Source organism: Autumnicola lenta, from assembly GCF_031846515.1.
GTDB classification, from domain to species: Bacteria; Bacteroidota; Bacteroidia; order Flavobacteriales; family Flavobacteriaceae; genus Autumnicola; species Autumnicola lenta.
The window spans coordinates 1-52226 of sequence record NZ_JAVRHO010000024.1; the positions used below are offsets into that span (position 1 = coordinate 1).

Below are 52226 nucleotides of genomic sequence, written 5' to 3' on the forward strand. Positions count from 1 at the left end.
AAAAGAATATAAGAACAGCTGTTTTAGCAAGATTTAATACAATATATTATCGTATGAATAATGAAACAGTAGAAATACTTTCGTTCTTTTCAAATGGACAGGATCCTCATAAAGGAAAAATCTAAAGTAACCGCTGCATAACATCGATTCACCGCAAATAACGGGTATTGTCGAAAAATCTTTATTTTAGAAACCAAGAGCGAAATAAATAAGCCGACAAGTCCGTGTCCCTTACTCCCGCAACTTGCGATGTTAACCAGTAGCCTTAATATGAAAACAACCTTTATTTTCACATTATTAGTTTTTATCACTATTAAAGGTTTTGCCTGTAGCTGCGAAACCCTAAAATCTGCTATTGAATTTCATCAATCTAAATACGTTTTTGAAGGTGAAGTAATTGAAAAGGTATATGCTTCAGATTCGCTTACAAATACAATAACTTTTGAGATAAGTAAGCATTATAAAAATGGAGATAATCCCAAATTTTTAAAGTTTCAGTTGAATTCTGAGGCAGAAGTTACCGGACTTTATTCTTCTTGCTATTGGATTGCAAAAAAGGGACAAAAATGGTTGGTTTATGCTAAGACAAGAAATGGCAAATTAAATTTTCAGTTCTTTTGTTCAAACAGTAAACCACTAGAACGATTAAAAATACATCCATCTGAGCAAAAGGTTTTAGATAACGGAAATAATCTGGACCTTACGAAATACCGCTATATTCATACTGGTGAACCAATTACAAGTATAGATTCTATTGAAAACATTTATAAAAAATATAAATTTGATCCGTCTGATTTTGCTTTTATTCGGGTAGATGTTGATGAGAAAGGAAGATTAGAAAGAGCTAATCTGGTTCCCAGAGGTGAAAGAAAATTTGAAGTAATTGATACAATTTTTGGTATGAATAACTTTAAAAATGAACGGCAGAAACTTAGAACGGAATTTGAAGAAATTGCCGTAGAAGTTGCGAATAAGATCAAATCTTGGGAGAAATACTATGTTTTCGATTTAAAAAGATCAGTTAAATATCGGGCCGGAATATTGATAGAAGTAAATAAAGATTCGATTATCAAAATAAGAAAACCCGGTTCATACTAGGACGTATAAGGTATATCGCAAGTGGCGGGTCTATAGAAAAGAATTATTAGTTTCCGTATTTAATCCTTCAAAACCAGATCCCTCGTTCCGCACCACTTCTTGTAACGTGGCGTTTTGGCTGATTTTTAACCAGAGCAAATATCTTATGGCGAAGAAAACTGGGATCTGGATATTTAGAATACTTTTGTTCGTTGGAACAATCGTTTCGCTGTACTTTGTGCCCTGGCCTATAGTAAAAGTCTGGATTGCTCCACTACCAGATTCAGTTCAGGAACAGATAAACAAAGCGGAAGGTTATGAATTTGATGGTATAATTGTTTGTATCAACAAAAAAGGGAACCAAACAGAATTGTATACTTCGGGTTACAAAAACAAAGAAAAAAAGATTCCAGCTAATCACAATGCGTTATTTAAAATTGCCTGTGTAAGCAAATTATATAATGCCTTAGCCGTTACCAAACTTGTTTCCATTGGCAAATTGTCATTAGAAAAAACATTATCAGATTATTTGCCCGAGTTAAAGAACAGAATAGAATATGCCGATAAAATCACTTTGCGAATGTTGGTTAAACACAGAAGTGGTATTCCGAACTATAAGGACACATATATGTACTGGGCAAATCCCAAAGAAACAGCAGATGAAAATTTAGCTTTGGTTTTGGACAAACAAGCCAACTTCAAACCCGATGAAGATTATGAATATTCTAATTATGCAGAGCGGCCAGGTAGAGGAGCAAAGGAACAGCTGGAAAATTATTTGAGTATGAAATAAAAAGAGCAGGAGATACGCTCTAAAGTTCTTCTCCACTTTAAAGAAACACCGGAATGGGGGTAGTTATAAATTCTGTTAAGGTTTATAACAAGCCGAGCAGCAAGTAAACGATGCATAAGTCTCTGTAATTCAACTGAAATACGATTCAGTCGAGGATTGATAGAAAGAAAATTGTTGTATATTATAAGCCACTTCTGTAAAGGAGCGGCTTCATTTTTCGGGTTTAATAAAAGATTTTTTCTTAAAAACGAAACTTTATATATTAATCTGATTTCTATAATTGAATCGAACAAAATTAAATATGTAATAAATGAAGGCTAGTATAAAAATGTTCATTGCAATATCAGCTGTTTTTATGGTTTTTAAGAGCTATGCTGTAGACAACACTTTACCAGAATTGGGTGATTTCGATGTGGAAAAGGATTTATTATTAGTACAATATGACTCTAAAACAGATGTAGACGATCTTCATAGTGTAGCTGCCTTTGCTACTCTTATTTCTAATCCGCAATTTTCAGAAGTACAATATCATGCTGTTGCCGGTACTTATGGTACTCAGGAAGGTTTATATGTTCCACCGAATGATTTATTCCGGCTCGCCTTTGGAAACAATTGGACAGATGCCAATGAAGATTTTAATAAAGCAGTCGAAAAAGTTAAAGATATTGCGATGGAAACGCTGAAGAGCAAAGGCGATATCTGGATTGCAGAAGCAGGCCAGTCGAATTTTACTGCCGCACTTATTAAGTCTATTCAATCAGATTATCCAGAGATAAATACTACAAAACGCATTCATGTGGTTCAGCACAGTGACTGGAATGAAGAAACTACCTCTCCTGAAGATTTACAATTTGTAAAGAGCAATGCTCAGTACAATAAAATACCTGATGGCAACGAAGTTGGAAATGGAACACCTGGATTTCGCGATCCGTCTTATACTCATTGGGAAGATAAAATTACGAATCCAAAGTTGATAGAAATATGGAAACTTGCATCAGATCTTTCAGAAAGATATAATGGAAAGGAAGGAAGATACAACAATGAGGCTATTTCTTCTGGCGGATTGGACTTTTCAGATTTATCTGAAGTATTCTGGATTTTTGGGTTACAGGATCTAAAGGATGTAGAGCAGTTTTTTCATACTTATTCTATTTAAAGCACCAGCTGGTATCGGGCCAGGAAGTAAAGGGCCACTCCAGACTGTTCAAGCTTTAAATACTATTTGCTTCCAGATCAGGTAAATATTTAACCTTCTTAAAATCAACTAAGTACTTAATTATTAAATATTTTTTTGTAGATTCAAACCTACAATAACCGTCCCCACACTTATAAAACTCGTTACAATGAAGAATCTATTGCAAATTGCTATGGGTGAAATTGGGGTAAAAGAAGTGTCGGGACCCGATGCCAATCCTCAAATCTTAAAGTATGCCCGGGATTGCCAAATTAATGACTACACCTCAGACGAAGTAGCCTGGTGCAGCCTGTTTATTAACTGGGTGGCCCTAAAATCCGGACTGGAGAGAACAAAGAATCTTACCGCAAGATCATGGTTAAATGCAGGTATTCCTGTTATTAATGCCGAGCCCGGCGATATTGTGGTTTTCTGGAGAGAGAGCAGGGAATCCTGGAAAGGTCATGTGGGAGTGTTCCTTGGCTGTTCCACAGATGGAACCCGTATATATTGCCTTGGTGGCAATCAGGGTAATCAGGTATCGATCACGGCATATACCGCAGATCAGGTTTTGGGCTACAGGAGATTAAGATCTGTAAAGGAAACAAAATTTTCTAAAAAGACTTTAAAACGTGGGGACACCGGAAAGGAAGTCCGGGCGTTGCAGGATGCCTTAAAACAGCTCGGATTTAATTCCGGAACTTCTGACGGCATTTTCGGACCTAAAACAGAAAGAACATTAAAGGATTTTCAGGCTACCAGTGGCTCGATTAGTATAAACGGAATTTTTGATGCTTCCACAAGGGAATTTCTTGTAGAAGTACTGAAGGCGAAAATATAGTATTTAAACTTTTTCTGAACAGTATAAATCTGAAGATTATTCTTAGGAGGAATATTCGTTTTCTCATAGAAATGAAAAATTTCAGCAAGTTGAAGCTAAGATTGTTTTGATCTAAAAGAAAAAGCTACCAATCATAAAATTCTGTAATGTCTAAAATCCGAAAAACTCCCGGAGTCTATATAAATGAGCTACAAAATGCTTTACCTGATATACATCAGGTAGAAACGGCTGTTCCTGCCTTTGTTGGATATACAGAAAGGGCCGGAAACCCTGAAGCTTCCCTTTATATGAAGCCCATCCGGATATCTTCCATGTTGGAATTTGAGCAATTATTTGGAACAGATAATCCCATCGATACTATAAATGTTAAGCTGGATGAGCACCAGAATTTTGCAATTATCGCCATTGATATTCCTAATACGGTGCGCTATCTTTTATACGACAGCCTGCGCCTGTTTTATGGCAATGGGGGAGGGGATTGTTACATCGTTTCGGTTGGATTATTTGGCAACGCGCCCACCTATGGATATGAATTTGCTTCCCCACCCACAGGGTTAAGAGGAGGAATCAGGGTGCTGGAAACTTATGATGAACCCACACTCATTCTTTTTCCAGACGCCGTAAATGTAACAACCAATGGAAATGATGATGCAGGGTTTTATCATCTGCAGCAACTGGCCCTTCAACAGTGCGAAAGTTTGAGGGACAGAATGGCAATTTTCGATCTGAAGGAAAATATTTCCGGAGATCACAGTGTGGCTATTTCCAACTTCAGAAGCAATATTGGGTCTAATAATTTAGAATTTGGAGCTGCTTATTCACCTTATTTGTTGGCTCCCTTCAGCAGGGAAATTTCTATAAATGCTTTCAGCGGAAATTTAAAAGGAACCAATGGTCAGTCAATTTCCCTCCACGATCTTTCAGCAGAGAGCAGCCATTTAGCTTTAATAGCTAATTATGAAGCGGCAAGTACCGAAGAGGACGTAGAAATTGCTGAAAGAGGTATTTATCAAATTCATTCCGTTATAAAGAATATTGCCGAGCAGATAAAAATCAAGATCAATACTATTCCACCTTCAGGAGCAATTGCGGGTGTATATAATATGGTAGATGTGACGCGGGGAGTGTGGAAAGCACCGGCTAACGTGAGTGTAAATAGTGTTATTGCTCCATCTGTAGCTATTGATAATGCGCAGCAGGAAAAAATGAATGTGGAACCCAACGGGAAATCAATCAACGCGATCAGGCAATTTGCGGGCAGGGGAATTTTGGTTTGGGGAGCGAGAACTTTGGCGGGCAATGATAATGAATGGAGATATTTAAATGTACGACGATTGGTTATTATGGTAGAAGAAAGTTGTAAGAAGGCAACGGAAAGCTTTAGTGCAGAACCCAACACCAGTACTACATGGGTAAGGGTAAAGAACCTGATTCAAAACTTTCTGACCACCTTATGGCGACAGGGAGCATTGGCAGGGGCGAAACCTGAAGATGCTTTTTTTGTAAAAGTTGGGCTAAATGAGACCATGACGATAAATGATATTCTTCAAAACCGTATGAATATTATGATTGGTTTGGCGGCAGTGCGCCCTGCAGAATTTATTATTTTACGAATTACTGTACCAATGCAAAACACCTGAATATGACTTCAATAGAAAACAATCTGAAAATTATTCCAAAAGCTGAAGACCCGCTAATCACGATAGATAATGTTCTCATTCGGCTGGACGAAATCATTTTAGAAGCAGAAAAAAATGAAGATACACTTGGTTACTTTGCCGTGCTTTACAGGAGAGTGACGTTAGAAGTGAAGGAGGGAATAATCGCAGGCTACTTTGAAGATGGAGAAAGAATGGAGCAGCTGGATGTGGTATTTGCAAAAAAATACCTCGATGCATATGACGATTATCAAAACGGAAATGCTGTATCAAAATCCTGGCAAAAAGCCTTTGAACTTTCGAAGGAATCCTGGCCAATAACCATGCAACATTTGTTGATTGGGATGAACGCGCATATCAACCTGGATCTGGGGATTGCGGCAGCGGAGGTTTCGGGCGATTCTCCTATTGAAAATTTAAAGGTGGATTTTTTCAGGATTAACGAGATTCTTGCGGCGCTGGTAGAGGAGGTGCAGCACAACCTCGCCACAATCTGGCCTCCGCTGAGAAAAATTCTGCTCAAAACCGGAAAATATGATAATCTGGTGGTAGATTTTAGTATGAAGATCGCCAGGGATGGCGCCTGGCGGTTTGCACAGACCTTGGCAGGAACAGCGGGGGAGGCAAAAAGACAATGCATCCTTACCCGGGATATAGCTGTGGCCAATAAATCTTCCCTTATTACCAGCGACAAGTTTGCGCTGAGGTTACTGCTATGGATAGTTAGAATTGGGGAGCTAGGAACAGTGTCAGATAAAATCCGGAAAATGAAAGTTTCACATTCAGAAAAAACAATCATAAAACTTAAAGAGGTATGAAAAAAATCAGGATTCTTTCCCTGGACGGGGGCGGCATAAGGGGAATACTTTCAGGTACAATCTTAACTTACCTGGAAGAACAGATAAAACGGAAAACCAACAATGATAAAGCATCTATAGGTGAATACTTCGACCTTGTTGCAGGCACGAGCACCGGCGGAATTTTATGCCTTGTCTTTCTATGTCCGGATGATAATGGTAATTACATGTTTACTGCCCGGGAGGCGCTGGATATATACCTGGATCAGGGAGATGAAATTTTTGATGTTTCCCTGCATAAAAAAATCAAAAGTCTTGGCGGATTAAGAGATGAAAAATATGAAGCGCATGAGCTGGAAGAGGCTTTGCTGGCTTATCTGGGAGAAAAGCAGCTGAGTGAATTGCTCAGACCCTGTCTCATAACTTCTTATGACATCAGAAATCGTAAAGCCCACTTTTTCACAAGTATAGACGCCACTAAAAGTGCTATTTATGATTATTACCTGCGGGATGTGGCCCGGGCAACTTCTGCCGCACCAACCTATTTCGAGCCGGTAAGGATCAAATCCATTTACGGTACGCCGTACGCACTTATCGACGGGGGTGTTTTTGCCAATAATCCTGCACTTTGTGCCTATGCCGAGGCGCGGAATATTACATTTTCAGAAGCTTTAAATGATCCTGAAAAACCTGATAAACCAGGTGCAAAAAACATGATTATCGTTTCTATTGGTACAGGAGAGGTGAAGGAGCCATATCATTACAAAGAATTTCAGGATGCCGGTGTGCTCAAATGGATTAATCCGTTAATTGATATTATGATGAGTGGAAATTCTGAAACTGTCGATTACCAGTTAAAACAGATTTATGAGACCCTTCCCGAAAAAGATTGTGAGGATTATTACCGTATCCAGCCGAAGATTATTAACGCCAATCATGCAATGGACAATGCAAAACTCACCAATCTTAAAGCTTTGCATGAAGATGGTTTAGCTTCTGTGGAATTTTATAAAGAACAGCTTGATGAAATTGTGGAAAAGTTAGTAGCCAATCATTAGAAGCCTAAGCATTAACTTTTACAAATACCAGAGGCCGAAAATTGCCATTTTTCAGGTTGGACTTTTCTTAATTTTTTTTCGGAAGAAAATATTTTGGTCTGGATTTATATAAAACTGAAATTTAAACCTGCCAATCCTTATAGGCTGAAAATTGAGAAATTTTGAGGGATATTAAAGTGAAGGTACAGACCTGCAAAGTTTTCAAAACTTTGTAGGCCTGATGTATTTGAAGTGAACAGATCTGTTGTTTCTAAGGAATTTTCTCAAGCCGGATCATTACAACAGCAGGCCGAAAATTGCCATTTTTCAGGTTGGACTTTTCTTAATTTTTTTTCGGAAGAAAACATTTTGATCTGGATTTATATAAAACTGAAATTTAAACCTGCCAATCCTTATAGGCTGAAAATTGACAAATTTTGAAGGATATTAAAGTGAAGGTACAGACCTGCAAAGTTTTCAAAACCTTGTAGGTCTGATGTACTTGAAGTGAACAGATCTGTTGTTTTTAAAGAATTTTCTCAAGCCGGATCATTACAACAGCAGGCCGAAAATTGCCATTTTTCAGGTTGGACTTTTCTGAATTTTTTTTCGGAAATCATCACTTGAGAAATTGGGATAAGCAGAACGTCTTAGATCAGAAATTTGCTTTTGTTCAATTAAGGTTTTGGAGAAAAAGTCTAAATTGCATGTTTAATACCTGAATTTTGATGAGAATAAAATTGCTTGCGCCAAATCACGGTTTAGGAGACTTAACCTAATATTTTTTTTATTCCTCGAAAGAATGTTCTTTAACCATCTTTTATTTTAACCTGCTTTGTACAAATTTTAATCTATGCATAATAACAAAAACATTCTTAGCCTGCTTTTTTGCCTGTGTCTTAGCTTTTCGTCCGGAATATTTCAGGCCCAGATAAGCGATGAGACGCAATACGATTCTACCCTGCAGGAAGCATTTCAGAATAAATTTAGAATTGGCGCTGCGTTAAATGCGGGCCAGATCACCGGTAGGGAACCTGAAGCCATAGCAGTGGTAAAGCAACATTTTAATTCCATTGTTGCAGAAAATTGTATGAAAAGCGGTCGGATTCAACCGAGAAATGGAGAATTCGAATTTTCACTTCCGGACGCTTTCGTGGAATTTGGAGAGCGTAATAATATCCACATCCACGGCCACACACTTATCTGGCATTCGCAGGCTCCGCGCTGGTTTTTTGTAGATGAAGAAGGGGAGCCGGTTTCAAAAGAAGTATTGATACAAAGGATGAAGGATCATATTCATACAGTGGTGGGACGCTACAAAGGACGGGTGCATTCCTGGGACGTGGTGAACGAAGCGATATTGGACGACGGTAGTTTCAGGGAAAGTGAATTCTATAAAATCATAGGTGAAGACTTTATAAAACTTGCCTTCCGGTTTGCGCACGAAGCAGATCCCGAAGCTGAACTTTTCTATAATGATTATTCGATGTCGAATCCGGGAAAGCGTGAAGGCGTGGTAAAAATGGTTGAAAAACTGAAGAAAGAGGGAATCCCAATAGATGGCATTGGGATGCAGGGCCATATCGGTTTAAATCATCCTGATATTAAAGAATTTGAAAAAAGCCTTGAAGCTTACGGAGCTTTAGGGCAGGTGGTGATTTCTGAATTGGACCTTAGTGTTCTACCTTCTCCATGGGGTGATGCTGGCGCGAATATTTCTGACAATTTTGAATATGAAAATAGAATGAATCCTTTTAAAGAAGAGTTACCGGCATCTGTAGAAGCGCAATTCAACAAACGTTATACTGAATTTTTTCAGCTTTTTCTGAAGCACCAGGAGGTGATATCCCGCGTTACACTCTGGGGAGTAAATGATGAGAATTCATGGAAAAATAACTGGCCTGTAAAGGGAAGGACAGATTATCCTTTGCTTTTCAACAGGGAAAACCAGCCAAAATCTGTGGTAAATATGCTCATTGAGTTAAATTCGAGGGGATAAAGTTTTCGGTTTTAGATAAAATAAATTTAACTCTTATCAACTTAAAATAGTAGCCATGCATAAACCATTTTTAAGTTTGGTATTCATAATGGCCATTTTTAGTAGTACAATTGCTTCGGCACAAAAGGAGTCCGCGAAAAATCCAATTATTCATGCCGATGTGCCAGATATGTCGATGATCAGGGTAGGGGACAACTATTATATGAGCAGCACGACGATGCATATGAGCCCAGGGTTACCCATTATGAAATCTGACGACCTTGTGAACTGGAAATTGGTAAGTTATGCTTATGACACATTAAGTTCGCAGGATGAGCTTACCCTTACCAACAGTAAAAACGCCTATGGAAGTGGTTCCTGGGCAAGTTCCTTGCGTTACCACAATGACATATATTACGTCTCAACTTTTGCACAAACTACAGACAAGACCTATATCTATACCACCAAAGATATTGAGAACGCAACCTGGAAAGAGATTTCGTTTGAACCGGCCTACCACGATCATACTCTCTTTTTTGATGATGACGGAAAAACGTATCTCATCTGGGGCGGCGGGAAAATAAAAATGATTGAGCTGAAGGAAGACCTTTCCGGAGTAAAAGAAGAAACGGAAAGAGTTTTAATTGAAAATGCCAGCGAACCTGCCGGACCTAACATTGGACTTCCTGCTGAAGGTTCCCAGCTCTTTAAGGTGAACGGAAAATATTATTTGTTCCACATCGCCTGGCCCCGGGAAGACATGCGTACGGTGATCATCCATCGTGCAGATAAAATTACCGGACCTTATGAAGGCAGAGTTGCATTTAAAGATAAAGGAGTCGCGCAGGGCGGACTTATAGATACTCCGCAGGGTGACTGGTACGCATATTTGTTCCGGGATTATGGAGCAGTTGGTCGTATTCCGTACTTAGTTCCGGTTAGCTGGGAAAATGGCTGGCCGGTGCTGGGTGAAGACGGCAAAGTCCCGGAAACACTTAATCTACCGGCTAGTAAAGGACTTATTCCCGGGATCGTCGCTTCAGATGATTTCAGCAGGGAAGAAGGAGATGCGGATTTGCCTTTGGTTTGGCAATGGAACCACAATCCTGATAATGACTATTGGTCCCTGTAAGATCGGGAAGGCTGGCTGAGACTTACCACCGGAAGAGTAGATTCTTCCTTTCTGCAAGCGCGAAATACATTAACCCAACGAACTATAGGTCCCGAAAGCAGCGCGACAATTAAAATAGATATTTCCGGAATGAAGGAAGGAGATTATGCCGGCCTTGCATTACTGCAAAAAGATTTTGGAATAGTGGGCGTTAAGTACGAAAATGGGCTAAAAAGCATCATCATGATCAATGCCGATGGTGAAGAGGCCGTTGAAGTTGAAGAAATTCCGCTTAATCAGGACATACTTTATCTAAAAGCAGATGGGGATTTTAGAAACATGAATGATAAAGCCACATTTTTTTACAGTCTGGACGGGGAGCAATGGAATCAAATAGGGGATGAGCTCACGATGTCTTATACCATTCCCCACTTCATGGGTTATAGATTTGGATTATTTAATTATGCTGCCAAAAATGCCGGTGGCCATGTGGATTTTGATTATTTTAAAATTGATGACCAAATAAGTAAAGAGTAGTAGCTTCCAGGATTAAATTGTCGTTTCTAAAGGTCGTAAATTGTCAAGTTTTGAGCTAAGCTTATCGGACCTGCAGGGGTTTTCCTCACCTTCTGGGTTTAAAAATTTGAGTAAAAAGTGAAAATCTTTTAAAATTTTCCTTCACTTGCTCTGAAAACAGTTTAAAGTAAAGAAAAGTGGGATAATTCCGAAATTTAGAGCTGCACTTCTTGTAAGAAGTTCAACATTTCCGTTGAAAAAATTGAAGGTTAGCTTCTTTTCAACAGAAAAGTCGGAAAATTTATGACTTAATACCTGGCTTATCATTACTCCTTCATAAAAAATTAATTTTCCATCATTTCCTGCTTCTGAGAGTACAGAATGTAATGCAATTAATGGCAGCAGGTCAATAATTACCAAATTTCCAGCTGCACGTTTTTCTGAATTCATTCTCTGTGGCCTTTCCAGAAAGTAGGTTTTGAAACGAGTTTATAAAATATTCTAATTTATAGCCACCTTTTTCATACATTCTGAGTTAAAACAGATGCTCTTGAAAATCTACCCTACTAAAGCTATAGGTTAATAACCACTAACTTTAAATTTTATTCTTTGGTGTCTGAGACCAATGCAGGTAGAAAATTGTCATTTTTGTAATAGGTCTTTAAGATGGACAAAAGCTTGCTTTAATTTATGACTTCCGTTTTTTTGTTTAACACTTCCTTTACAGTAATTCCTATAGATTAATTTAATTTCATCTCTAAACCTAATCAAGTTTAGTTATGAAAGAAAAAGATGAAAAGCCTTCAAAAAAGATAGAAGATTTAAAGAAAAATACCTCAGATCCCAAGGGGAAAACAATGACTACTAATCAAGGGTTAAAAGTGAATGATACCAATAACTCTTTAAAAGCAGGAGAGCGGGGAGCGACGCTTTTAGAAGATTTTATACTCAGGGAAAAAATCACTCATTTTGACCACGAACGTATTCCGGAGCGTATTGTACATGCCCGCGGAAGTGGAGCTCACGGTTATTTTGAATTGTACGATAGTCAGGAAGAATTTACAAAAGCAGGCATTTTTACTGATACTTCAAGAAAAACTCCGGTGTTCGTTAGATTTTCTACTGTGGCAGGTTCCAAAGGATCGGCAGATCTTGCCCGTGATGTAAGAGGTTTTGCTACCAAGTTTTATACAGACGAAGGGATTTTTGACCTTGTAGGGAATAACATGCCTATCTTCTTTATTCAGGATGCCATGAAGTTTCCAGATCTAATTCATGCTGTAAAACCAGAGCCGGACAGGGAGATTCCGCAGGCGGCTTCAGCTCACGATACTTTTTATGATTTCGTTTCCCACACCCCGGAAACGATGCACAATCAAATCTGGTTGATGAGCGACCGTGCAATTCCGCGGAGTTTCAGAATGATGGAAGGTTTTGGAATCCATACTTTCAGACTTGTAAATGCTGAAGGCAAAGCACATTTTGTGAAATTTCATTGGAAACCATTACTGGGAGTAAAATCTGTTACCTGGGATGAGGCAGTTAAAATTCATGGTGCAGATGCAGATTTTCACAGGAGGGACCTTTGGGACGCCATAGATGCGGGACAGTATCCAGAGTGGGAATTAGGTTTCCAGATAGTACCAGAGGAAGACGAACATAAATTTGACTTTGATCTTCTGGATCCTACCAAGCTTATTCCTGAAGAAATGGTGCCGGTAAAACGCATTGGAAAAATGACGCTTAACCGTAATCCTGATAATTTCTTTGCAGAAACCGAGCAGGTGGCATTTCATCCCGGCCACGTCGTTCCCGGAATAGATTTTACTAACGATCCATTGCTGCAGGGACGATTGTTCTCTTACACAGATACACAATTATCCAGGCTTGGCAGCCCCAATTTTAATGAAATCCCTATTAACCGCCCGGTTAACGAAATTCATAACAATCAGCGGGATGCACATATGCGCATGACGGTGAATAAAGGAAAAACAGCATATTTTCCTAATTCTATAGGCGGTGGATGTCCTCACCTTGCAAAAATAGCCGAAGGTGGGTTCCATCATTATGAAGAGCGGATCGACGCAAAGAAAATAAGGGAACGTAGTGAGAGCTTCAATGATCATTTTTCGCAACCGGCGTTGTTCTACCGCAGTTTGACAGAGCATGAGCAGGAACATGTGGCACAGGCTTATTCTTTTGAACTGGGAAAATGTACCTATGACCATATAAAGCAACGTATGCTTTACATCCTTGCCCAGATAGATGAAACTTTGTCCGCAAAGGTTGCTATTAACCTTGGTATGGATATTCCTGAAGAAATTGATCAGCCCCTAAATCAGGCGATAGGAGCTGATGCCGATGTTCAAAAACATCAACCTGGGCCTAAAAAGAATTACCTGGATAAATCCAAAGCATTAAGCCAGGAGTTCCTTCCTTCAGAAGGGATTGCAACAAGGAAAATAGCAGTCTTGGCTGCAGACGGTTTTAAGGAAAGCGATTATAATAAGATCAAAAAACCTTTGGAAGAGGCCGGAGCCATGGTGCAGATTGTAGGAGTGCATGGAGGTACCATAAAATGCGATAAAGGAGATTCTCATAAAGTGGCACATGCGTTAATGACGACAGAAAGTGTTGTATTTGATGCCCTTTACATTCCCGGCGGAAGAAAGAATATCGATGCACTTATGAAGCAGGCAAAAGCCAAAAAGTTTATAAATGAAGCTTTAAAACATTGCAAGGCGATCGCTTTAGATGGCGAAGCCGAAGAACTTTTTGATGCGACTTACGGTAAGGATTTTAAAGATGACGATGCGGTATGTATAAATGAAAGTCCGCAGAAATTTATAAATGCCATCAGTCAACACCGTAACTGGAAACGGGAAAAAGCTGCAATGGAAATTCCGGCTTAATAAGCTTTTCCATAATTAGAGTGAACATTTAAAAAGGGTTCGACTTTTATAAAGTTGAACCCTTTTTTAATACTGAAAATTCTTCAGCTAAAGTTAAAAATTACAGAATCTAACTTCTCCAGGTCGATAATTGCCAAGTTTGAAGCCCCACTTTCTGCAATCTTTAATATTTGTTCGGCCCGGGCAGAGTCGAGCGCAAACTTTTGACAGAAATAACTTCTGACGAGCTGAAAAAAACAAACCAGAAAACACAACTTCAACTAACGGCAATGTTATTTATTATAAATAATCTTTTCCTGTTGGTAATTCTTCCAAAGAAATTTCCTAAATTCTCATTACGAAAATTAGATATTTTCTAATTTTCAATGAAGTAAATCCCCAATCACGGAGAACTATCTCCCTGAAAACCTTTACTCAACATGAATTCACACAACAAAAAAACCGAACACTATTTTACTAAACCCGGAGTAGCTAATATTGGACTTACCAAGGAGGATATAAAAACTTCTTTTCTGGAAAAGTTGTTCTACAGTTTAGGTCGAATTCCGGTGGTGGCCACCAAGAACGACTTTTATACTTCCCTTGCCCTCACCGTGCGGGACAGGGTCTTTAGAAAATATGTGAAATCGCTTGAGCAGTATGCCGAAGAAGATGCACGCGGAGTGGCTTATCTATCTGCCGAATATCTTCCGGGCCCACATCTCGGAAATAATCTGCTTAACCTGGAGATTGTGGAGGAAACAAGGGAAGCACTGGCTGAATTTAATCTCGATCTGGATGAACTTCTAAAGGAAGAGGTGGAGCCGGGACTTGGAAATGGTGGTCTGGGAAGATTGGCTTCCTGTTATATGGACTCTCTCGCGACTTTGGGAATTCCTTCTATAGCCTATGGTATACGCTATGAATTTGGGATCTTTAAACAGGAAATACAGGATGGATGGCAAGTTGAATCTACAGATAAATGGCTGCAGAAAGGAAACACCTGGGAAATTGTTAGACCCGAAATCTCTTTTGAAGTAAAGTTCGGAGGTCATACAGAGCACAGCAGAGATGGAAATTATAAGCTGCACATCGAGTGGATACCAGACTCTGAAATTAAGGGCACTGCCTATGATACCCCAATCCTGGGTTACCAAAGCAATAGTATCACACTAAGACTATGGAAAGCAGAGGCAACTGAATCCTTTGATTTTGCTGCTTATAATCTGGGAGAGTATTACCGGGCAGTAGAGAAAAAGATGAGGTCTGAAAATATTACCAAAGTGCTTTATCCCAATGACGAAAATCTTTCGGGAAAAGAACTAAGGTTAAAGCAGCAGTACTTCTTTGTTTGCTGTTCGCTTCAGGACATTATCAGGTTACACCTTCTACAGGGACGTAAACTGGAGACCCTTCATGAAAAATTTACTATTCAGCTCAACGATACCCATCCATCTATCGCAGTGGCAGAGTTGATGAGGTTACTGCTGGATGTGCACCAGATGGGATGGGAAGAAGCCTGGAAGGTAACTAAAAGTACCTTTGCATATACCAATCACACCCTTTTGCCTGAAGCGCTGGAAAAATGGCCGGTAAATCTTTTAAGAAACCTGCTGCCAAGACATCTTGAGCTGATTTATGAAATAAACAGCAGGTTTATCACTGAAATCCGGGAGCACGATTTTACCGGGGAACAGATATCCAGAATGTCCTTAATAGACGACAGGGGAGAACCTACTATCAGGATGGCACATTTGGCAACGGTGGGTAGTTATAAAGTGAATGGAGTTTCGGCATTACATTCTGGTCTGCTTAAGGAAGAGGTACTGAAGGATTTTGCACAACTCTGGCCGGAAAAATTTACTAACGTTACTAACGGAATCACCCACAGGAGGTTCCTCGCTGTGAGTAATCCCCGTTTGGCTGGTTTAATTTCCGAAAAAATTGGAAAAGAATGGCTCACCAATCTCGATAAGTTAAAAGGCCTCGAATCTTTTGCGAATGATGAATATTTCCGTAGAAAATGGATGGAAGTGAAACTGGAGAATAAAAAGAACCTTGCCGCTCAAATAAAAGAACTTACGGGAATTGAAATAAACCCGGAAATGCTGATTGACGTTCAGGTTAAGCGGATACATGAGTATAAACGGCAGCATCTTAAGGTATTGCATATCCTGAGCTTATATATGCAGATCAAGAAAGACGGGCAGAAAGACATTCCACCAACTGCTTTTATTTTTGCAGGAAAAGCCGCCCCGGGTTATTTCATGGCTAAACGTATAATTAAGCTAATTACTGCCGTGGGTGATTTTATTAATAATGATCCTGAAGTTAACGAAACTTTGAAAGTGATTTTCCTGCCAAACTTCAGTGTAAAACTTGCGCAGCACGTTTACCCCGGGGCAGATCTTTCTGAACAAATATCTATGGCAGGAAAAGAAGCATCGGGAACCGGGAATATGAAATTTGCTCTTAACGGAGCGCTTACCGTTGGTACTCTGGACGGAGCTAATGTGGAAATAAGAGAAGAAGTAGGAGAAGAAAATTTCTTTCTTTTTGGCCTTACTACAGAGGAAGTTGCGGAGAGGAAGAAGGCGGGTTATCATCCCTATAAGATATATTCTGAAAATGAGAAACTAAAGAGGGTGGTAGACTTTTTATTATCAGAGGAACTCACTAAAGGAAACACAGAACTATTTCGATCCATTTATGATAACCTATTAAATCAGGATCCTTATTTGTTATTACAGGATTATCAGTCTTACGTAGACCAGATGGAAAACGTTTATGAAATATGGCAGGATTCCCAGAAATGGGCACAAATGTCTATTATAAACGTGGCCAATATGGGAAAATTTTCAAGTGACCGATCGATAAAGGATTATTGTGAAAAAATTTGGAAGGTAAAAGCAGTAAAGGCGTAAATGACAAGTCGAATTGTTAGATTACTTCAAGATAAAAAATTTCTAGTTTTCAGGTAAATTGATTCCAGAGACGATAGAAGATTTCTACAGATTTAACTTAAGAATAAGTTAATCGTCTCAAACCGGTAAACCGAAAGTCTAAATTTATGCTGTTTTTGAGTTTGAGGCACTCAGCCATCTCAGCCTGCAAAATAGCATACTACTGCGATGGTGGAGTCACCATGATGTGCGCACGATGAGTCCCGGGATCCATGAGCCAGGGCATTCCCGGTGCATGAGGTCTGTCAGGGAGTCCTGTGGATTCTGTTGTAGCGTATGGAATATAAATCACGTACCGCAGATTTCCATCTGTTAGTTCTCCGGAGTTCCTGTTATAGTTATCTTCCATGCCACTTAATACATACATCATGCTGGGAGCATCTGGTAGTTGAAGCGTGCCTGCTTCAGATTCCTTCTGGCGAATCTCTCTTTTTTCCATTTCTGTCTTCCCTTCTGCAAGAAGTTCTCTTCCACGGGACATAAAAGGTTCCAGCTTTTTTGAATAACAGGCCACCGAGATTCCTTCTTTCCTAGGATCATCGGCAATGCATATCTGGTTATTTTTCCCCTCCCGAAGCACCACAAGATTATTGGAAGTGTCGTAGCCATAAACCATTGCTCCCTGTCGCACATCTTCAGCCAGTGGGAGAGTGGCTGTGTAAATCTGTACTTCCTGTGGCAGGATCTCCTGCTGTGCAGTTAAGGCGCCGGTAATGAAAAACAGGGAAGACAATATCAGGTATTTCATAATTGTCGCTTGTGAGTAAGTCTGTCTTAAATGTAATAAAATTTGCAGAAACAGCATGTTACAATATTTATTAATTCAATAGTATCTCATTATATTTCAGTATGGTACAGAATTCAAAGCCTTCCGTTTTTAAGCATTTCTAAGAGACTTTAATGAATTAGAATTTGATCACTCTCCATCCAAGTTGTGGGCCTCTCTTAATTTCCGCTTTGAAGGCAATAGAGTTCCAGTTGAACAAAAATCAATAATTGTCATTTTTGACACTTCTTTGTGAAAGACAAAAATCGGCAAATTTCAACTTTTCCGGAGCTATGACTTTTTTCGGGAAGAAAAAAAAGCTACGTATTTGAATCCTCACTCAGTTGCAAGTGGCGTTTGATTTGCATCAAATTATATCAAATCAAATTTTTTTTACAAAAATTAGAAAGTGCGCGTAAAGTGCGCGTTTTTTTTCTATAACCTAAAATGATTAAATACTAAAAACAACAAAACCCCTGTATTTACAGGGGTTTTACCGGTGATCGCGCCAGGATTCGAACCTGGGACCGCCTGCTTAGAAGGCAGGTGCTCTATCCAGCTGAGCTACGCGACCGTTTTTGCGGTTGCAAATATAAACCTCTTTGCAGATAAAACAATGTTTTTTATTCAAAAAGATGAACCAAAATGAAGAAATTTTTTTAAAACCCAGGAAGAGCCTTAGTATCAGGTAATAAAAAAGCGACTAAAGTAGCCGCTACAATTCCTGGATTAATTGCTGTTCCAGATATTGGGAATTTATGACCAGTTGGTTTACAAGGCTGGGATTTTGTTCTTCCTCTTTTACAACACTATTGAATAACGTATTGAAGCGCCTAATTAACTCCAAAGTTTTTAGGGGTAACTGAAAAAAAATCCCCTTTGCGTAGACCTCATCTACTAATATTTTTACGGAAGCGATTTGGTTATACTCTTCTTCTGTTGTTTGTATGTAATTGATTTCCTGAATCAAAGCTGACATGTTTATAGTCTTAGCTAAGCAGGTATTAAGTGTAGATTTGGCAGTGTAAATATAAGGGGTATCTGTATTATTAATCGCCGTTTTTCAGGATAATCTGTCAAACACAACGTTTTATCGATAAAGTGATTTTATTTTAAACTTTTCCTTCTGTTTCTGACCATTTGTAAGTCAAAATTCTCATACCTATTTTAGAAAGCTTAATTTTTATGTAATGATTTTTAAAACTATATTTGATTGACTTAAACAAATCAAAAAATCTCTTCAATGTTAGATTACCCGTTAAGATTCACCCCAATACTAAAGGAAAAAATTTGGGGTGGAAATAAGCTAAAAGATATTTTAAACAAGCATTCTGTTGTCGAGAATCTTGGTGAGAGCTGGGAAATTTCCGGAGTGCAGGATAATGTATCGGTTGTTGAAAACGGTTCCTTACGCGGTACTTCTTTGAAAAAGCTTATAGAAGAGAACAAAGGCCACTTATTGGGAGAGAAAATTTATGAGCATTTTGGCAACGACTTTCCTCTACTTATAAAGTTCATTGATGCGAGTACAGAACTTTCAGTTCAATTACATCCCAATGACCGGCTTGCAAAAAAGCGCCATAATTCCTTTGGAAAGACAGAAATGTGGTATATCATGCAGGCTGATAATGATGCTAAAATAAATGTTGGTTTTAAAGAGACTATAAGTCGCGATGACTACCTTCAGGCTCTGGAAGCGGGTGAGATTACTAAACTTCTGAATTTCGAAGAGGTAAAGAAAGGGGATAGCTTTTTTATAAATACAGGTAAGGTCCATGCTATAGGAGCCGGGGTTTTATTGGCAGAAATTCAGCAGACCTCAGACATTACGTATAGAATTTACGATTGGGACAGGAAAGATGCAGATGGCAATGGCCGTGAGCTTCATACGGCGTTGGCAATAGACGCAATAGATTTTGAGAGAAAGGACGACTTTAAATTGAGCTACGATAAAAATATCTATCAGTCTTCCAATATAGCCCGGTGCCAGTATTTTACAACAAATTACCTCCCAATTAAAGGAAAGCTGAAAAAAGATTATTCTGATCTGGATTCTTTTGTAATCTACATGTGTGTTAGTGGACAAGCTGAAATTTCTGTAAAAGGGAATTCGGAAAATATTAAGCAGGGCCAAACGATCTTAATTCCTGCAAATATTCAAAAAGTGGAGATAGAAGGAGAAGATTGCGAACTTTTGGAAGTTTGTATTAACTAAAAAGCAATCTTGATTTTTACTTCCGATTTGTTGTCTGTTGTCAGTTATTAAAAAGCAGGTGGCGGTTTTAAAATGGCAATTATCGGCAGAGAATAGTTGCATACCTCAGTTTCTCCCGCGGATTTTGCTGATTTGCGCAGAAAAACAAGAGAAAACACTCATATAGCAGGAGAATTTAATCTTTTCACAAAATATTTTCTCCTGCCTCTTGTTTCTTGGAGCAAAGCGATCCTGGGTCTTCTTTTGTTTCGGTTTTAAAATGACAATTATCGGCAGAGAATAGTTGCATACCTCAGTTTCTCCCGCGGATTCCGCAGATTTCCGCAGAAAAACAAGAAAACACTCATATAGCAAGAGAATTTAATCTTTTCACAAAACATTTTTCTCCTGCCTCTTGTTTCTTGCAGCGAAGCGGTCCTAGGTCTTCTATTCCGTTTCGGTTTTAAAATGGCAATTATCGGCAGAGAATAGTTGTATACCTCAGTTTCTCCCGCGGATTCTGCTGATTTGCGCAGAAAAACAAGAGAAAACACTCATATAGCAGGAGAATTTAATCTTTTCACAAAACATTTTTGTCCTGCCTCTTGTTTCTTGCAGCGAAACTATCCTGGGTCTTCTTTTCCGTTTCGGTTTTAAAATGGCAATTATCGGCAGAGAATAGTTGCATACCTCAGTTTCTCCCGCGGATTTTGCTGATTTGCGCAGAAAAACAAGAGAAAACACTCATATAGCAGGAGAATTTAATCTTTTCACAAAATATTTTCTCCTGCCTCTTGTTTCTTGGAGCAAAGCGATCCTGGGTCTTCTTTTGTTTCGGTTTTAAAATGACAATTATCGGCAGAGAATAGTTGCATACCTCAGTTTCTCCCGCGGATTTCGCTGATTTGCGCAGAAAAACAAGAAAACACTCATATAGCAAGAGAATTTAATCTTTTCACAAAACATTTTTCTCCTGCCTCTTGTTTCTTGCAGCGAAGCGGTCCTGGGTCTTCTATTCCGTTTCGGTTTTAAAATGGCAATTATCGGCAGAGAATAGTTGTATACCTCAGTTTCTCCCGCGGATTCCGCTGATTTGCGCAGAAAAACAAGAGAAAACACTCATATAGCAGGAGAATTTAATTTTTTCACAAAACATTTTTGTCCTGCCTCTTGTTTCTTGCAGCGAAACTATTCTGGGTCTTCTTTTCCGTTTCGGTTTTAAAATGACAATTATCGGCAGAGAATAGTTACATAGCTCTTTCTCCTGCGGATCTTGCTGATTTGCGCAGAAAAACAAGAGAAAACACTCATATAGCAGGAGAATTTAATCTTTTCACAAAACATTTTTCTCCTGCCTCTTGTTTCTTGCAGCGAAGCGATCCTGGGTATTCTTTTCCGTTTCGGTGTTAAAATTTAGACCCCAAAAAGACGATTTTCGATACGGACATTTTTCAGTAGGACGCAATTACTCCTTCTTCAGAATATTCTCGATTTTTTGTAATTCATCCTCACTGAATTTCAGGTTTTGCAGCGCTGCGATGTTATCCTCCAGCTGGGAAACCTTGCTCACGCCCACAAGTACAGAAGTTACACGCTCATCTTTTAATAACCATGCCACCGCCATTTGCGCCAGACTTTGATTTCTTGACTCTGCAAGTTTATTTAGTTTCTGAACCTGGTCCACTACTTCGGGTGTAATCTGGGTTTCATCAAGGTAACTGCCTTTGGTAGCTGCCCGCGAATCTTCTGGAATTCCGTGCAGATACTTAGACGTTAAAATTCCTTGTTCAAGAGGTGAAAAAACAATACTGCCAATACCTTCCCTTTCCAACGTGTTCAATAACCCATTTTCTACCCAACGATCCATCATATTATAGCGCGGCTGGTGAATTAGAAATGGAGTTCCCTGTTCCCTTAGGATTTCTGCGGCTCTGGCGGTATCTTTTGGAGAATATTGAGAAATTCCTACATACAAAGCCTTTCCCGATCTTACAATCTGATCCAGTGCACCCATTGTTTCTTCCAGAGGAGTGTCTGGGTCTGGCCTGTGATGATAAAAAATATCCACATAATCCAATCCCATTCTTTTTAAAGATTGGTCCAGGCTGGCAATGAGATATTTCCTGGAACCAAAATTACCATAAGGCCCGGGCCACATATCCCAGCCTGCTTTGGTGGAAATTATAAGTTCATCCCTGTATTGCTTAAAATCTTCTGCAAAGATCTTCCCGAAATTTTTCTCTGCAGAGCCATAAGGAGGGCCGTAATTATTAGCTAAATCAAAGTGAGTTATACCATTATCAAAGGCTGTTCTCAAAATGTTCCTGGCATTGTCAAAATCGTCATTATCCCCAAAGTTGTGCCAGAGTCCCAGCGAAAGAAGGGGAAGCAGAATTCCACTTTTACCGCAACGGCGGTATTGCATCTTATCGTACCTGTCTTTATTGGCAGTGTAATTTTCCATTTTTAATTTTTAAATTGGTTATTAAGTTTCGGCTTGTCAATTGGCTTTAAATTTTCCGAATAAAAGCCATTTAATATATGTTTTAATCGTAAAGTTACATTTTTACGCGGTTTTTATTACTTTTATGGCTGCATGAATCACTCACTTCTTCAGTTTTAAGCTTCTGGATGTAGAAAATAACATGCTTTCAATATTCAAATTGTGACCCCATTAAATTGGCAGTTTTCGGTCTGTCTTGTTTATTCCGCAGTATTTAAGGCGATTTTAATCATTTTAGAAAAGGACCTCTCCCTGTCTTCAGCGCTTAAACTTTCTCCGCTAATCAGGGAATCGGAAATTGTTAATATGGAAAGGGCAGAAACGCCGTGCTGTGCTGCGACGGTATAAATTCCTGCAGTTTCCATTTCTACACAAAGGATGTTTAATTTTGCCCATTTTCGGTATTCATTCTCATCTTCTTCATAAAAAGCATCAGAAGAAAGAATATTCCCGGCGTGCACTGCTATATTTTCTCTCTGTGAAAAATTAGCTGCTCTTAAAAAGAGTTCTGAGTCTGCAGTAGGGGAGAAATGTGCCCCCGGAAATCTAGCAGTGTTAATACCCGATGTAGAAGAAGCCGCCATTGCGATTACAATATCATTAATTTTAACTTTTTCCTGATAAGATCCTGCTGAACCTACCCGGATAAGATTTTTTACTCCAAATTCGTTTATCAATTCGTGGCAGTAGATAAGCGTAGAAGGAATTCCCATTCCCGTACCTTGCACTGAAACCTTTTTTCCCTGGAAAGTGCCCGTAAACCCCAGCATTCCCCTTATATTATTATACTCTACTGCATTTTCAAGAAATTCTTCTGCAATCCACTTTGCCCTTAAGGGATCTCCCGGTAAAAGAACAGTTTCTGCAATTTCTTCTTTTTTTGCATTTATGTGAATGCTCATATGTTTTTAATTAAAGATATTCCTGAAGAGGTACCCAGGCGGGCTGCCCCAAGTTTAATAAATTTTTCTGCAGTTTCGGTGTCTTTTATTCCGCCTGAAGCTTTTATCTGAAGTTCTTCTTGTACTATAGATTTCATCAGTTTAACATCCTCAAAACTGGCACCGGAAGTTCCAAAGCCTGTAGAAGTTTTTCCAAAATTTGCCTTTGCACGGAGCGCACATTTACATGCCGCAATTATTTCTTCCTTGGTAAGGTAACAGGTTTCGATGATAACTTTCAGGATTTTTCTTCCAATTGTTTTTTTTATTAGCGCAATTTCATTTTGAACAACTTCTAAATTACCGGCTTTTAACTGCCCGATGTTGATGACCATATCTATCTCATCGGCTCCCTGCGAAATGCACCGTTCAGCTTCAAAAATCTTTGATTCAATTTCCATTGCACCAAGCGGAAATCCAATAACTGCAGCCAGCTTGATCTCCGAAGTTTTAAGCTGTTCACAGGCGAGCTGAACGTAACAGCCGTTTACGCAAACGGCATAAAATTGATGTTCTACGGCTTCAGCGCACAAGTTCTTAATATCTTGTGGTGTCGCTGTCGGTTTTAAATTAGTGTGATCTATAAATTTATTAAGTTGCATTTAAGGTTTTTTTGTAAGGTAAGGGAGTAAATACTTCATGTCTTTAATTTCATTAAAATTTCTAAAAATCTAAAGTTCTTTTAAACTGTTTTGGGTGAAAAAGAGTACTGGCAATATATTAAAGAAATGACTGGTATCATACAGGTGAACTTTTAGAATTTAAAGATGAATGCCAATCCTTTTCATGGTTATTCACAAAAAATGAATAGATTTATCGCATAATTCAGTAGATATAAGACAGAATAGTTTAATAATACCAAATAAATCTATAATAGCATCAATTTTAATAAAATAAATGAAATCCTATTTTAAGCTTCTACTAATATTTTTCTTCTTTTCACCATTCTACTTAATAACGGCTCAGATCTCACAGCCAGAGAAGCAATATCTAATGTTATATGATAATGTAATAGGTTTAGAAAATACATCACTTTATAATGGGGTGGAATATGTAGAAGAATATCGCACAATAAACAGGGAACATCAGTTTTTCCCCTCGCGGGATTTTGTTGAAGGCAATCTCCAGTATGATGATGAAATTTTTTACGATGTATTTCTAAAATTTGATGTCTATAACAATCGCTTAATTGCGGCACTTAAAAGTGGTAATAAAGAAACTGTTTTACAACTTATTTCAGAAAAGGTTGACTGGTTCCAGGTATATGAAAAGATATTTATTAATGTAGGGAGTTATGAGAATATTTCCGGCTTTTTGGAATTACTTGCCGGGAGCAATACTTCTGGTATTTATAAGCAGTACGTTCTGGATCCTATAGAAATGCGAGATAAACAGTTTGTATATTATGAATTTAAACCCAGGGATAGCCGGTATTATTTACTTAAAGACAATCAATATTTTCTTGTTGATTCCAGTAAGGATTTTATAAATGTTTTTCCGAATGAAAAAGAAAGGATAAGAAAATTCTACAAGAGCAATAAAAATCTTTTAAAAGCCAGTAGGGACCAGTTTATGAAAAAGCTGTACATAGAGTTGAATGGTATATTAATGGCTAAAAATAATAAAATTTAAATGAAAAAATGCCTGCTATGTTTATTGCTTATTGCCTTTTCTAAAATCTATTCTCAAAAAAGCACCAGCTCTGTAGATATCTCGTTTAAAGATGAAGAAATAATTAATGTCATATCAGAATTAGAAAATAGTACACCTTATACCTTTTACTATATTGAAGAATGGGTAAAGGGAGAGAGGGTAACGGGAGAATATGAGAACGAAGCCGTGGAAAATGTGCTGCGGGATATATTCAGCAACACTTTAGTTAATTACTATTTCCTGAAGAATAAGATTATTTTAACCAAAAACAATGTTATTCATGCTGATCTACCTGTTGCTTTCTCTCCTGATTCGATTGGAACCGTGACCTCTAACATAAATGAAAGGGAAAACAGACCGGTGTTTTATAAAGTTACAGATGCACAGGAAACTGGAAAAATAGAGACGGTAAGGATTGGAAAGGAAGATGAAAATTCTTCGAAAAAAAGTTTTACTCTCCACGGCTACATTTTGGATAAGAAGAGTGGTGAGCCTATTTCAAATCTTGCCCTGGTGGTGAGAAATACAAATATGGGGACGGTAACCAATATTAATGGTTATTATCAACTAAGCCTGGAAACAGGAGAGTATACCCTTGAAACTCGATCCCTGGGAAGTGAAAATCTGCTTAGACGGGTTGTTATCTACAATGATGGAGAGCTTAATTTTCACCTAAATGAAAACTACGAATCACTTGATGAAGTTGTTCTGGAAAGCACTTCAGAGGCAAATGTGCGAAGTGTTGTTGCAGGCGTACAGCTTATAAAAGCAAGTGAGATTAAAACGATTCCGTTGGTGCTTGGAGAAAGGGATATTCTGAAGGTAGCTACAATGCTGCCGGGTATTTCCACGGCGGGAGAAGGCTCTTCCGGATATAACGTGAGAGGTGGAAGAGCAGACCAAAATCTTATTTTACTTGATGATGCCGTCATTTATAATCCGAGTCACTTTTTCGGACTATTTTCTGCCATTAATCCTTTTACCACCGGAGATGTTGAAATCTACAAAGGGCATATTCCCGCCAGGTATGGAGGTCGTTTATCATCTGTTTTTGACATTCGGACAAAAGAGGGGGACGAACAAAAATTTTCGGGAGAAGCTGCTATAGGTCCTGTTACAAGTAATATCGCACTGGAAATCCCAATTGTAGAAAATAAAGCATCATTAATAATGGGAGGAAGAAGTACTTATTCTGATTGGATTTTGAAAGCGCTGGATGATGAATCCCTGAATAACAGTAAAGCAAATTTCTATGATATCATTTTAAAATATGGCCATAGGATTGATGAGAAGAATGCTATAAAAGCTACCGGCTATTTTAGCAGGGATGTTTTTAGTCTAACTTCAGATTCTCTATTCAGTTACAACAATTTAGCTTTGTCCTTAAAATATGACCGAAAGCTAAATAACAAAAACGACGCAAGCTTTATCTTTACCAATAGCAACTATAAATTCAATATAAAATATGACAATGAATTTGCCAGTAGTTTTAATAACGGATACAAAATTAATGAGACAGAAGCTAAATTAAACTTTCGCTACAGGTATAGCGAAAAACATCAATTTAACTATGGAATCTCCAGCAAATTGTATACCGTCAACCCCGGAGAAATAGAACCTTTAGGAGCAGGCTCAAGTATAGAATCATCAACCATTCCTGAAGAGAGAGGACTGGAATCTGCGCTATATCTCTCGGATGATTTTAAAGTTAATGAAGAGCTTTTGTTTAGTGCCGGTTTGCGCTATTCCTTTTATGCCGCACTGGGCCCGGCTAATCAAAATATTTATCAGGAGGATCTACCCCGGAGTGAAGGTACGATAACAGGTGTACGCAATTACGAAAAAAATGAAGTCATTAAGACCTACGGCGGACCTGAAGTAAGATTTTCAGCAAGGTATCTCTTAAATCCGGAGCTTTCGTTAAAAGCAAGTTATAATAATACTTTTCAATATATTCACACATTATTCAATAATACTACTGTTTCTCCTACAGATATTTATAAATTATCAGGTTCCTATATTGAACCACAGAGAGCGTCCCAATATTCCTTTGGAGCATATAAAAATTTCCAGGATGATATTTACGAGGTAAGCCTGGAGGGCTATTATAAACAAAGCAGTGACATTCTGGACTTTAAAGTAGGTGCCCAATTATTTCTCAACGAAAATGTTGAGGCGGAAGTAATACAGGGAGAAGGGAAATCTTATGGAATAGAATTTCTGCTAAAGAAAAATGAGGGGAGATTAAATGGGTGGCTTGCCTATAGTTATTCCCGGTCTTTTCTAAAATTGGATGGTAATTTTAATGAGGAGATTATTAACAATGGTGAGTATTTTGCAGCGAACTTTGATAAACCCCATGATCTAAGTGTGGTCGCAAATTATAAACTGACCAAGAGATTTAGTTTCTCTGCTAATTTTGTATATCAAACGGGAAGACCTATAACTTATCCTATAGGTAAGTACGATTTTGATAATTCTCAGTACGTATATTACAGCAATAGAAATGAATATCGTATTCCCGATTACTACCGTTTGGATTTAAGTTTTAATGTAGAAGGAAATCATAAAATCAAGAAGTTTGCTCACAGTTTCTGGAATATTTCAATTTACAATGTATTGGGTAGAAATAACCCTTATTCAGTTTTCTTTGTAACAGACAATGGTGAGGTGGATGCTTATCAAAGTTCAATTTTCTCCATTCCTGTTCCTACGATTACCTATAATTTTAAATTTTAAGGTTTATGTGGCAGTATAATTTAAAGAGGATCTTAGTTTTTATAGCAAAAAGAATATGTTTACTGTTCTTTTTGTTTATAACAGCATGTGTTGAACCTCTGGAAATAGAAGAGGGGAAATTTGAAAGCGCGTTGGTAGTAGAATCTACAATAACCGATGAGTATATCACTCAAAAAGTAAAGCTATCTAAAGCTTATCCTCTGGGTGAAGATGGACCTTTTGCAGAAGTTGGTGCTACAGTAGAAGTAACAGATAACAACGGGAACACCTATCCTTTTACTGAAGAAGAAAATGGAATTTATCTTTCCACCCGGCCTTTTGCTGTAGAGCCTGGAATAACTTATCAGTTACAGGTTAGTACATCCAATGGAAAGTCATATAATTCAGAAACGGTTATACTTCCTGGAGGTACAGTACCTATAGCAGAAGTCTATGCCACTCCAACGAATTATCAGGGAGAGGATGGGATAGGCCTTATAGTTAATACCCAGACTGGAGAAGAAGTAAGTTATTATAAATATGAATATGAAGAAACTTATAAAGTTGTTTCCCGCTTTCCTAAGAACAGAGAATTTATACTTAATGATGATGGCGAGCCGGAATTAGTTTTAAAGACATATGAAGACGAGATCTGTTATAATACTGTTGCCTCCAATAGTGTTGTGTTAAGGAACACAAGTAATCTTTCTTTTAACACTGAAGATGGATTTATTATAAGGTTTCTTGCCAGCGATAATCCTATTCTGGCTTACAGGTACAGCATACTGGTAAAACAATTTTCACTTACCCCCGAAGCTTATAGATTTTATGAAACTTTGCAAAATTTATCAGAATCTGAGAACATTTTTTCTCAGGTACAACCCGGCTTATTAAAAGGGAATATTGTTACAGAAGATCAAGAAGATGAAGTCGTTATCGGGTATTTTTCTGTAGCTTCCGTTTCTGAAAAAAGAACGTTTTTTAGCTATTCAGATTACTATGATCCTTCAGCAGGTCGTCCCGTTCTTACCTCTTATTGTGATACAATCTACGATCCTCCGCGTGAAGAGTTAATTCAGTTAATTGAAAATGGCGGATATCTATTTTATGCTGATGATCCGGTGCCTTTCGCTCCTCCTATTTACACGCTAATGTGGGCCCAATGTATCGATTGCAGAAGGTTGGGCAGCAATGAGGTTCCTGAATTTTGGGTAGAATAAAAGTTATATGAAAAGAGAATTCTATTGTTTTATATTAATGGTTTTGCTGCAGGGAGATTTTCTGCACAGCCAGGTTAAATCTGATCAGGAAGTACTGCGTTTAGCCAACACTATTCCGCAGGAAAAGATGTTTGTTCATTATAACACCAGTGTAGGTATCGCGGGGGAAAGTTTGAGATATAAACTCTACGCCATAAGTGAAGCCACTAATAAGCTAATTAGTATTAGCAAGCTTGGATATGTGGAAATAATAGGAAAGAATGATATTGTTCTTTTTCAGCAAAAAATTAAACTGGAAAATGGTAGTGGGTACGGTGATTTTTTTATTCCGGTGAATGTAAAATCAGGTAATTATAAGATTATAGCCTATACACATTGGATGAAAAATAAAGGTGAGGAGAATTATTTCAAAGGAGATTTGGCTATTATTAATCCTTATTCAGAAGATCAAACTGCGATTATAGGTTCTATAGAAGAAAGTGATTCTTCAACTCACAGCGAAAAGAGCTTTCAAATCCTACCTGAAAGTACAGCTAAAAATTCTTTAGCAAGTATTTCCACTTCTGCTAAAAATTATGGAAAACGGGAAAAAGTTTTAGTGAATATAGATCTTCAAGTTGCAGATGCGGCATCAGGAAGTTATTCTATGCTTGTAAGGAAACTAGATACATTTGATAAGCCACAGCGCCCCAATGCTGATAACTGGAGTTTAAATGAACCCTCAAAAAAATTAGTTCAAGAATTTAAGGAAGGAAAATATTTTCCGGAAATAAGGGGGGAGATTTTGAAAGGCAAAATCCTTAGCAGAGCGTCTGCCAATGTTTCAGTGAACAACAAGGTTCTAGCCTTGTCTATACCAGGCAGGAACGATATTTTAAAATTTGCAAAAACAGATGATGATGGTAAATTCCATTTTATTTTAGACGTTTCTGAGTCAGGCGGAGAAAGTGCCGTGCTTCAGGTAATGGATATGGACGTGGAAGATTTTGACATTCGGTTGAATGAAAAATTTACTCAGAATTATAAAAATCTCGAGTTTAGTAATTTCCGTTTCAAACCAGAAATGGAAGAATGGCTAAAAGAAAGAAGTATTTACAATCAAATAGAAAATTCCTATTTGATTGTAAAATCAGATGAAATTATCTCCTCTTCTCAAGATCTGCCTTTTTACGGAGAAATGACAGAGATTTATGATCTTGATGATTATACCAGGTTTCAAACAGTTAAAGAAACTTTTGTTGAAATTATCAAGTTCGGTTCTATAAAAAAAGGGAATGATGGCAAAAATCATTTTGAAGTACGAAGTTACAGAACTTCACTCAGTTCCGGACTACCTACATTACTTTTAGTAGATGGATTACTAATACAAAACCATGAGGAATTCATGGATTTCGACTCACGTAAAATTGATAAAATTGGAATCCTGCGGGATAAATATTACTTAGGACCTTTAGTTTTTCAGGGGGTAATTACCATAGAAACCAAGCAGCAGGATTACTTCTTATCAGTTAACCAGGACCTTATTTTGGAGAAAGGAACTTTAAAAACTTCTCCTGAAAAAACATATTTCTCTCCCGATTATGAAGTTTCCCGGCAAGAAAAGATTCCGGATTTTAGATATGAATTGTATTGGAATCCGGATGTGAAAGTGAAGAAAGAGGATCAACCTATAGAATTTTATACTTCTGATGTTTCTGGAACTTTTCTCATTACTTTAGAAGGATTTACCGGAGAGGGGAAACCGGTTTCAGCTAGTAAAACTATAAAAGTTCTAGAAAGTGAAGACCTTTAAAAGCTCAAATAAATTTAAACTTCTGCATTTTCTTATACCTTAAGCATATACTATTTTTAGGCACAAAAATTTTCGAAGATTTTTTATATAATACATCGTATTTAAAGAAGACAAAATTTATAACTCTCCAGAATTTGGGCCGTTAAGAAGTTGCTCCGGACTCAATTCTTCCTGTATTCCCCTTAATTTTTGATCTCCAAAATCTTCATCCCGCACGTCCCAGTACAATTCTATATAAACACTGTCAGGATCATAAAAGTAAAGCGACCAGCTAATCTGGTTATCCTTAAGTTCGGGATTTAAGTTTTCCCTTTCCAGGTTTTGATAATATTCCGCAAGTTTTTCGCGGCTGTTCAGCTTAAATGCCAATTGTTGAAGGTACCTTTTACTGGTGGCAATTCTTTCCTGCAAACCTTCCTTTAGAACCAGTTCGTGGTGACTTTCCGTAGCACTTAAGAAAATACGCTTTTTGCCGTTATAACTGGCTTCTTCATTGGTTCTCATATTCAGAATATCTTCATAAAAACGCTGTGATTTTTGCAAATCAGAAACCTGGAGTACAATATGCCCAATTTGCTGATCGTTTGATGCTTCGGAAGAAGTGTTATCGTCTTTAGAAACATTTTTACGGTCGTTACAAGAGCTGAAAGCAAGTGCAGTAAAAATAAAAATTATTCCTCTAAAAAGTTGAAGATGTAGTTTTAGGTGTTTGGAAAGTGGTTTCATAACTTCTTCTTTTTAAAAAGGTAGCAAAAAATTAATCTCCATCATATTTAAAAAGGAATTTTCTGATTTGGACTTCATTTTAATAGAAACCTGAAGCTTTTCTCAATATTTAACTAAATTGCCCTCAGCTCCTGAAGCCTTCTAAAGGTTTGGAATATGAAAAATCAAATAATCCAACTGCTGCTTTCCTGATAAGTTAGCACTAAAATGTTAATATGAAGAAGATTTTTACCTGGTCCATAAGTGCCGCATTAGCGGGCTTTCTTTTTGGTTTTGATACGGTTGTAATTTCAGGAGCAGATCAGCAGCTCCAGGAATTATGGGGCACAACAGATGCTTTTCATGGCTCTGTAGTAATAGGAATGGCCCTTTGGGGAACTGTGGTGGGAGCTCTTTTTGGAGGTTTTCCAACAAACAGGTTTGGGAGAAAAAATACACTATTGGTAATAGGTTTACTCTATTTTGTGTCCGCACTTGGTTCTGCGATGGTAAACGATCCCATTTCCTTTGCTGTTTTCAGGTTTATTGGCGGTTTGGGAGTAGGGGCTTCCACTATCGCAGCTCCTGCCTATGTCTCAGAAATTGCTCCTCAGGAAAACCGGGGTCGGTTGGTATCTTTATATCAATTTAATATCGTACTCGGAATATTAGTAGCTTTTTTTTCAAATTATCTGCTAAGAAATACCGGGGAAGAACCCTGGCGCTGGATGGTGGGTGTAGAGGCTATTCCTGCGGTGGTTTATATGATCTTTGTTTTCTTTATTCCAAAAAGTCCGAGGTGGCTTATCTCGCGCTCAAGAGACAAAGAGGCAATGGAAGTGCTTCAAATTATCGATCCAACTTACAATGTAGAGGCAAAAATGAAGGAGATAAAATCCCAGTCTGAAGCAGAAGCAAAGGGGGAAAATATCTTCATGAAGAAATATCGCTTTCCTTTGATCCTTGCTTTTCTTATCGCTTTTTTCAACCAGTTATCAGGTATTAATGCTTTTTTATATTACGCTCCACGAATATTTGAATCTGCCGGCCTTGGAGAAAGTACAGCGCTTTTGAGCAGCATTGGAGTTGGCGTTGTAAATTTACTTTTCACCCTTCTTGGTGTGTTTTTAATAGATCGGGTAGGTAGAAAGAAGCTGATGCTGGTTGGCTCGATTGGCTACATAATTTCCCTGTCTCTGGTAGCAGCAGCTTTCTTTCTGGACTGGCAGGGATTATACGTGCCACTGTTTTTATTCATTTTTATAGCAGCCCATGCCATAGGACAGGGAGCGGTAATATGGGTTTTTATTTCTGAAATCTTCCCGAACCATCTTCGGGCTTCAGGCCAGGCATTTGGATCTTCCACCCACTGGTTGCTGGCTGCCGCAATTCCTTCAGTCTTTCCGCTTCTTATTTCTGCGGTAGGGCCGGGGTTTGTTTTTTCAATCTTTACTTTTATGATGATTCTGCAGTTATTTTTCGTAATTTTTATGATGCCCGAAACTAAAGGAAAGTCGCTGGAAGAACTTGGCAAAGAACTTTCCCTTGGCACATCGAATAGGAAGTAACCAACTTAAGTGTAGTGCCTAAAATGTCAATTTTCGACCGTAAGTAATGAAATCAAAGAAATTTTCCGATTAAAATTGAACAAGATGAAACAGGATATAAAAGCAATTTGTTTTGGAGAGGTTCTATGGGATGTATTTCCAGATGAAGAACGTATTGGCGGTGCGCCCCTTAATGTAGCTTCCCGTTTAAGTAGCTTCGGAATCAATACCGAAATTATAAGCCGGGTTGGAAACGATAAAAAAGGGGAAAAGCTTATTTCGTACTTGAAATCCAATAATATTGAAGTGAAAAACATTGCCAAAGATGAAAAATATCCTACCGGAGTGGTCAATGTGAGCCTTTCTTCAGGTGGATCTGCAACTTACGAAATTGCCTATCCGGTGGCGTGGGATAAAATTGCTATTTCCGAAGAAATTATACGTTCTGTAAGAGAAGCCGACGTGTTTATCTTCGGAAGTTTGGTTTGCCGGGACAAGGTTAGCCGCAACACGCTTTTTGAACTTTTGCCGGAAGCAAAACTGAAGGTTTTAGATATTAACTTAAGGCCGCCACACTATGAAAATGAGGTTTTACAGAAGCTGATTGCGCAGGCCGATATTATCAAATTTAACGATGACGAGCTATTTGAAATTGCAGAAATGATGGGTTCTCCTTTTAATTCCCTGGAGCAAAACCTTAGTTTTATTTCTGAAAAAACTTCGGCACGCTCCATTTGTGTAACCAAAGGGCAGCATGGAGCAGTTTTTTTAACAGAGGGCAAATTGTACTATAACAGCGGATTTCAAACTAAAGTGAAAGATACTGTAGGTGCCGGAGATTCTTTTCTGGCGACTTTAATCGCAAAAGTTTTGATAGGGGAAAACCCGCAAAAGGCATTAGATTATGCCTGTGCCGTTGGAGCATTGGTGGCAGGAAAAGAAGGTGCAAATCCAGAGTTGTCCACTGCCGATATTGAGACTTTTGTAAATCCGAAAGAGTAAACTGCTTCGGGGCAAGCCCACGAAGCATTAAGAAGAAATAATTTTCAATTTCGAGGCAAGCCCCGGAGCATTAAAATCTCGATTATCGAGTAAAATTAGTTATTTTTCAACTTAAGGGGATTTTTCGGGAACATCAGTAAAAAATCGTAAATGATCTGAAGCTAACTTTATTTTGAATTTACTTCCGAAGTAATCAGAAATAAGGGTGTCGTCAACATGAACCCTGGAACCGCTACATTTGAGGTTGGCTTTTTGCACCGGCAGCACAGTAACAATTTTTTCCAGATCTGCATGACAGGCTTTATTTTCTATAAGTTTTCTAATGTATCCCTCCAGGTCTTTTCTCTTTTCTTCGGGAATTAAAACCAAATCGAAATGATCATCTGCCGGATGGGCATTTGGAGCCAGTGTAAAATTTGGGCCTATAAGTTTAATGTTCATGATTTCCACAAGCAAAAAGACACCTTTTATTTTGAAGCCACTGGTCTTGATCTTTGCCTTTTTTGGCTTGTAACTTTTTAGAATTTCAAGAAGTACTTGCAGGGTTTGCTTCAGTTTTTCGTCAGGATCATCGGGAGAATCTCTCTTTTTCATTTCTGAAATTAACTTTGGAAATATTCCGAAGCCAAAACTTTCTAAAAAGAAGTCTTTTTTTACTGTACTTTTAATCTTTCCGTAGCTAAAGTTGGTAGTTTTTCTATTTAGATCTATCTCATGATGCTCTTTATTTTGCGCAACATTAAGTACTTTAGAAATATTGTTTGCAGTCCCTAAAGGCATTAAATGAAGGGGCACCATATGCGAAGGATCTTTTTTAATGAGATTTTTTGCCAGTTTTCGCACAGTACCATCACCTCCGGCCAGTAAAATAGCATCGGTTTCCTGAAGGTCAAGCTGTTTCTTCCAAAACACATAGTCGGTAGAAACGTATTGGGCGCGATAACCGGAAGCCTCTATAATTTCTATCAACTCTTCCTTATTATGTTCGCCGCTACCAGCAGTGGGATTATGAACTATTTGTACCATCTTCATGTGCAGAGATTTAAGAATAAAGTTAATCACAAATTTTGTCTCTACTTTCAGATTAACGATAACTTAAGATTGAAAAAATAATCTTTAAGAATAAATGTTAGCCTCCTGTTATAAGAACTATAAAGTTTATCGGTTTTCAGAAATAAAGGCTAAAGAAAACATTGGTTTTTGTAATTTAAAGTAGAAGAACCTAAACCAAAAATTTGAAATTATGAAAATACTGGTAACCAATGACGACGGAATTTATAGTCCGGGTCTTTCCTGCCTGGCACATGCAGCAGCAAAATATGGTGAAGTAATTGTTATGGCTCCAGATGTGGAGCAATCTTCTATGGGACAGGCGATAACTTCGGGAAAACCCATTACCTATAAAAAATCGCCTATTCACTTTGAAGGAATAGAAGCTTACCGTGTAAGTGGAACTCCTGCAGATTGTGTCGCACTTGGCGCTCACTTATTTGAAGACATAGATTTGGTGCTTTCGGGTATTAACATAGGCTCAAATTTGGGAAATTCCGCATGGCACTCAGGAACCCTTTCCGCAGCAAGACAAGCTGTTCTTTTTGATATAAGGGGGATTGCATTAAGCGTTTCAGTAGGAGAAGAGGATACAGATTTTGAGGCGCTGGAGCCTTTCGTTTCTGATACTCTTAAAGAAGTGGTGCACGAAAAGGAACGTAAACTGCTCAATATTAACTTTCCCAGATCTCCTGAAGGTGAAATCCTGTGGACCCACCAATCTGTAAGACATTATGATGGTAAGGTAATAGCCAATAAAGATCCCATGGGAAGGCAGCATTACTGGTTTACCGTAGTACAGATTGAAGAAGTTGAAGAAGGGACAGATCGCTGGGCGGTAAGGCATGGCAAAACCAGTATTACCCCAATGATCCTGGACCTTACCGATCATAACTATTTAAACGAAAGAAAAAGAGATAAATAGCAACAGGTTTTTTGAACATAATTGAATTTTGTTTGGTCATGTCCTGCTAAAGATAAGAACTGCTGCAGAAGAAAAGCCTTTAAGGTTCTGAACGGTACTAAATATCGAAAATTGCCATTTTAAGACAGGGACCTGATTTTAAAAAATTGAACCGACGTTCTGATTATCCGGAATCTATATCTGAGTAAATCTGAAGATCTCTAGCGGTAAACGATTTGCTGTTCAAGATAATTTCTATATTTGCATTGTGAAAATAGCAGCACTAATACTATCTTTTTACTTTTTAGGACTTAACTTCCTGGATTGTTCAGATGAGCCGCAGACTTCTTCTTCAGATTCTGAGGTTTCTATAGAAGTTTATGCTGAAAGTGATAATCCGCAAGACTCTTCAGAAGATCTATGTCCTCCTTTCTGCCATTGCCACTGCTGCCATGTGCATGTAGTAAATTTGCAATCAACAGAAGTTTCTATTTTTACTCCCGAAATTCTCACTCTTATTTCCACAAGATTGGAAGCACCGGAAAAAGATTTTTCCAGCTCCCTGCTTCAGCCACCCCGTATTTAATTCAGGCCAGGGACACTTATGTCCTGTCGTGAATGACTATTTAAGTTATTCTTCTATTATTTTCTGAATTAAATAAAAATACCAGATGTTAGATAAAATCATTGATTTTTCAATCAATAATAAATTTATAATTGGCTTATTAACCATTGTTCTTGTTGGATTCGGAATATGGAGCATGAGCCAGGTACCCATAGATGCTCAGCCCGATGTTACGAATAACCAGGTGCAGGTAATATCACAGGCTCCCAACTTAGGTACCGAAGATATTGAACAGTTTGTCACTTACCCCGTTGAAGTGGCCATGAGCAACCTTCCCGGAGTCTTAGAAATAAGGTCGGTTTCCAGGTTTGGCCTTTCAGTAGTCACCATTGTTTTTGAAGACGATATGGGAACTTATCTGCCAAGGCAATTGGTGGGTGAAAAACTGAGGGCTGTGGAAGAAGAAATTCCCGAAGGATTTGGCAATACATTTATGGGGCCCATTTCTACCGGACTTGGAGAGATCTATCAGTACACGTTGGAAGTAGCGGAGCCTTATAAAGAGGAATATAGCCTTGCTGAACTCCGCACGATACAGGACTGGATTGTACGGCGGCAAATGGCAATGGTTCCTGGGGTGGTTGAAGTTAACGGCGTTGGCGGCCGTATAAAACAGTACGAAGTTGCTGTATATCCTGGTGAACTCAGGGCGATTGGCCTTAGTATTTCAGATATTTTTACTGCACTTAAAAACAACAATCAAAACACCGGCGGAGCTTATATTGAACGTAACCACCAGGCAAACTTTATACGTGGGGAAGGATTGGCGAGAAGTGTGGAGGATATAGAAAATATCGTCATTACAAATTCCGGAGGAGTGCCGATTACTGTAAGGGACGTTGCTACGGTAAAGACAGGAAGTGCTGTGAGTTATGGAGCTCTCACAAAGAACGGAGAGGGGGAAGCAGTAGGCGGAATGATAATGATGCTAAAAGGCGCGAATTCTAACGAAGTCATAGAAAATGTAAAAACCAGGATAGATGAAATTCAAAAATCCCTTCCCGAAGGTGTTTCCATAGAACCCTTTTTGGACAGGAGCGAACTTATTGCCGAAACTACGGGTACAATTAGTGAAAACCTGATGGTTGGAGGTTTGATAGTAATTTTTGTTCTGGTTTTGTTGCTCGGGAACTGGAGGGGCGGATTAATAGTTGCTTCTACGATTCCGTTATCGCTTCTTTTTGCTTTTATTTTGATGAATGTCTTTGATGTTTGGGCGAATTTAATGAGTTTGGGCGCTATTGACTTTGGGATTATTGTGGACGGTGCTGTAATTATTGTAGAAAGTACCGTATTTCTCATTTACCAGAGGATCAATAAAAACAAGCAGCTAACTCAGGGAGAGAAAGATGAAATTGCTTCCGGTTCTGCAAAGAAGATGATGAATTCGGCGTTTTTTGGACAATTAATCATCCTCATCGTTTTCCTGCCGATCCTGGCACTGGAAGGAATAGAAGGAAAAATGTTCAGGCCCATGGCACTCACTTTTATGTTTGCCATGCTGGGCGCAATGATCCTGTGCCTTACGTATGTACCGATGATTTCGGCGTTGTTCCTAAAGGCGCCCACGACACAAAAAAAATCCTGGGGCGATATATTTATACTTTGGCTTGAAGCCAGGTATAAACCTCTTCTCAAAAAATCTCTGGATAAAGGAAAAGTTGTTTTAGGTGTAGGAATAGCCCTTTTAGTACTTGCTGTTTTCCTTTTTATCAGAATGGGGGGAGAATTTGTACCGCAGCTGGATGAGGGTGATATTGCTTTTCACATTATAATGAAACCGGGTAGTTCTTTAACTGAAGGAACAGAAACAGCCACCAAAATAGAAAAACTTCTGCTAAGTGAATATCCCGAAATTGAACAAGTAGTGAGCAGGTTTGGGGTTTCTGATGTGCCTACAGATCCAATGCCTATGGACCTGGCCGATAGCTTCGTTATTCTGAAACCCCGTTCCGAATGGGTTTCAGCAGATACAAAAGACGAGCTTATAGAGAAAATGAAGGAAACCCTGAGTATTATTCCGGGGGTGAGTTACGAATTTACCCAACCTGTGGAGATGCGGTTTAATGAATTGCTTACCGGCGTTCGGGAAGATGTTGCCATAAAATTGTATGGCGAAGACCTGAACATTCTTGCTGACAAGGCTGAAGAGATGGGAAGTATTATCTCCACCGTAGAAGGGGTTGCAGATATGAAGGTGGAAGCTACCGCAGGCCTTCCCCAAATTACGGTGAACTATAACAGGAGCAAAGTCGCACAATATGGATTGAATATCAACGATCTTAATTCTCTGGTCCAATCTGCCTTTGCCGGAGGAAAGGCCGGGGTTATTTTTGAAGGCGAGAGGCGGTTCGAACTGGTCGTCCGTTTAGATGAAGAGCACCGTACGAATATTGATAATCTCAGGAACCTGTACGTTGCTTTGCCTTCAGGAAATCAGATTCCGCTCCGGGAAATAGCAGAGGTAAGTTATAAGCCCGGGCCAATGCAAATAAGCCGCGATAATACGAACAGAAGAATAAATGTTGGGGTAAACATCAGGAATCGCGATGTAAAGTCTGTGGTAGAGGATATCCAGATAAAGCTGAATGCGGAATTTGATCTGCCGGCGGGATATTACATCAGGTACGGTGGAGCATTCGAAAACCTGGAAAGAGCAAGTAGCCGGTTACAGGTGGTAGTCCCCATCGCTCTGTTGCTCATATTCATTCTTATTTATTTCGCTTTAAAATCATTTAAACAGACCACGATGATCTATGTAGCTATACCGTTGGCAGCTATTGGCGGAGTTTACGCACTGTGGTTGCGGGATATGCCTTTTAGTATTTCTGCCGGAGTAGGATTTATTGTATTATTTGGAGTGGCGGTGCTTAACGGACTCGTTTTGATTAGTGGTTTAAATGAATTAAAGGAAGAAGGAGTTACCAACCTACAGGAACGTATAAGCCTGGGAACACGCAGACGAATACGACCAATCCTGCTGACTGCCCTTACAGATGTTCTTGGATTTCTACCAATGGCCATTTCGTCATCGGCCGGGGCAGAGGTGCAAAGGCCGCTGGCAACGGTAGTAATTGGCGGATTACTAACTTCAACTTTTCTAACGCTGTTTATTTTACCTATTCTATATAAGATGGTGGAAGAGCGTTCTACCGGCAGGAACTTTATTGGGAAACCCGTGATTGCCACTATAGTTCTGTCTGTTTTATGTTTTGTTCCTAAAAATCTGACAGCGCAGGAAAGCGATGATTTTCCCGTCTTAACAATGGCTGAAGCAGAGGAACTAGCTGTTAAAAATTTTCCGCTGTTAAAAAATAAACAGCTTAAAGTAGAACAGCAGGAGGTTCTAAGAAAATCGGCGTGGGATTTTGGAACCACCCAGGTATTAACCGGAGGGGAAGAAATTGCAAATGACCGCGGAGTATATACCAGGCTGGGATTTCAGCAACAGGGAATTGATATTTTAGGGATAGCACCAAAACTGCGGTTGCAGAACGAGCGTATTACTTTAGCAGAAAAAGCCTTTGAACTATCGCAATTGGAGGTTTCCCGGGAGGTGAAATCTGCCTGGATTGAAGCTTTTGTAGCAAAAAGGAAATACGCTTTATTTTCAGAACTAGATTCTATTTATCAGCAGTTTGAAAGTGCGGTTTCTCTTCGGTATGAAGTAGAGGCAATTTCCCGACTGGAGATGATTACCGCCAGAAGTGAGGTTAGTCAGATAACAATACAAAAGGAACAGGCGTATACCGATTATTCCACTGCTCTTGAAAGGCTGAATCTTTGGCTGGGACAGGAAAATTATTATTCGGTGCCGGAGGAACTGGAGCCTCCGTTTATTGTAAATGAAGAATTTTTAGCTGAAAACCTTCAGGAGCACCCGATGCTGGAAGTTTCCAGGCAAAACGTGGAAGTAGCCGAAGCAGAACACAAGGCCACCAGGGCAGCTTTGCTTCCGAAGTTAAACTTGCAATACGGGGTGCAGGAAGTAAACGGTAACAGCGGATTTTACAGTTATCAGGCAGGATTGTCCATTCCGTTTCTTTCAGGAGAAACCTATGGCAATACACAGGCTGCAAAGATAGAAGCCGAAATAGCAGAGCGCACGGCGGGTTTTGAAAAACGACAACTGGAGGTGGATTTTTCACAGGCGCTAAAGAATTATCAGAAATGGAAGGCTTCCTGGGAATACTATAAAGAAGAAGCTTTACCCGTGACCGCCGAACAGCAGGAAGGCGCTCTGCTCGCTTTTAACGAAGGAGCAATAGCATATTTGGCATTTATCGATATCCTGGACAAGGTGGTACAGGTGGAATTAAGTGCGCTGGATTCCCTTCAGCAATATTTGAAAGCATATGCAAATCTTCAATTTTTTCTTAACGATTAACAGCTATTAAAATGAAAATAAAGACAATAAATACCAAATTATTACTCGTAATCTTTACTTTTTTCAGCCTTACTTCATGTAAAGATTCTGAAGATAAAAATGAAATAGTCCCTTCAGAAGAACATAAAGATAAAGAAGGAGGTCACGATGAAATAGAGGAAGCCATGCTTTCCCGGCAACAATTTGAAGCTCTTGGAATGGAGGTAGATTCACTGCAGGAACGCAATATGGCAGGCTTTGTGGAAGCTAACGGGGAACTGGAGGTACCACCGCAAAATGAAGCTTCGGTTACTGCTGTAATTGGAGCAAATGTGGTTGAAATAATGGTTATTGAAGGGGAGGAAGTACGTAAGGGACAGGTGCTGGCTTATATTTCCCACCCCGATATTATCCAGGTTCAAACGGATTTTCTCAATGCCTCTAATCAGCTCAAATTCCAGGAGAAGGAATTCAACAGACAACAGAAATTATATGAAGCCGGGGTAGGTTCGGGAGAAACTTTTCAGAGGGCAGAAGCCGAACTTCAGAATGCGAAAGGCAGGGTGCAGGGATTAAAGTCGCAGTTGCAGTTACTCAATCTAAATTCAGGAAACATTCAGGTGGGAAATATTAATCAGCGTATAGCCATAAAGAGTCCTATTGTAGGTACTGTGCAGGAAACAAATGTAAAAACCGGACAGTTTGTAGAAGCACAAACCTCGATGTTTGAAGTGGTGAATACCCAGGATGTGCATGCCGATCTTATGGTCTTTGAACGGGATATTTCTAAGGTCACAGCCGGGCAGGAGGTTATAATTATTGTAGAATCACTGGGAGGAATGGAACTTAATGCTGAAATTATCTCTATTAGTAAATCTTTTGACAGGGAAAGAAAAGCTGTGCATGCACATGCCGAAATAAACAACAGGCCAGGAAACCTTATTCCGGGAATGTATGTTCGCGGAAGGATTTTAACCGATAATTCTGAAACTACAGCCCTTCCTGAAGCTGCTATTGGCCGGGATGGTGATGATTTATTTGCTTTTAAGGCAGAAAAGGAAGGAGATGCCTGGAGTTTCCAGCCGGTGAAAATTACCACTGGTGTGAGTAGTGGAGGCTGGGTTGCTGTTAACTTTCTATCTCCGGTAGCACCCGGTACGCAGTTCGCTTACAATAATGCTTATTATTTACAGGCTCAAATGCAAAAAGGAGAAGGTGGCCATAGCCATTAATAAAATTTGCTAATTCTTAATTATGAAAGATCAACAAAGGGAAAGTAATTTAAGAAAAGGAAGAAATGTCCAGACCTTTAATATTATCTATGATAGTGTGGAGGTCCTGGTTTCCTTAATTGCAGGATTTTCTTCCGGTAGCTCTGCCTTAATTGGTTGGGGGTTGGATAGCGTTGTGGAAGTTATTTCGGGAAGTACACTTTGGTGGCGTCTTAACGGCGAACTGAATGATATAAGTAAGAAAAAAGTGCAAAGGAGGGAAAGGATCACGCTGTTTGTTATTGCCCTTTCCTTCCTTTTAATAAGTACTTTTATTACATACGATTCTATCACCAAATTAATTAATAAAGAAATTCCTGATTGGAGTACAGCGGGATTAATAATTCTGCTGGTTTCCCTTGTGGTAAACCCATTCCTTATCTGGTATAAATACAAATACGGCAAAAAACTTGACAGTAAGGAATTAATTGCAGATTCCAAGGATACTTTTGTTTGCCTGTATCAAACCATAGCCGTGCTGGGAGGAATCCTGGCAGTACATTTTCTCGATTGGTGGTGGGCAGATCCCGTAGCTGCCCTTCTAATTGTTCCCTATGCCTTAAAAGAAGGCTGGGAGGCTTATAACAATGGTAAAAATGTAAAAACGGAATAACTTTACCACCTCCCGGGCCTGGTGCTTAATTTGGCAATTTTCGATAGATAATGGGAAAATTAGGTCTTATACAATTTCTTTTGGTTCATCATCATTTGGCAGGAGCCTGAAATTTTCAATTTTCTTTCCTTTTAAGTGAGACTGATATTTTTCAAGAAGGGGCTGTTCCAGCTTAAATTCCCTGTATTCGTCAGGATTCATTATGGGGATCCCTTTTACCATAGGATAAATCCTGTTGCAGCTTTTGCAGGTTAGAAAACCTTCAAGAATGTTTTCTTCAACATCTTTGGTGATTATGGTAAGCTGTAAATCTTTTTTATCGAAAGGACAGCATAATTTATTAATTGTGGCTATTTTCATTTTTTATACGCTTTAATTCTGATAAATATTCTCTGGTTGCCCGTTTTGGATCTTCGGAACTCATAATTCCCGAAATAACTGCAACACCTTCAAATTTGATATTCTTTAAATCTTTAATATTTTGATACTGAATACCGCCAGCAAGAAAAATGGGCATATCGGTAATTTCCCGGGCTTTTTTTATTGTTTCAAAAGAAACCAGCTCACAACTGTTACTGGTTTTAGACGGAAACATGGAACAAAAAGAAATGTAATCCAGCTTATTCTCTTCAGCCCAATTAATTACCGACAAATTATTGGTGCAAGTCACTCCAAACATACAATCTGCACTCAATTCTTCTCGTAATTCGCTGAAATTTTCAGGAATTATATCAAAATGAATCCCATCTGCATGGGTAGACTTCTTAAGGTGCCAGTTATTGTTTAAAAATACCGGTACATTCCTGGAATGGCATAAATCACAAATCTCATTTACCAATTCCACCTCGTCTATAGACGGAGGGAAATTATCCCAGATTTGAACGACTGCAATTTTTTCTTGGAGGACTTCATTTAATTTTCTGAATAATTCATCCCTGTGCATGGAAGGATCCAGAACAAGATAAAGTCCGCCTCTTATTTTGGCAATTTTCGTCATTTCCAACCTGAATTTAATGCTTTAAAGAATGCGCTCCAGTAGGGATCTTCAGAAGGGTAGGGGAGTTCTTTATTAATTCCGTTCTCCATTAGCTTTATTCCTTCTTCCTTTTCAGTAATTTCCCCGACAACGGTGCAGCGAATATCTTCTTCATTTAGTCTCGCGATAACATCCTGCTCACTTCCTTTTTTGCAGGTAATAATCATAGACCCGGCACCAATACTGAACCGGGGATCTATGGAGAACAAGTCGCAAATCTGCTTTTGTACGTTACCAACCGGTAACAATTCGTTATATACCTGGGCTCCGTTTCCAGATGCCCGTGCCAGTTCATAAATTGCACCCAGAACTCCGCCCTCTGTAACGTCGTGCATAGCCGTTACATCTTTATGTTTCTCTTCTTTACCTGCGGCCGCCAAAGCATCTTTTAAAGATGAGGTCTGATAAAAATTGTTGCAGGATTCCTCGTAAATTTCGTGTCCAAGTTTCTTTCTTATAGTTTCCGGAAAGCTCATTCCCAGGATAGAAGAGGAGGATAAGGCACATTGTTTTGTCACGAGGATAACATCATTTGGATTTGCATTTTGGGAAATTAAAATATCCTTTTTAGGAGCTACGGTAGAAAAAGTACCTCCGCCCGATATTGTGGAATTTTGACCCTCTATAAATCCTGTATGACCGCCGGTAATGGCTAAGCCTATATCATCAGAAAACTTGTGAATATACTGCCAGTAAGTTTTAAAATCTTCCCTGGAAAACCCCGCAGGTAAATTCAGCACCACTTGTCCATACATAGGCGCAAAGCCGGTAGTGGCCATGTCATTTGCCATTAGGTGAACAGATAACCAGGCAGATTCTTCCAGGCCGAGAGAAGGAATAAGAGAAAGCGGATCGCTGGTAGATGCGAGCGCAAGTCCGTTAGGAAGATCTACTACAGAAACATCCACACCAAATGCGGGACCTACACTAACTTCCTGCCTTGAACGCCCGCAGTTATTAAAAATAATCTCTTCAAATGTCTCGTCCTGAATTTTTCCCAGTTCCTTGCTCATTAGTCTACATCTTTAAATTGTACATATAAGCCAAAGAAGTCGCCATAAGGAATTCCCCATTGCTGTACAGGAAACCATTTGGGCAGCCCGGTGCAGGACCATTCGATCGAGTACTCTCTGCCTTTTAGAGCTTCATTAATAATAGAAGTCAACTTTGACGGTGTATAAAAAGTTGCAGTAAGATAAAACGGATTTTTACCAAAAATTTCCTGAATCCTTCTCCGGACAACCTTAGGAGAATTTCTGTTCATCATTCCCATTGCTATTCCATATTTTCCAACTCTTGCTGCTTCCTGTATCACTTTTACGGGATCTTTATAATATTCGAAGGTGGTTATAAAAGCCAGGGAGTCGAACGTATTATCTTTAAAAGGCATATGATGAGAATCGGCCATTACCAAATCTCCGTCGAACAAGTTTACAGCCTGGGAAAGCATTAGCGGAGAAATATCTCCTCCGGTAGCTTCAATACCAATTTCTTTCCACCAGCGTGTAAACCGGGTTGTTCCACAACCAAATTCGAGTAATGTTTCAACCCTTGTATCTTTGGATACAAGCTGTTCCATTACTTTTTTTTGCCAGACTTCAGCACGTTTGTACCTTCCTTCATACCATTGCTCATAGGTGTCTGTATGCTCTCGGTTAAAAAACCATTCCGGCCTTTCCTGCCAGTTCTGATGTGTTTTGGGAAGTAATTGAAAGTTACTTTTTTCTATCTCCATTTTAGTAGCTTATTTAAATAAAAACTCCAATCTATTATTGGATAGCCAGATAGAATGGAGTTTAAAATGGAAATATTTTAAAGCTGCATCCCTACGTTGGCATTATCCATTTCAGGTAGCGGGTATTATCTCAGCCGTTACAGGCACCCCGTGCAATAATTGCAAAGTTAAGATTAATCTGTTGGATAATCTTTTTAATTATAACAGTTTTTTAAAATTTTTGGAGTATACAATTTACAATAGGCAGCATATGTAAGCTTCAAAAATTCGCCTAGATTCTCATTGTGGAAAGCGATTATTTCTGTCATGCTCATCTTTTTTTCCGGTAAGAAGTTTTTTCTGAAAGCTATTTTGTAAATTAAATCTTTGCTTTTATAAAGCTAATTAAAAGACAACATGTTATGACTACAAGAAGAGATTTTATATATAAAACAATGCTTACTTCGGCTGCGACTGTTGCTGCACCTGCTACAGTCTTTGCTTCTGGACCGGGAATTACCTCCCCGTTAACCAACGAAAATATGTTACTGGAAAAATTTAGGCCGAAGATGAACTTTGGAATGGGTGGAGTAGGAGCCGGTAATGGCTTTCATGTGAATTCTGATGAAGAAATACGAAATACGATGGAAGCTGCATGGAATAATGGGGTAAGACATTTTGATACTTCTCCCTGGTATGGACTGGGAATTAGCGAAAGACGAATGGGAAGCTTTCTTTTCAACAAAAACCGCGAAGATTATATTTTATCGAGTAAAATTGGACGGATCTTAAAACCTGCTCCGGACTTTGAAAAGAATCCAGGCATATGGAAAGGAAAGCTAAATTTTGATTATGCGTATGATTATTCGGCGGAGGGTGTACGTAAATCTGTGGAGGATACTTTACACCGAATGGGTCTCTCATCACTGGACATAGTTTATATCCATGATCTTTCTCCGGATAATGGCGATATGAAAGAAGATTGGGTTAAATATTTTGAAGTAGCGCAAAAAGGAGCCATGCCAGAACTCATAAAGATGAGGGAAGAAGGTCTTATTAAAGGCTGGGGTTTTGGTGTAAACACTATAGAACCAATTCTAAAAGCCATTGAAGTAAGTGATCCCGACATTTTTCTCTCCGCAACCCAGTATTCCCTAATGCACCATAAAGATGCTTTAAATAAGTTATTTCCTGTTTGTGAAAAGGAAGATATTTCGCTTATGATAGGTGCACCTTTGAATGCAGGTTTCCTTGCCGGCAAAGACCGTTATAACTACAGTGAAGGAATACCGGATGGTTTTCTAAAGAAGAGGGAGAAAATGAACAATATCGCACAAAATCATGGTGTGGATTTACGAAGTGCAGCCTTACAATTTTCTGCAGCACCTAAGGTGGTTGCTTCTGTAATTCCCGGAGCAAGTAAACCTTATCAATCTTCTGCCAACGCAAAATCTATGAGTGAAACTATTCCGGAGGACTTTTGGAAAGAATTAAAATCTGAGAATTTAATCGCCCAAAATGCACCGGAGCCGCAAGCATCTTAATGGAAGGGTTTTTAATGAATGAGATGATAATTGCCAAATTGGATGCTTCCTTCCAGCCGAACTATATTTTCTACCTTGAGCTTTTGAAGGGGTTGGGACAGTTCCTAAGCATCCCTGCTTTTGGCTGATTCCAGGTTATAACGAGCAGGAGTATATTTGGAAAGGAAGGAATTCCTGGTATCTTTTTAAAGATGATCCTGAATTGATTTATATAAAAAGAAAAAGCCGTCTCACTTTAATAAATGAGGCGGCTTCTTATTATCATTAATTTTCCAGAATTTACTGCGTAACACCAGCAGTATTTACATTTACTAATTATTAAAAGCTTCCCTAAGTTCTGCAGCAACAAGATCCTGTGCCTCATCTGCCTGTGGTACCACAGCTCCCATTCCGAAGAATTCGTGAGTTACACCAATATAAAGTTCATAAGTGGTTTCCACACCGGCATCCTGCAGTTCCTGAGCTAGTTGTTGTCCCTCACTTTGCAGCGGATCTATTTGAGCACTGATCACCGTACTTGGAGGAAGACCGGTTAAATCTGCATCAACAAGAGAGATTAAAGGATTATCCCCTTCTGCAGGACTGTTAAGATATTTGTCGAAGAACCACATCATTAGAGGTCTGTTGAGTGGTACAGCATTCTGATATTCGATATATGAAGGTGTATTAAAATCATAATTGGCGATTGGATAGATCAACGCCTGGTGGACCGGAAGCTGTTCGTTATTATTTCTGGCCATAATACTAACACCTGCGGCCAAATTACCACCTGCACTTTCACCTACCACAGCGACTTCTTCACTATTTCCGTTGAAAGAATCTGCATTGTCCAGCGTCCATAAATAAGCAGCATAAGCATCATTATGAGCAGTGGGGAATTTATTTTCCGGTGCCTGGCGATATCCCACAGCTACCACAATTGCATCTGCTTTATTAGCCAGTGCTCTAATAGAAGCATCGTAAGTATCTATACCGGCAATGACCCAGCCACCGCCGTGATAATAAACAATCACGGGATAATCTTCCCTTCCCGTATCGGGAGTGTAAATACGCCCGTTTATTGCTCCTCCCTCTACAGGAATGGAAATATCGGTGGTGCTGACGTTCGTATTTGGTATGGGAATGTTGTACTCCTCGATAACATCCATATAGGCATCTGCAAAAGTTGGCTGCAAGCGTGCCTCTTCTGCGGATAAAGTATGAAGTGGAGGGAAATCGTAGCTTAGTAATTGCTCAATGACAACCAGCATAGGGTCGGTTATAGAAGGTCCCCATTCCGGAGTTGGTCCTTCAGGTTCCAATTCCTGCCCATTACCCATATCGAAAAGAGCGGGAGAATCCTCACTTCCGCAGTTACCTTCCATAAAATGATAATATTCTGTATTATCATCACCGTCATATAAATCTCTTATATCTTCATCGGTAATCACTCCGCTGCGTATCAGTCTTTCTTCAGCATCATATTCATCTGATTCCAATAAAGTGATTTCAAAATAATATTCATTGTTTCCTTCTGAAGGTAATGTTATACAAAGGGGATCGGCATAGAAATCTCCCTCGCCGTTTACTCCTGTATTGTTCATAGAATCAGACACTATTACCTCTCCTCTGGGATTTTGGGAATCTCCACTATAGTGCCAGACATCTACGCTGAAATGTGCAGGGTAATGGCGGCCATTTTCCTCACAAAAATTACCAAAAATGCAGAATTCTATGAGTTCACTGGCATTGATGTCAAAGAATAGATAGCCATACTCGTTGACAATACGATTATCGAAACAAACCACATCTACACTTACGTACTTTTTAACACCGGCCCCAAGAGAAATGGCCAAAGGCAGTGCATTATCTACAAAGTTATCGAAGTTTCCGCTACGGGGTGCAATCCAAAGCTCATTGCCGCTATCATCAAAAACTTTAAAATATTCCAGGACATAGTCGCCGGGATCAAGTTCCAGTTCGTACGAGAACTCAGTGAAATAGTTATCTATTCCATCCCCGTCGTAATCATCTGGATTAGGGTTAAGATCTACCTGGAGCGGATCTGTCTCGTTTCCTACCGCCCAGGCTCCATCCTGGGAAAGGGCGACCTCCACATAAGCGGGAATACCATCTGAACAATCAGGAAACTCATCAAATTGTTGTTTAATTGCCGCTCTGTTGTTCACCATGTCGTTCAACAGTGAACCAAAGGATAGCGTGGCTTTTTCGGGGTTTAAATCATTCGGTCTAGTTTCCTCTTTAGTACAGGAAAACAAGGTTCCCAAAAATACCATCAGGACCAAATACATAGTCATCTTCTTCATAATCGATTGTTTTTATGATTAATAATTATTCTAGAATGGTTTATTCTTAATACTTATTTTTAAAAAGGGGATTGGAATGATGGGAATAGTTAGAATTTTTTTGTGAAAATTCTGTCGAATAAAACTAAAAAGAAAAGGACAAAGTATCAATGGGGGATTTCCCTTGATTTTTTAAAATAAGTGACTAGTAACACCAGTTTTTTCACATATAGCTTTGAATAAAAAGTTATAAACTATCTACTCTTTTGATCAACGTGTTTCACTTAAGTATTTTACACCTGCATGTGATTTACAGCTAAAAAAATAGTCTATTTATATCAGTTAAATACCACTACAGTTACCTCTCAATTGTGAGGCATTCAGGGCAGAGTAGAGTGCAAAAATTAGGTTTTCAGCTATTTTTGTTTCAAAAGGTTAGGTCAGTAATCGGACTTTGTGCCGTTACCTATCAGCTAAATAAGGTCGATAATTGCCATTTTTGAGACCTCTTTGCGACGGACGAAAATCGGCAAATTTTAGAAGAGTTGCGGCTGCAGTTCACTTCGGGAATAAAAAAAAGCTACCCTTTAGAATCATCACTTAGAATAAACTTATCCATAGAATTTGTACTGTCGTTAAACTACGAGAACTCTATGTGTAAAACATCGCTTAATTTTTCATATGTTCTTAAGATGGAAATCCGAAAGTTACAGCTTAATAAGATATGGGAGTATCTGCTTTTTAACGACATGTATTGACGTAGAAAATCATCATCTTAGCCCCAAAATAAAAATAACAGTTATTCACCATTTATCTCTGGAGAAGGAGGATGTGTAGATCTCTGTTTCTTGGATATAATTATCTTTATACGAGAGAATAAATGAAGAAAATATGAAGGTGCTTGAAGGAGCAACCTCAATAGTAGGAAGTGAAAGGTATAAGTTTGGATATTACTGAAGAAGAATGGGTGTTTTAAAACAGTACAGAAGAACCATACTGACAAAGTTGCCTTAAAGTTTTTTAAAAGTAGATTATCTTGGAAAACATAGAAATTTATAAGACCCCTGACGGGATCTCTCAGGTCGAAGTAAAATTTGAGGAGGAGAGCGTTTGGCTGTCTCAACAACAAATGGCAACTCTTTTTGAACAGACTAAACAAAATATAAGCCTGCATATAAGGAATTGTTATAACGAAGGCGAACTGGAAAAACAGGCAACCGTCAAGGAATACTTGACAGTTCAAAAAGAAGGTAAAAGAAAAGTAAACCGAAAGATAGAATATTATAACCTCGACGTCATTATATCGGTAGGTTACAGGGTTAAATCGAAAAGAGGAACCCAATTTCGTCAATGGGCGACACAACGACTGAAGGATTTTCTCGTGAAGGGATATGCAATTAACCAGAAGCGCTTGGATCAACTGGAAAAGGTAGTAGAGGTGATAAATAAGTCTTCAGGAAATCCTGCCTTGCAAGTATCAGAGACAAACGGACTCCTGGAAATTTTAAGTAGGTATACCAAGAGTTTCATTATGCTTAACAAATATGATAGCAATGATCTAAGCAATGAGTCCCTGAATTCCGATATCACCTATGAGATTAGCTATTCCGAAGCCAAAGGAGCCATTCAGGTTTTAAAACAACAGCTTATAGATAAAAACCAGGCAAACAGTATCTTCGGAAATGAAAAGGATCAAGGGTTTAAAAGTTCCCTTCAAACAATTGTCCAGACTTTTGATGGGCAATACCTATATGGAAGCATAGAAGAACAAGCAGCAAATCTTCTGTATTTTATTGTAAAGAACCATTCGTTTACCGATGGGAACAAACGTATTGGAGCATTCCTCTTTATTTGGTTTCTCGAAAAGAATAAGTATTCTTTGAAAACATCAGGAGAACTTAAAATCAACGATAATGGACTTACCGCGCTGACATTGCTTATTGCCCAAAGCGATCCGGCAGAAAAAGAATTAATGGTGCAGCTGGTTGTTAATCTTATCAATGAATAATTTTCACATCCTGAACAACATTAGATACAAAAATAAGAGATTCAAGAAAAATGATATTAACCATTTCCACAACACATTTCCCGGCTACTGATCTTGGATTTCTGCTTCATAAGCATCCAAACCGGTTTCAGTCTATTGATCTTGCTATAGGGAAAGCCCACATATTTTATCCTGAAAGTTCTGATGACAGGACCACCGCTGCCCTGCTTCTTGACATGGATCCCATTGATATGGTAAAGGGAAAAAGAAAATACAACAGAAAAGGGTTCTCCACTTGGTCAAAGCGAAGTTTAAACCTTTTGGTGGGGTTTTTCTCAATCCAGTTTAGATGTTCCGCCAGTCGCATTAGCTTCTTAAATCGCTCCATGTGCTTCATAACTCCGTTATTTTGAAGGCTCGATAGTGAGCGGAGATAACTTTCAAAGCCTAAGGTAAACTGGTAATTGATCTGCTTTAAATAGATATCTGAAGTACGATGTTGTTTTTTCAGGTACTCCTTCAGGTAATTCTCTGTAGTCCTGTAATTCTTCATGGTGCCGTACTTCAAGACATCCGACATTTTTTGGTCGTGATAACTTGAAAGATAAAGTAGAGTATAGTGCTGCTGATCGGTTCCTAAAAATCGATCTTTATTAAGGTGAGCCGTAATGACCTGATCTTCTTTCAACAAACTATCGTACGCCTTATACAAAAGAGCCTTGGTTTCATCCAGTTTTTATTGATTTAATAGCTTTCTGCACTATTGCCTATTATTTTTCCGGCTGATTGGTTCCACCTGTTTACAGGCAAAGTTCGTTTTAAACTAATTTCTAATGATTTACTGTTAACGGTCACTCGGGCATAAAGGAGGGCGAGTTCTGGTTGCTTTTTCTTTTTGCGGATGAAAAAAGAAATAGAAAAGGTTTGACTGGTACGCATTGCTTGATCGCTTTA

General features: G+C 38.8%; 41 protein-coding genes, 1 tRNA gene, 1 pseudogene and 1 riboswitch. Of the genes and pseudogenes, 27 read left to right on the forward strand and 16 right to left on the reverse strand.

What is annotated here, in order from left to right:
- The first annotated feature begins 270 nt into the window (after positions 1 to 270).
- The 10 genes from RM545_RS14585 to RM545_RS14630 all read left to right on the forward strand — a co-directional run bounded on the left by RM545_RS14585 (position 271) and on the right by RM545_RS14630 (position 11003).
- Entirely contained in the window at positions 271 to 1098 is an 828-nt protein-coding gene (locus RM545_RS14585; RefSeq protein ID WP_311496024.1) for a hypothetical protein, read from the forward strand.
- Positions 1099 to 1243: 145 nt separating this feature from the next.
- Positions 1244 to 1870, forward strand: a complete 627-nt coding sequence (locus RM545_RS14590; RefSeq protein ID WP_311496025.1) for a serine hydrolase domain-containing protein — start codon at positions 1244 to 1246, stop codon at positions 1868 to 1870.
- A 310-nt stretch (positions 1871 to 2180) separates the two neighbouring features.
- Positions 2181 to 3026, forward strand: coding sequence for a hypothetical protein (locus RM545_RS14595; RefSeq protein ID WP_311496026.1), 846 nt, complete (start codon positions 2181 to 2183; stop codon positions 3024 to 3026).
- A gap of 187 nt (positions 3027 to 3213) precedes the next feature.
- Positions 3214 to 3885, forward strand: coding sequence for a C40 family peptidase (locus RM545_RS14600; RefSeq protein WP_311496027.1), 672 nt, complete (start codon positions 3214 to 3216; stop codon positions 3883 to 3885).
- 146 nt (positions 3886 to 4031) lie between these two features.
- Positions 4032 to 5525, forward strand: a complete 1494-nt coding sequence (locus RM545_RS14605; protein WP_311496028.1) for a phage tail sheath family protein — start codon at positions 4032 to 4034, stop codon at positions 5523 to 5525.
- A gap of 2 nt (positions 5526 to 5527) precedes the next feature.
- Positions 5528 to 6361, forward strand: coding sequence for a DUF5995 family protein (locus tag RM545_RS14610; RefSeq protein WP_311496029.1), 834 nt, complete (start codon positions 5528 to 5530; stop codon positions 6359 to 6361).
- On the forward strand, positions 6358 to 7398 hold the full coding sequence (locus RM545_RS14615) for a patatin-like phospholipase family protein (protein ID WP_311496030.1): 1041 nt from the start codon (positions 6358 to 6360) through the stop codon (positions 7396 to 7398). Before RM545_RS14610 ends, RM545_RS14615 begins: the two co-directional genes overlap by 4 nt.
- A gap of 832 nt (positions 7399 to 8230) precedes the next feature.
- Positions 8231 to 9376, forward strand: coding sequence for an endo-1,4-beta-xylanase (locus RM545_RS14620; protein ID WP_311496031.1), 1146 nt, complete (start codon positions 8231 to 8233; stop codon positions 9374 to 9376).
- A gap of 55 nt (positions 9377 to 9431) precedes the next feature.
- Positions 9432 to 10487 (forward strand): glycoside hydrolase 43 family protein, encoded by a 1056-nt coding sequence (locus RM545_RS14625; RefSeq protein WP_311496032.1) that lies wholly within the window; start codon positions 9432 to 9434, stop codon positions 10485 to 10487.
- Positions 10488 to 10502: 15 nt separating this feature from the next.
- Positions 10503 to 11003 (forward strand): beta-xylosidase family glycoside hydrolase, encoded by a 501-nt coding sequence (locus tag RM545_RS14630; protein ID WP_349254711.1) that lies wholly within the window; start codon positions 10503 to 10505, stop codon positions 11001 to 11003.
- Positions 11004 to 11144: 141 nt separating this feature from the next.
- Here RM545_RS14630 and RM545_RS14635 read toward each other — a convergent pair whose 3' ends face one another.
- Positions 11145 to 11432, reverse strand: a complete 288-nt coding sequence (locus RM545_RS14635) for a hypothetical protein (RefSeq protein WP_311496033.1) — start codon at positions 11430 to 11432, stop codon at positions 11145 to 11147.
- A gap of 329 nt (positions 11433 to 11761) precedes the next feature.
- Between RM545_RS14635 and RM545_RS14640 the strand changes: the two genes are divergently transcribed.
- Both RM545_RS14640 and RM545_RS14645 read left to right on the forward strand, forming a co-directional pair.
- A complete protein-coding gene (locus RM545_RS14640; protein WP_311496034.1) occupies positions 11762 to 13894 on the forward strand; it encodes a catalase in 2133 nt (710 codons plus the stop codon).
- Between the two features lie 419 nt (positions 13895 to 14313).
- Positions 14314 to 16797 (forward strand): glycogen/starch/alpha-glucan phosphorylase, encoded by a 2484-nt coding sequence (locus RM545_RS14645; RefSeq protein WP_311496035.1) that lies wholly within the window; start codon positions 14314 to 14316, stop codon positions 16795 to 16797.
- 199 nt (positions 16798 to 16996) lie between these two features.
- Here RM545_RS14645 and RM545_RS14650 read toward each other — a convergent pair whose 3' ends face one another.
- The 3 genes from RM545_RS14650 to RM545_RS14660 form a co-directional block, all read right to left on the reverse strand.
- Complete coding sequence (locus RM545_RS14650; protein WP_311496036.1) at positions 16997 to 17584, reverse strand: hypothetical protein; 588 nt, start codon at positions 17582 to 17584, stop codon at positions 16997 to 16999.
- A gap of 518 nt (positions 17585 to 18102) precedes the next feature.
- A tRNA-Arg gene (locus RM545_RS14655) sits at positions 18103 to 18176 on the reverse strand.
- A gap of 141 nt (positions 18177 to 18317) precedes the next feature.
- Positions 18318 to 18581: a hypothetical protein gene (locus tag RM545_RS14660; protein ID WP_311496037.1), complete on the reverse strand. Its 264-nt coding sequence runs from the start codon at positions 18579 to 18581 to the stop codon at positions 18318 to 18320.
- Between the two features lie 264 nt (positions 18582 to 18845).
- Here RM545_RS14660 and RM545_RS14665 point away from each other — a divergent pair, with 264 nt between their 5' ends.
- Positions 18846 to 19817 (forward strand): type I phosphomannose isomerase catalytic subunit, encoded by a 972-nt coding sequence (locus tag RM545_RS14665; protein ID WP_311496038.1) that lies wholly within the window; start codon positions 18846 to 18848, stop codon positions 19815 to 19817.
- A gap of 1444 nt (positions 19818 to 21261) precedes the next feature.
- Here the strand turns inward: RM545_RS14665 and mgrA are convergent.
- The 3 genes from mgrA to deoC form a co-directional block, all read right to left on the reverse strand.
- The gene (gene mgrA, locus RM545_RS14670; protein ID WP_311496039.1) at positions 21262 to 22260 is read right to left on the reverse strand and encodes an L-glyceraldehyde 3-phosphate reductase; all 999 of its coding nucleotides are present in this window, start codon (positions 22258 to 22260) and stop codon (positions 21262 to 21264) included.
- A 239-nt stretch (positions 22261 to 22499) separates the two neighbouring features.
- Entirely contained in the window at positions 22500 to 23201 is a 702-nt protein-coding gene (gene deoD, locus RM545_RS14675) for a purine-nucleoside phosphorylase (RefSeq protein WP_311496040.1), read from the reverse strand.
- Entirely contained in the window at positions 23198 to 23842 is a 645-nt protein-coding gene (deoC, locus tag RM545_RS14680; protein ID WP_311496041.1) for a deoxyribose-phosphate aldolase, read from the reverse strand. Before deoC ends, deoD begins: the two co-directional genes overlap by 4 nt.
- A gap of 295 nt (positions 23843 to 24137) precedes the next feature.
- Between deoC and RM545_RS14685 the strand changes: the two genes are divergently transcribed.
- Genes RM545_RS14685 through RM545_RS14700 form a run of 4 tightly spaced genes read left to right on the forward strand, consistent with a single transcriptional unit; the run spans position 24138 to position 30623 of the window.
- Positions 24138 to 24872, forward strand: a complete 735-nt coding sequence (locus RM545_RS14685; protein WP_311496042.1) for a hypothetical protein — start codon at positions 24138 to 24140, stop codon at positions 24870 to 24872.
- The gene (locus RM545_RS14690; RefSeq protein WP_311496043.1) at positions 24873 to 27632 is read left to right on the forward strand and encodes a TonB-dependent receptor; all 2760 of its coding nucleotides are present in this window, start codon (positions 24873 to 24875) and stop codon (positions 27630 to 27632) included. It abuts the gene before it with no gap.
- 5 nt (positions 27633 to 27637) lie between these two features.
- Positions 27638 to 28831: a DUF4249 domain-containing protein gene (locus tag RM545_RS14695; protein ID WP_311496044.1), complete on the forward strand. Its 1194-nt coding sequence runs from the start codon at positions 27638 to 27640 to the stop codon at positions 28829 to 28831.
- 7 nt (positions 28832 to 28838) lie between these two features.
- On the forward strand, positions 28839 to 30623 hold the full coding sequence (locus tag RM545_RS14700) for a hypothetical protein (protein ID WP_311496045.1): 1785 nt from the start codon (positions 28839 to 28841) through the stop codon (positions 30621 to 30623).
- Positions 30624 to 30740: 117 nt separating this feature from the next.
- On the opposite strand, the gene RM545_RS14705 is transcribed toward RM545_RS14700, so the two are convergent.
- Positions 30741 to 31349 (reverse strand): VOC family protein, encoded by a 609-nt coding sequence (locus RM545_RS14705; protein WP_311496046.1) that lies wholly within the window; start codon positions 31347 to 31349, stop codon positions 30741 to 30743.
- Between the two features lie 215 nt (positions 31350 to 31564).
- On the opposite strand from RM545_RS14705, the gene RM545_RS14710 reads away from it, so the two are divergent.
- Positions 31565 to 32896 carry a sugar porter family MFS transporter gene (locus RM545_RS14710; protein ID WP_311496047.1) on the forward strand — a complete coding sequence of 444 codons (1332 nt, stop codon included), beginning with the start codon at positions 31565 to 31567 and terminating at the stop codon, positions 32894 to 32896.
- 84 nt (positions 32897 to 32980) lie between these two features.
- Positions 32981 to 33877, forward strand: coding sequence for a carbohydrate kinase family protein (locus RM545_RS14715; RefSeq protein ID WP_311496048.1), 897 nt, complete (start codon positions 32981 to 32983; stop codon positions 33875 to 33877).
- A gap of 111 nt (positions 33878 to 33988) precedes the next feature.
- Here RM545_RS14715 and RM545_RS14720 read toward each other — a convergent pair whose 3' ends face one another.
- Positions 33989 to 34909: a diacylglycerol/lipid kinase family protein gene (locus RM545_RS14720; protein ID WP_311496049.1), complete on the reverse strand. Its 921-nt coding sequence runs from the start codon at positions 34907 to 34909 to the stop codon at positions 33989 to 33991.
- A gap of 211 nt (positions 34910 to 35120) precedes the next feature.
- Between RM545_RS14720 and surE the strand changes: the two genes are divergently transcribed.
- The 5 genes from surE (at position 35121) to RM545_RS14745 (ending at position 42706) form a co-directional block, all read left to right on the forward strand.
- Positions 35121 to 35852: a 5'/3'-nucleotidase SurE gene (surE, locus tag RM545_RS14725; RefSeq protein WP_311496050.1), complete on the forward strand. Its 732-nt coding sequence runs from the start codon at positions 35121 to 35123 to the stop codon at positions 35850 to 35852.
- 247 nt (positions 35853 to 36099) lie between these two features.
- Complete coding sequence (locus tag RM545_RS14730; protein ID WP_311496051.1) at positions 36100 to 36417, forward strand: DUF6660 family protein; 318 nt, start codon at positions 36100 to 36102, stop codon at positions 36415 to 36417.
- Positions 36418 to 36502: 85 nt separating this feature from the next.
- Positions 36503 to 40843, forward strand: coding sequence for a CusA/CzcA family heavy metal efflux RND transporter (locus RM545_RS14735; RefSeq protein ID WP_311496052.1), 4341 nt, complete (start codon positions 36503 to 36505; stop codon positions 40841 to 40843).
- An 11-nt stretch (positions 40844 to 40854) separates the two neighbouring features.
- Positions 40855 to 42054 (forward strand): efflux RND transporter periplasmic adaptor subunit, encoded by a 1200-nt coding sequence (locus RM545_RS14740; RefSeq protein WP_311496053.1) that lies wholly within the window; start codon positions 40855 to 40857, stop codon positions 42052 to 42054.
- A gap of 22 nt (positions 42055 to 42076) precedes the next feature.
- Positions 42077 to 42706, forward strand: a complete 630-nt coding sequence (locus RM545_RS14745) for a cation diffusion facilitator family transporter (protein WP_311496054.1) — start codon at positions 42077 to 42079, stop codon at positions 42704 to 42706.
- A gap of 66 nt (positions 42707 to 42772) precedes the next feature.
- On the opposite strand, the gene RM545_RS14750 is transcribed toward RM545_RS14745, so the two are convergent.
- The 4 genes from RM545_RS14750 to RM545_RS14765 are packed head-to-tail and all read right to left on the reverse strand — an operon-like array spanning position 42773 to position 45477.
- Positions 42773 to 43066 (reverse strand): Trm112 family protein, encoded by a 294-nt coding sequence (locus RM545_RS14750; protein ID WP_311496055.1) that lies wholly within the window; start codon positions 43064 to 43066, stop codon positions 42773 to 42775.
- Positions 43047 to 43703: a thiamine phosphate synthase gene (locus RM545_RS14755; RefSeq protein WP_311496056.1), complete on the reverse strand. Its 657-nt coding sequence runs from the start codon at positions 43701 to 43703 to the stop codon at positions 43047 to 43049. The genes RM545_RS14750 and RM545_RS14755 overlap by 20 nt, the downstream gene beginning before the upstream one ends.
- A complete protein-coding gene (locus tag RM545_RS14760) occupies positions 43700 to 44755 on the reverse strand; it encodes an AIR synthase family protein (protein WP_311496057.1) in 1056 nt (351 codons plus the stop codon). The genes RM545_RS14755 and RM545_RS14760 overlap by 4 nt, the downstream gene beginning before the upstream one ends.
- Complete coding sequence (locus tag RM545_RS14765; protein WP_311496058.1) at positions 44755 to 45477, reverse strand: class I SAM-dependent methyltransferase; 723 nt, start codon at positions 45475 to 45477, stop codon at positions 44755 to 44757. The genes RM545_RS14760 and RM545_RS14765 overlap by 1 nt, the downstream gene beginning before the upstream one ends.
- A 71-nt stretch (positions 45478 to 45548) precedes the next feature.
- Positions 45549 to 45638, reverse strand: a riboswitch (TPP riboswitch).
- Between the two features lie 240 nt (positions 45639 to 45878).
- Here RM545_RS14765 and RM545_RS14770 point away from each other — a divergent pair.
- Positions 45879 to 47000 (forward strand): aldo/keto reductase, encoded by a 1122-nt coding sequence (locus RM545_RS14770; protein ID WP_311496059.1) that lies wholly within the window; start codon positions 45879 to 45881, stop codon positions 46998 to 47000.
- A gap of 311 nt (positions 47001 to 47311) precedes the next feature.
- On the opposite strand, the gene RM545_RS14775 is transcribed toward RM545_RS14770, so the two are convergent.
- Positions 47312 to 49306, reverse strand: coding sequence for an alpha/beta hydrolase (locus RM545_RS14775; protein WP_311496060.1), 1995 nt, complete (start codon positions 49304 to 49306; stop codon positions 47312 to 47314).
- Positions 49307 to 50321: 1015 nt separating this feature from the next.
- Here RM545_RS14775 and RM545_RS14780 point away from each other — a divergent pair.
- Both RM545_RS14780 and RM545_RS14785 read left to right on the forward strand, forming a co-directional pair.
- Entirely contained in the window at positions 50322 to 51293 is a 972-nt protein-coding gene (locus RM545_RS14780; RefSeq protein ID WP_311496061.1) for a virulence RhuM family protein/type II toxin-antitoxin system death-on-curing family toxin, read from the forward strand.
- A gap of 50 nt (positions 51294 to 51343) precedes the next feature.
- On the forward strand, positions 51344 to 51685 hold the full coding sequence (locus tag RM545_RS14785) for a hypothetical protein (RefSeq protein ID WP_311496062.1): 342 nt from the start codon (positions 51344 to 51346) through the stop codon (positions 51683 to 51685).
- Here the strand turns inward: RM545_RS14785 and RM545_RS14790 are convergent.
- Together RM545_RS14790 and RM545_RS17600 are read right to left on the reverse strand one after the other, a co-directional pair.
- A pseudogene (locus tag RM545_RS14790) lies at positions 51643 to 51852 on the reverse strand (phage integrase SAM-like domain-containing protein); the annotation flags it as partial. The gene RM545_RS14785 and the pseudogene RM545_RS14790 sit on opposite strands and share 43 nt — an antisense overlap.
- A 164-nt stretch (positions 51853 to 52016) precedes the next feature.
- Entirely contained in the window at positions 52017 to 52211 is a 195-nt protein-coding gene (locus tag RM545_RS17600) for an Arm DNA-binding domain-containing protein (RefSeq protein WP_349254710.1), read from the reverse strand.
- Positions 52212 to 52226 lie beyond the last annotated feature (15 nt).

What these genes read in the sequence shown, in the direction of transcription:
- RM545_RS14765 (WP_311496058.1), bottom strand. Translation starts at nt 45,477, where the DNA reads ATGGAGATAGAAAAAAGTAACTTTCAATTACTTCCCAAAACACATCAG.
- RM545_RS14740 (WP_311496053.1), top strand. Translation starts at nt 40,855, where the DNA reads ATGAAAATAAAGACAATAAATACCAAATTATTACTCGTAATCTTTACT.
- RM545_RS14625 (WP_311496032.1), top strand. Translation starts at nt 9,432, where the DNA reads ATGCATAAACCATTTTTAAGTTTGGTATTCATAATGGCCATTTTTAGT.
- RM545_RS14695 (WP_311496044.1), top strand. Translation starts at nt 27,638, where the DNA reads ATGTGGCAGTATAATTTAAAGAGGATCTTAGTTTTTATAGCAAAAAGA.
- RM545_RS14640 (WP_311496034.1), top strand. Translation starts at nt 11,762, where the DNA reads ATGAAAGAAAAAGATGAAAAGCCTTCAAAAAAGATAGAAGATTTAAAG.
- RM545_RS14660 (WP_311496037.1), bottom strand. Translation starts at nt 18,581, where the DNA reads ATGTCAGCTTTGATTCAGGAAATCAATTACATACAAACAACAGAAGAA.
- RM545_RS14720 (WP_311496049.1), bottom strand. Translation starts at nt 34,909, where the DNA reads ATGAAGATGGTACAAATAGTTCATAATCCCACTGCTGGTAGCGGCGAA.
- RM545_RS14650 (WP_311496036.1), bottom strand. Translation starts at nt 17,584, where the DNA reads ATGAAATACCTGATATTGTCTTCCCTGTTTTTCATTACCGGCGCCTTA.
- RM545_RS14685 (WP_311496042.1), top strand. Translation starts at nt 24,138, where the DNA reads ATGAAATCCTATTTTAAGCTTCTACTAATATTTTTCTTCTTTTCACCA.
- deoC (WP_311496041.1), bottom strand. Translation starts at nt 23,842, where the DNA reads ATGCAACTTAATAAATTTATAGATCACACTAATTTAAAACCGACAGCG.
- RM545_RS14665 (WP_311496038.1), top strand. Translation starts at nt 18,846, where the DNA reads ATGTTAGATTACCCGTTAAGATTCACCCCAATACTAAAGGAAAAAATT.
- deoD (WP_311496040.1), bottom strand. Translation starts at nt 23,201, where the DNA reads ATGAGCATTCACATAAATGCAAAAAAAGAAGAAATTGCAGAAACTGTT.
- RM545_RS14645 (WP_311496035.1), top strand. Translation starts at nt 14,314, where the DNA reads ATGAATTCACACAACAAAAAAACCGAACACTATTTTACTAAACCCGGA.
- RM545_RS14590 (WP_311496025.1), top strand. Translation starts at nt 1,244, where the DNA reads ATGGCGAAGAAAACTGGGATCTGGATATTTAGAATACTTTTGTTCGTT.
- RM545_RS14605 (WP_311496028.1), top strand. Translation starts at nt 4,032, where the DNA reads ATGTCTAAAATCCGAAAAACTCCCGGAGTCTATATAAATGAGCTACAA.
- RM545_RS14775 (WP_311496060.1), bottom strand. Translation starts at nt 49,306, where the DNA reads ATGAAGAAGATGACTATGTATTTGGTCCTGATGGTATTTTTGGGAACC.
- RM545_RS14755 (WP_311496056.1), bottom strand. Translation starts at nt 43,703, where the DNA reads ATGACGAAAATTGCCAAAATAAGAGGCGGACTTTATCTTGTTCTGGAT.
- RM545_RS14585 (WP_311496024.1), top strand. Translation starts at nt 271, where the DNA reads ATGAAAACAACCTTTATTTTCACATTATTAGTTTTTATCACTATTAAA.
- RM545_RS14690 (WP_311496043.1), top strand. Translation starts at nt 24,873, where the DNA reads ATGAAAAAATGCCTGCTATGTTTATTGCTTATTGCCTTTTCTAAAATC.
- RM545_RS14785 (WP_311496062.1), top strand. Translation starts at nt 51,344, where the DNA reads ATGATATTAACCATTTCCACAACACATTTCCCGGCTACTGATCTTGGA.
- RM545_RS14710 (WP_311496047.1), top strand. Translation starts at nt 31,565, where the DNA reads ATGAAGAAGATTTTTACCTGGTCCATAAGTGCCGCATTAGCGGGCTTT.
- RM545_RS17600 (WP_349254710.1), bottom strand. Translation starts at nt 52,211, where the DNA reads ATGCGTACCAGTCAAACCTTTTCTATTTCTTTTTTCATCCGCAAAAAG.
- RM545_RS14595 (WP_311496026.1), top strand. Translation starts at nt 2,181, where the DNA reads ATGAAGGCTAGTATAAAAATGTTCATTGCAATATCAGCTGTTTTTATG.
- RM545_RS14615 (WP_311496030.1), top strand. Translation starts at nt 6,358, where the DNA reads ATGAAAAAAATCAGGATTCTTTCCCTGGACGGGGGCGGCATAAGGGGA.
- RM545_RS14705 (WP_311496046.1), bottom strand. Translation starts at nt 31,349, where the DNA reads ATGAAACCACTTTCCAAACACCTAAAACTACATCTTCAACTTTTTAGA.
- RM545_RS14635 (WP_311496033.1), bottom strand. Translation starts at nt 11,432, where the DNA reads ATGAATTCAGAAAAACGTGCAGCTGGAAATTTGGTAATTATTGACCTG.
- RM545_RS14750 (WP_311496055.1), bottom strand. Translation starts at nt 43,066, where the DNA reads ATGAAAATAGCCACAATTAATAAATTATGCTGTCCTTTCGATAAAAAA.
- RM545_RS14620 (WP_311496031.1), top strand. Translation starts at nt 8,231, where the DNA reads ATGCATAATAACAAAAACATTCTTAGCCTGCTTTTTTGCCTGTGTCTT.
- RM545_RS14610 (WP_311496029.1), top strand. Translation starts at nt 5,528, where the DNA reads ATGACTTCAATAGAAAACAATCTGAAAATTATTCCAAAAGCTGAAGAC.
- RM545_RS14715 (WP_311496048.1), top strand. Translation starts at nt 32,981, where the DNA reads ATGAAACAGGATATAAAAGCAATTTGTTTTGGAGAGGTTCTATGGGAT.
- RM545_RS14600 (WP_311496027.1), top strand. Translation starts at nt 3,214, where the DNA reads ATGAAGAATCTATTGCAAATTGCTATGGGTGAAATTGGGGTAAAAGAA.
- RM545_RS14745 (WP_311496054.1), top strand. Translation starts at nt 42,077, where the DNA reads ATGAAAGATCAACAAAGGGAAAGTAATTTAAGAAAAGGAAGAAATGTC.
- surE (WP_311496050.1), top strand. Translation starts at nt 35,121, where the DNA reads ATGAAAATACTGGTAACCAATGACGACGGAATTTATAGTCCGGGTCTT.
- mgrA (WP_311496039.1), bottom strand. Translation starts at nt 22,260, where the DNA reads ATGGAAAATTACACTGCCAATAAAGACAGGTACGATAAGATGCAATAC.
- RM545_RS14700 (WP_311496045.1), top strand. Translation starts at nt 28,839, where the DNA reads ATGAAAAGAGAATTCTATTGTTTTATATTAATGGTTTTGCTGCAGGGA.
- RM545_RS14760 (WP_311496057.1), bottom strand. Translation starts at nt 44,755, where the DNA reads ATGAGCAAGGAACTGGGAAAAATTCAGGACGAGACATTTGAAGAGATT.
- RM545_RS14735 (WP_311496052.1), top strand. Translation starts at nt 36,503, where the DNA reads ATGTTAGATAAAATCATTGATTTTTCAATCAATAATAAATTTATAATT.
- RM545_RS14770 (WP_311496059.1), top strand. Translation starts at nt 45,879, where the DNA reads ATGACTACAAGAAGAGATTTTATATATAAAACAATGCTTACTTCGGCT.